The 57,671-nt window shown below is 63.7% G+C and carries 47 protein-coding genes and 1 pseudogene; 8 read left to right on the forward strand and 40 right to left on the reverse strand.

Going from position 1 to position 57,671, the window contains the following annotated elements; all coding sequences use genetic code 11:
- The 3 genes from M3I54_RS13710 to putA form a co-directional block, all read right to left on the reverse strand.
- Positions 1–195: transposase (locus tag M3I54_RS13710; protein ID WP_254336678.1), on the reverse strand; the 195-nt coding region annotated here is incomplete at its 3' end.
- A gap of 89 nt (positions 196–284) precedes the next feature.
- On the reverse strand, positions 285–1,433 hold the full coding sequence (locus M3I54_RS13715; RefSeq protein WP_254336680.1) for a branched-chain amino acid ABC transporter substrate-binding protein: 1,149 nt from the start codon (positions 1,431–1,433) through the stop codon (positions 285–287).
- 96 nt (positions 1,434–1,529) lie between these two features.
- Positions 1,530–5,477, reverse strand: coding sequence for a trifunctional transcriptional regulator/proline dehydrogenase/L-glutamate gamma-semialdehyde dehydrogenase (gene putA / locus M3I54_RS13720; protein WP_254336682.1), 3,948 nt, complete (start codon positions 5,475–5,477; stop codon positions 1,530–1,532).
- A 290-nt stretch (positions 5,478–5,767) separates the two neighbouring features.
- Here putA and M3I54_RS13725 point away from each other — a divergent pair, with 290 nt between their 5' ends.
- On the forward strand, positions 5,768–5,917 hold the full coding sequence (locus M3I54_RS13725; protein WP_254336684.1) for a hypothetical protein: 150 nt from the start codon (positions 5,768–5,770) through the stop codon (positions 5,915–5,917).
- A 74-nt stretch (positions 5,918–5,991) separates the two neighbouring features.
- Here the strand turns inward: M3I54_RS13725 and M3I54_RS13730 are convergent, their stop codons facing one another.
- Positions 5,992–8,247, reverse strand: coding sequence for a primosomal protein N' (locus M3I54_RS13730; RefSeq protein WP_254336686.1), 2,256 nt, complete (start codon positions 8,245–8,247; stop codon positions 5,992–5,994).
- A 417-nt stretch (positions 8,248–8,664) separates the two neighbouring features.
- Positions 8,665–9,756, reverse strand: coding sequence for a uroporphyrinogen decarboxylase (gene hemE, locus M3I54_RS13735; protein ID WP_254336689.1), 1,092 nt, complete (start codon positions 9,754–9,756; stop codon positions 8,665–8,667).
- A gap of 225 nt (positions 9,757–9,981) precedes the next feature.
- On the opposite strand from hemE, the gene M3I54_RS13740 reads away from it, so the two are divergent.
- The gene (locus tag M3I54_RS13740; protein WP_254336691.1) at positions 9,982–10,794 is read left to right on the forward strand and encodes a transporter substrate-binding domain-containing protein; all 813 of its coding nucleotides are present in this window, start codon (positions 9,982–9,984) and stop codon (positions 10,792–10,794) included.
- Between the two features lie 741 nt (positions 10,795–11,535).
- On the opposite strand, the gene M3I54_RS13745 is transcribed toward M3I54_RS13740, so the two are convergent.
- The 27 genes from M3I54_RS13745 to M3I54_RS13875 form a co-directional block, all read right to left on the reverse strand.
- Positions 11,536–13,296, reverse strand: a complete 1,761-nt coding sequence (locus M3I54_RS13745; RefSeq protein ID WP_254336693.1) for an AMP-binding protein — start codon at positions 13,294–13,296, stop codon at positions 11,536–11,538.
- A 364-nt stretch (positions 13,297–13,660) separates the two neighbouring features.
- Positions 13,661–14,086, reverse strand: a complete 426-nt coding sequence (locus M3I54_RS13750; RefSeq protein WP_028203314.1) for a F0F1 ATP synthase subunit epsilon — start codon at positions 14,084–14,086, stop codon at positions 13,661–13,663.
- 167 nt (positions 14,087–14,253) lie between these two features.
- Positions 14,254–15,648: a F0F1 ATP synthase subunit beta gene (gene atpD, locus M3I54_RS13755; RefSeq protein WP_254336695.1), complete on the reverse strand. Its 1,395-nt coding sequence runs from the start codon at positions 15,646–15,648 to the stop codon at positions 14,254–14,256.
- 80 nt (positions 15,649–15,728) lie between these two features.
- Positions 15,729–16,610 (reverse strand): F0F1 ATP synthase subunit gamma, encoded by an 882-nt coding sequence (gene atpG / locus M3I54_RS13760; protein WP_028203312.1) that lies wholly within the window; start codon positions 16,608–16,610, stop codon positions 15,729–15,731.
- Positions 16,611–16,694: 84 nt separating this feature from the next.
- Entirely contained in the window at positions 16,695–18,236 is a 1,542-nt protein-coding gene (atpA, locus tag M3I54_RS13765) for a F0F1 ATP synthase subunit alpha (RefSeq protein ID WP_254336697.1), read from the reverse strand.
- 67 nt (positions 18,237–18,303) lie between these two features.
- Positions 18,304–18,843 carry a F0F1 ATP synthase subunit delta gene (locus M3I54_RS13770; protein WP_254336699.1) on the reverse strand — a complete coding sequence of 180 codons (540 nt, stop codon included), beginning with the start codon at positions 18,841–18,843 and terminating at the stop codon, positions 18,304–18,306.
- 2 nt (positions 18,844–18,845) lie between these two features.
- Positions 18,846–19,316, reverse strand: coding sequence for a F0F1 ATP synthase subunit B (locus tag M3I54_RS13775; RefSeq protein ID WP_254336701.1), 471 nt, complete (start codon positions 19,314–19,316; stop codon positions 18,846–18,848).
- A gap of 140 nt (positions 19,317–19,456) precedes the next feature.
- The gene (gene atpE / locus M3I54_RS13780) at positions 19,457–19,726 is read right to left on the reverse strand and encodes a F0F1 ATP synthase subunit C (protein WP_028203308.1); all 270 of its coding nucleotides are present in this window, start codon (positions 19,724–19,726) and stop codon (positions 19,457–19,459) included.
- A gap of 66 nt (positions 19,727–19,792) precedes the next feature.
- The gene (gene atpB / locus M3I54_RS13785) at positions 19,793–20,644 is read right to left on the reverse strand and encodes a F0F1 ATP synthase subunit A (RefSeq protein WP_254336703.1); all 852 of its coding nucleotides are present in this window, start codon (positions 20,642–20,644) and stop codon (positions 19,793–19,795) included.
- A gap of 171 nt (positions 20,645–20,815) precedes the next feature.
- Positions 20,816–21,397, reverse strand: coding sequence for an ATP synthase subunit I (locus M3I54_RS13790; RefSeq protein ID WP_254336704.1), 582 nt, complete (start codon positions 21,395–21,397; stop codon positions 20,816–20,818).
- Positions 21,398–21,695: 298 nt separating this feature from the next.
- Positions 21,696–22,844 carry an SLC13 family permease gene (locus tag M3I54_RS13795; protein WP_375542141.1) on the reverse strand — a complete coding sequence of 383 codons (1,149 nt, stop codon included), beginning with the start codon at positions 22,842–22,844 and terminating at the stop codon, positions 21,696–21,698.
- A 52-nt stretch (positions 22,845–22,896) separates the two neighbouring features.
- On the reverse strand, positions 22,897–23,784 hold the full coding sequence (locus M3I54_RS13800) for a ParB/RepB/Spo0J family partition protein (RefSeq protein WP_254336706.1): 888 nt from the start codon (positions 23,782–23,784) through the stop codon (positions 22,897–22,899).
- A 20-nt stretch (positions 23,785–23,804) separates the two neighbouring features.
- Complete coding sequence (locus tag M3I54_RS13805) at positions 23,805–24,575, reverse strand: ParA family protein (RefSeq protein ID WP_028203303.1); 771 nt, start codon at positions 24,573–24,575, stop codon at positions 23,805–23,807.
- 98 nt (positions 24,576–24,673) lie between these two features.
- Complete coding sequence (gene rsmG / locus M3I54_RS13810; RefSeq protein ID WP_254336708.1) at positions 24,674–25,372, reverse strand: 16S rRNA (guanine(527)-N(7))-methyltransferase RsmG; 699 nt, start codon at positions 25,370–25,372, stop codon at positions 24,674–24,676.
- The gene (mnmG, locus tag M3I54_RS13815) at positions 25,369–27,336 is read right to left on the reverse strand and encodes a tRNA uridine-5-carboxymethylaminomethyl(34) synthesis enzyme MnmG (protein WP_254336710.1); all 1,968 of its coding nucleotides are present in this window, start codon (positions 27,334–27,336) and stop codon (positions 25,369–25,371) included. Before mnmG ends, rsmG begins: the two co-directional genes overlap by 4 nt.
- A 193-nt stretch (positions 27,337–27,529) precedes the next feature.
- Entirely contained in the window at positions 27,530–28,279 is a 750-nt protein-coding gene (locus tag M3I54_RS13820; protein ID WP_254336712.1) for an ABC transporter ATP-binding protein, read from the reverse strand.
- On the reverse strand, positions 28,276–30,063 hold the full coding sequence (locus M3I54_RS13825; RefSeq protein WP_254336715.1) for an ATP-binding cassette domain-containing protein: 1,788 nt from the start codon (positions 30,061–30,063) through the stop codon (positions 28,276–28,278). Before M3I54_RS13825 ends, M3I54_RS13820 begins: the two co-directional genes overlap by 4 nt.
- A 4-nt stretch (positions 30,064–30,067) precedes the next feature.
- Positions 30,068–31,123 (reverse strand): branched-chain amino acid ABC transporter permease, encoded by a 1,056-nt coding sequence (locus tag M3I54_RS13830; RefSeq protein ID WP_254336717.1) that lies wholly within the window; start codon positions 31,121–31,123, stop codon positions 30,068–30,070.
- 247 nt (positions 31,124–31,370) lie between these two features.
- The gene (locus tag M3I54_RS13835) at positions 31,371–32,540 is read right to left on the reverse strand and encodes an ABC transporter substrate-binding protein (protein ID WP_254336719.1); all 1,170 of its coding nucleotides are present in this window, start codon (positions 32,538–32,540) and stop codon (positions 31,371–31,373) included.
- A 308-nt stretch (positions 32,541–32,848) separates the two neighbouring features.
- Positions 32,849–34,015 carry an ABC transporter substrate-binding protein gene (locus M3I54_RS13840; protein ID WP_254336720.1) on the reverse strand — a complete coding sequence of 389 codons (1,167 nt, stop codon included), beginning with the start codon at positions 34,013–34,015 and terminating at the stop codon, positions 32,849–32,851.
- A 701-nt stretch (positions 34,016–34,716) separates the two neighbouring features.
- Positions 34,717–35,688 carry a branched-chain amino acid ABC transporter permease gene (locus M3I54_RS13845; protein WP_254336872.1) on the reverse strand — a complete coding sequence of 324 codons (972 nt, stop codon included), beginning with the start codon at positions 35,686–35,688 and terminating at the stop codon, positions 34,717–34,719.
- Positions 35,688–36,572, reverse strand: coding sequence for a branched-chain amino acid ABC transporter permease (locus M3I54_RS13850; RefSeq protein WP_254336722.1), 885 nt, complete (start codon positions 36,570–36,572; stop codon positions 35,688–35,690). Before M3I54_RS13850 ends, M3I54_RS13845 begins: the two co-directional genes overlap by 1 nt.
- Before the next feature lie 109 nt (positions 36,573–36,681).
- Positions 36,682–37,899: an ABC transporter substrate-binding protein gene (locus M3I54_RS13855; RefSeq protein ID WP_254336724.1), complete on the reverse strand. Its 1,218-nt coding sequence runs from the start codon at positions 37,897–37,899 to the stop codon at positions 36,682–36,684.
- Between the two features lie 117 nt (positions 37,900–38,016).
- Positions 38,017–38,796, reverse strand: coding sequence for an ABC transporter ATP-binding protein (locus M3I54_RS13860; protein WP_254336726.1), 780 nt, complete (start codon positions 38,794–38,796; stop codon positions 38,017–38,019).
- Positions 38,793–39,572, reverse strand: a complete 780-nt coding sequence (locus M3I54_RS13865; protein ID WP_028203291.1) for an ABC transporter ATP-binding protein — start codon at positions 39,570–39,572, stop codon at positions 38,793–38,795. The genes M3I54_RS13860 and M3I54_RS13865 overlap by 4 nt, the downstream gene beginning before the upstream one ends.
- 370 nt (positions 39,573–39,942) lie before the next feature.
- Positions 39,943–41,661: a GMC family oxidoreductase gene (locus M3I54_RS13870; RefSeq protein WP_254336729.1), complete on the reverse strand. Its 1,719-nt coding sequence runs from the start codon at positions 41,659–41,661 to the stop codon at positions 39,943–39,945.
- Between the two features lie 116 nt (positions 41,662–41,777).
- Positions 41,778–43,301 carry a CoA-acylating methylmalonate-semialdehyde dehydrogenase gene (locus M3I54_RS13875; RefSeq protein ID WP_254336730.1) on the reverse strand — a complete coding sequence of 508 codons (1,524 nt, stop codon included), beginning with the start codon at positions 43,299–43,301 and terminating at the stop codon, positions 41,778–41,780.
- Positions 43,302–43,413: 112 nt separating this feature from the next.
- Between M3I54_RS13875 and M3I54_RS13880 the strand changes: the two genes are divergently transcribed.
- Together M3I54_RS13880 and M3I54_RS13885 are read left to right on the forward strand one after the other, a co-directional pair.
- A complete protein-coding gene (locus tag M3I54_RS13880; RefSeq protein WP_254336732.1) occupies positions 43,414–44,301 on the forward strand; it encodes a LysR family transcriptional regulator in 888 nt (295 codons plus the stop codon).
- A 205-nt stretch (positions 44,302–44,506) separates the two neighbouring features.
- Positions 44,507–45,031 carry a class IV adenylate cyclase gene (locus M3I54_RS13885; protein ID WP_133183332.1) on the forward strand — a complete coding sequence of 175 codons (525 nt, stop codon included), beginning with the start codon at positions 44,507–44,509 and terminating at the stop codon, positions 45,029–45,031.
- Between the two features lie 49 nt (positions 45,032–45,080).
- Here M3I54_RS13885 and M3I54_RS13890 read toward each other — a convergent pair whose 3' ends face one another.
- A complete protein-coding gene (locus tag M3I54_RS13890) occupies positions 45,081–45,572 on the reverse strand; it encodes an Lrp/AsnC family transcriptional regulator (protein ID WP_028203286.1) in 492 nt (163 codons plus the stop codon).
- A gap of 141 nt (positions 45,573–45,713) precedes the next feature.
- Here M3I54_RS13890 and phhA point away from each other — a divergent pair, with 141 nt between their 5' ends.
- Together phhA and M3I54_RS13900 are read left to right on the forward strand one after the other, a co-directional pair.
- On the forward strand, positions 45,714–46,607 hold the full coding sequence (gene phhA / locus M3I54_RS13895) for a phenylalanine 4-monooxygenase (RefSeq protein WP_254336734.1): 894 nt from the start codon (positions 45,714–45,716) through the stop codon (positions 46,605–46,607).
- A gap of 155 nt (positions 46,608–46,762) precedes the next feature.
- Positions 46,763–47,077, forward strand: a pseudogene (locus tag M3I54_RS13900) (4a-hydroxytetrahydrobiopterin dehydratase); the annotation flags it as partial.
- A 103-nt stretch (positions 47,078–47,180) separates the two neighbouring features.
- Here M3I54_RS13900 and M3I54_RS13905 read toward each other — a convergent pair.
- Positions 47,181–47,411: a DUF3717 domain-containing protein gene (locus M3I54_RS13905; RefSeq protein WP_028203283.1), complete on the reverse strand. Its 231-nt coding sequence runs from the start codon at positions 47,409–47,411 to the stop codon at positions 47,181–47,183.
- A gap of 106 nt (positions 47,412–47,517) precedes the next feature.
- On the opposite strand from M3I54_RS13905, the gene M3I54_RS13910 reads away from it, so the two are divergent.
- Together M3I54_RS13910 and M3I54_RS13915 are read left to right on the forward strand one after the other, a co-directional pair.
- Complete coding sequence (locus M3I54_RS13910; protein ID WP_027815974.1) at positions 47,518–48,204, forward strand: response regulator transcription factor; 687 nt, start codon at positions 47,518–47,520, stop codon at positions 48,202–48,204.
- Positions 48,205–48,403: 199 nt separating this feature from the next.
- On the forward strand, positions 48,404–49,972 hold the full coding sequence (locus M3I54_RS13915) for a sensor histidine kinase (RefSeq protein WP_254336736.1): 1,569 nt from the start codon (positions 48,404–48,406) through the stop codon (positions 49,970–49,972).
- Between the two features lie 79 nt (positions 49,973–50,051).
- Here M3I54_RS13915 and M3I54_RS13920 read toward each other — a convergent pair whose 3' ends face one another.
- The 6 genes from M3I54_RS13920 to M3I54_RS13945 form a co-directional block, all read right to left on the reverse strand.
- Positions 50,052–50,558: an SET domain-containing protein gene (locus M3I54_RS13920; protein WP_254336738.1), complete on the reverse strand. Its 507-nt coding sequence runs from the start codon at positions 50,556–50,558 to the stop codon at positions 50,052–50,054.
- A gap of 301 nt (positions 50,559–50,859) precedes the next feature.
- Positions 50,860–51,972, reverse strand: coding sequence for an NADH:flavin oxidoreductase/NADH oxidase (locus M3I54_RS13925; protein WP_254336740.1), 1,113 nt, complete (start codon positions 51,970–51,972; stop codon positions 50,860–50,862).
- A gap of 141 nt (positions 51,973–52,113) precedes the next feature.
- Positions 52,114–52,842: a glutamine amidotransferase gene (locus M3I54_RS13930; protein WP_254336742.1), complete on the reverse strand. Its 729-nt coding sequence runs from the start codon at positions 52,840–52,842 to the stop codon at positions 52,114–52,116.
- A 248-nt stretch (positions 52,843–53,090) separates the two neighbouring features.
- A complete protein-coding gene (locus M3I54_RS13935; protein ID WP_028203278.1) occupies positions 53,091–53,729 on the reverse strand; it encodes a MarR family winged helix-turn-helix transcriptional regulator in 639 nt (212 codons plus the stop codon).
- A gap of 765 nt (positions 53,730–54,494) precedes the next feature.
- Complete coding sequence (locus M3I54_RS13940; RefSeq protein ID WP_254336744.1) at positions 54,495–55,610, reverse strand: YbdK family carboxylate-amine ligase; 1,116 nt, start codon at positions 55,608–55,610, stop codon at positions 54,495–54,497.
- 55 nt (positions 55,611–55,665) lie between these two features.
- Entirely contained in the window at positions 55,666–56,871 is a 1,206-nt protein-coding gene (locus tag M3I54_RS13945; protein ID WP_254336746.1) for a cation:proton antiporter, read from the reverse strand.
- Positions 56,872–57,671: the final 800 nt, after the last annotated feature.

Consider the following 57,671-nt stretch of genomic DNA (forward strand, 5'->3'; position numbering starts at 1 on the left):
CTTGAACCGGGCGTCGTAATGACTGTACTTCTTGCTGAACGCCGCTTTGCCATGCGCCTGCCAGGCGGCTACCCATTTGCGCACCGTGCCGTGGTCCACACCATGCCGGCGTGCCACTTCCCTACTGCTGCAGCCTTTGCCTGACAGCAAGTCTTTGACAACAGACCGCTTGAACTGCTCCGTGTACTTCGCCATGAAAAACACCCCAAAGGTTGGATCGGTGTCCAACTTTTGGGGTGCAGTTCATTCTGCGGGGCTTTTTACTTCAGCCGAACGTCGGGCGCTTACTTGCCGCCCACGCTTTGCAGCGTCGTCCACTTGCCGTCGACAACCTTGTAGAGCGTGATACCGCCGTTCTTCAGGTCGCCGCGCGTGTCGTACGCGAGGTCCGACGTCGTGACAGCGGGCATGCTGGTCTTCGCGAGGAACGGCAGGTACTTCGCCGGATCCGTCGAGTTGGCCTTCTTCATGGCGTCGAACATCGCCATTGCGCCGTCATAGGCGTACGGCGAGTACGTCTGCACGTCTTCGCCGAAGCGCTTCTTGTACTTCGCGACGTAGTCCTTGCCACCCGGCATCTGGTCGAGCGGCAGGCCGGCAAGCGATGCCACCGTGCCGTTCGCCGCGTCGCCCGCGATCTGCAGGAAGGTCGGCGTGTGAACCATTTCGCCGCCCATCAGCGGGGCCTTGATGCCCAGCGACTTCATCTGCTTGACCATCGGTGCCGCTTGCGAATCCGCGCCGCCGAAGTAGACGAGGTCGGGGTTCATCGCCTTCGCCTTCGTCAGGACCGACTTGAAGTCGACGGCCTTGTCGTTGGTGTACTCGCGATCGATGATGGTGCCGCCCGCAGCCTTCGCAGCCTTCGAGAATTCGTCGGCGAGACCCTGGCCGTAAGCCGTGCGGTCGTCGATCACGACGATCTTCTTCATGCCCAGGTTCTTCACCGCGAACGCGCCTGCCACCGAACCCTGCTGCGTGTCCGAGGTCATCATGCGGAACGTCGTCTTGAAGCCTTGCTGCGTGTACTCAGGCGCCGTCGCCATGGCGATCTGCGGGATACCTGCGTTCGCGTAGATGCGCGAAGCCGGGATCGTCGTGCCCGAATTGAAGTGGCCGAGCATGCCCTTGACGCCGTCGTCGACGAGCTTCTGCGCGACCGTCGTGCCCGTGCGCGGGTCAGCCTGATCGTCGGCCGAGTCGAGCACGAAGTGAACCGGCTTGCCGCCGATCACGGGCTTCGTCGCATTCATGTCTTCGACTGCGAGCGTGATGCCGTTCTGGAAGTCCTTGCCATAGTGCGCCTGCGCACCCGTCATCGGACCGGCGAAACCGATCTTCACGTCTTCGGCTTGTTGTGCGTGCGCAGTCCCCGCCAGCGACAGGGCGGCAACAAGCGTTGCGCCTGCCAGCTGCTTCATCGTGTGTTGCATTGCTTCTCCTTGGTACCAGGTATCAAACGAGCGGCTTCGGATTCGATAGACCTTGCCGCTTCCTTGTCTTGAGACGACCGACAGTATCGCTTGTGCTTAACCGATCGTCATCAAATTTGCATTACCGCCTGCTGCTGCCGTATTCACGCTGACCGAACGTTCCGCAAGCAGTCGTTCGAGAGCGTAATCTTCATCGCCATTGGCAAGCGCATGCGCCGCCACGCCTTGCACCGAGACGATCGGCCCAGGACGCTTGGCCACTTCCTTCACGAGTGCGAGCAGCTCGTCGCTGTCGCCTTCGAAGAGGACCGCATCGAAGTCGGCGTCGGCCGTCTTCTTGATCGCCACGTGCGCCTTCAGTGCCGCCGGCAATGCGCTCACCAGCGCTTCGCCCGCCGCGCCCTGGAACAGCGCGCGGTTGCCCGTTGCGAGCGCAACGGCCAGTTGTGCGCGTGCGCCCGTTGCGGTGGACGACACGCACAGCACCGTGCCGCGCGCCGAAAGCGTGTAGGTGTTGCGCTCGCCCGTCGGGCCCGGCAAAACCGCCGTGGCGCCGGCGAGCATGTATTCGAGGTAGCCGTCGCAGCGTGCCGCGAGCGCGGGCTCGCGCTCGGCGATGAGCCAGTCGCGCAGCGTCGTAAGCGCAGACTGTGCCGATTGCGGCGCGCCGTTGTTGCCTTCAGCAGCTTGCGGCGCGTCGACGACGAGCACATCGGCGAGCGACTTCGGCAAACCAGCCGGACGCTTCGCGAGCAAGCGCGAAAGATACAGCGCGCCACCCGCCTTCGGACCCGTGCCCGACAGGCCTTCGCCGCCGAACGGCTGCACGCCCACCACCGCGCCGATCACGTTGCGGTTCACGTAGATGTTGCCCACGTGCGCGCGGCCGATCACGTGCGCGATCGTTTCGTCGATACGCGTGTGAATGCCGAGCGTGAGGCCGTAGCCCGTTGCGCGGATCTGCTCGAGCAGCTTGTCGAGCTGGCTGCGGCGATAACGCACCACGTGCAGCACCGGGCCGAACACTTCGCGCTTGAGTTCGTCGAGGCTGTCCAGCTCGATGAGCGTGGGCGGAACAAACGTGCCTTGTGTGCAAGTGTCGGGCGTCGGCATCTGCTGGACCTTGCGGCCCTTTTCGCGCATGCCGGCGACGTGCGTGTCGATACCGCGCTTCGCTTCGATGTCGATCACGGGGCCGACGTCGGTCGAGAGGCGGTCGGGGTTGCCCACCGCGAGTTCCTTCATCGCGCCCGTGAGCATTTCGAGCGTGCGGTCCGCCACGTCGTCCTGCAGGCACAGCACGCGCAGCGCGGAACAACGCTGGCCAGCCGAGTCGAACGCGCTTTGCAGCACGTCTGCCACCACTTGCTCCGCGAGCGCCGACGAATCGACGATCATCGCGTTCTGGCCGCCGGTTTCGGCGATCAGCGGAATCGGGCGGCCTTCGGAGTCGAGGCGCTCGGACAGCGTCTTGTTGATGAGGCGCGCGACTTCGGTCGAGCCCGTGAACATCACGGCGCGCGTGCGGTGATCGGCGACGAGCGCCGCGCCCACAGTTTCGCCGTTGCCCGGCAGCAGTTGCACCGCGCCCGCCGGCACGCCGGCTTCGCGCAGGATGCGCACGGCTTGCGCGGCGATCAGCGGCGTTTGTTCAGCGGGCTTCGCGAGCACCGTGTTGCCGGCTGCGAGCGCGGCGGCCACCTGGCCCATGAAGATCGCGAGCGGGAAGTTCCACGGGCTGATACACACCACGGGGCCGAGCGGGCGATGCGTGTCGTTCGAGAACTCTTCGCGGATCTGCGTGGAGTAGTAGCGCAGGAAGTCGATCGCTTCGCGGATTTCGGCCACGGCGTTCGGCAGCGACTTGCCCGCTTCACGCACGATCAGGCCCATCAGCGTATGCATTTGCGCTTCGAGCAAATCGGCGGCGCGTGCGAGGCAATCTGCACGCGCTTCGACGGGCGTGGCCTGCCAGATCGGCGCGGCGGCCACGGCGTGCGAGAGGGCGGCGCTCACCTGCTCGCTCGATGCTTCCACAACGGTCCCGACGAGATCGCGATGATCGGCGGGATTGCGCACGTCGCGTGCAGCGCCATCTGCGATATCGCTATCGGCGAGCATCGGCGCGGCGCGCCACGGATGATGCGCGCTCGCCAGCAGCGCCGACGAAAGCGACGCGAGACGATGCTCGTTCGAGAGATCGAAACCCATCGAATTGAAGCGCTCGTTGCCGTACAGCTCGCGCGGCAGCGGAATCTTCGCGTGTGGCGCGCCGAGCGGCACGACCTTCGCTGCGTCGTCGATGGGGTTCGTGACCAGTTCGGCGACCGGCACGGATGCATCGGCGATGCGGTTCACGAACGACGTGTTCGCGCCGTTTTCGAGCAGGCGGCGCACGAGATACGCGAGCAGCGTTTCATGCGTGCCGACCGGCGCGTAGACGCGGCACGGACGGTTGAGCTTGCCCTGCGAGAGCGGGCCCGTGACTTCTTCGTACAGCGGCTCGCCCATGCCGTGCAGGCACTGGAATTCGTACTGGCCGGGATAGTAGTTCTGGCCAGCGAGGTGATAGATCGCCGAAAGCGTGTACGCGTTGTGCGTGGCGAACTGCGGATACACGGCATCCGGCGCGCCGAGCAGCTTCTTCGCGCAGGCGAGGTACGAGACATCCGTGTAGATCTTGCGCGTGTACACGGGGTAGCCTTCGAGACCATCCACCTGGGCGCGCTTGATTTCCGTATCCCAGTACGCGCCTTTCACGAGGCGCACCATGATGCGGTGACGACTGCGGCGCGCGAGATCGACGATGTAGTCGATCACGAACGGGCAGCGCTTCTGGTAAGCCTGCACCACGAAGCCAATGCCGTTCCAGCCCGCGAGTTCCGGATCGAAGCACAGCGCTTCGAGCAGGTCGAGCGAAAGTTCGAGGCGGTCGGCTTCTTCGGCGTCGATATTCAGGCCGATGTCATAGCGGCGAGCGAGCACGGCGAGTGCGCGCACGCGCGGCAGCAACTCGCCCATCGTGCGTTCCTGCTGCGCGCGCGAGTAGCGCGGGTGCAGTGCGGAAAGCTTGATCGAGATGCCCGGGCCTTCGTAGATGCCGCGGCCGCCGGCGGCCTTGCCGATGGCGTGGATCGCCTGCTCGTACGATGCGTAGTAGCGCTGAGCGTCCGCTTCCGTCGTCGCGGCTTCGCCGAGCATGTCGTAGGAGTAGCGGAAACCGCGTGCTTCGAACTTGCGGCTGTTGGCCAGCGCTTCGGAGATGTTCTCGCCCGTGACGAACTGCTCGCCCATCAGGCGCATGGCCATGTCCACGCCCTTGCGGATCAGCGGCTCGCCGCCCTTGCCGATCATGCGCGTGAGCGCCGACGACAGACCGGTTTCGCTGTTCGTCGTGACGAGCTTGCCGGTGATCATGAGGCCCCAGGTCGCGGCGTTCACGAACAGCGACGGCGCGTGGCCCACGTGCGACTTCCAGTCGCCCTTGCTGATCTTGTCGCGGATGAGCGCGTCGCGCGTGGCGCGGTCCGGAATGCGCAGCAGCGCTTCGGCGAGGCACATCAGCGCCACGCCTTCCTGGCTGGACAGCGAAAACTCGTGGATCAAGCCTTCCACACCGCCGCCGGTGCCCTTCGCGCGCAGCGTTTCCACGAGCTTCGTGGCGAGCTTCGTCACATCGCCCATGAGGTTGGCCGGCAGGCGCGCTTCGCCGATCAGGAACGGCACGCACTCCGGCTCCGGACGGCGGTACGCGGCCGTGATGGCCGCGCGCAGCACCGACTGCGGTTGCACGTTTTGCGCGAATTCGAGGAACGGGTGCGATGCCGCTTCGTCGTCGTCGGCGGTAGCACCTTCGGCGAGATCGGTCGCACCAACATGGCCCTTGAGTTCGGGTGGCAGCTGGCCGTGCTCGATTTTCTCGAGATAGGCAAAGATGGCTTGCTTGATGAGCCAGTGCGGCGTGCGCTCGAGCCGCGTGGCGGCGTCCTTGAGGCGGGAGCGGAGGAGGTCGTCGACTTTGACGCCAAGTGTGGTGCTAGCCATGTTTCCTTCGTATGCCGGCAGACCCGCACCGGCGGTGACCAAAAAGTTGGCGAATCGTAACCCTACCAATAAAAAGGTGCAACCACTCCCTCAATATGGTTGCACCGTGGTTGAGGCCTTGTGCAGCCTGGGTTTGCGGCCGATGTCCGCCCACCGGGCCGCGCGGGTTGCGCTCGGTATTTTCCCTGGCCCAACAACACGCTGGACAACCCTAATCGATTCCGCGGCCGTGCCGTTATACAAACAGAGCGGGGGTTGTTGATCACAAGAAAGAGCGTAGGGACCGGAAAATGGAAAAGCTGCTGGTAATCGCAGGGATCTGGACGATGTGCGCCATGTGCGCCGTGCTTTTCATGCGCGGCGCGACGGCGCCGGATGAACGCCGCATGAGCTTGAAGCGCGCGGCGCGTAGGGACGTGACCGATACCGTCGGCCAGTGAGGAAGGAAGCGGGAAGTTGATGCCGGGTGGCCCCGCTGTTGCGATAACGGGGCCACGTCCGCTGCTGTGCGCTACTAGATATCGAGCGGATCGACTTCGAGATTCCAGCGCAGCACGCCGCGCAACGCGCGCAGCGCGGGCTGCCACGCGCGCAGGGTTGCCTGCAGCGCGGCACGCGACTGGCTTTCCACGAGCAGTTGCGCGCGATGCACGTTCATCACCTTCACGATGGTGAGCGGCACCGCGTCGTAGACCATGACACGCTCGGCGCCCGGAATCGCTGTGAGCGCCTCTGCGGCCTGGGCGAGAAACGCCAGCGCCGCCTCCAGCGTGCGCCCTTCGGCGCGCAATAACGCCTGATAAACGAACGGCGGCAGGTGCGCATCGCGCCGCTCCGCGACCTGCGTATTCGCAAACCCCACATAGTCCTGGCGCGCCAGCGCGTGATAGAGCGCATGGCGCGGGTAACGCGTCTGCACGAGCACCTCGCCGGGCAGTCCGGCGCGCCCCGCCCGCCCGCTCACCTGCATCAGCTGCGCGAACAGGCGCTCGCTCGCCCGGAAATCGTGCGAAAAGAGCGCATTGTCGGCGTTCAGCACGCCGACGAGCGACACGCGCTGGAAGTCGTGCCCCTTCGCGATCATCTGCGTGCCCACCAGGATGTCGACTTCGCCCGCGTGCACGTCGGAGAACAGCGCCTGCGCGCTGCCCTTGCGGCGCGTGCTGTCAGCGTCGATGCGCAGCACCCGCGCGCCCGGCACCGCGCTCGCGAGCGCCTCCTCGATGCGCTGCGTGCCGCGCCCCATCGGCGCGATGTCGACGTTGCCGCACTCGGGGCATGAATGCGGAATGCGCGATTCCCAGCCGCAGTGATGGCAGCGCAGCGCGCGCTCGGGCTTGTGCAGCACGACGTACGCGCTGCAGCGCGGGCAACCGGCCACCCAGCCGCAGGCGTCGCACGCGAGCGTGGGCGCGTAACCGCGACGGTTCAGGAACACGAGGCTCTGCTCGCCGCGCTCGAGACGCGCCTTCATCGCCGCGACCAACGGCCCGGAAAGCCCTTCGAACGAAGCGCGGCCCCGCCGCCGCTCCTCTTCGAGATCGATCAGCTTGACGGTAGGCAGCACCGCGTCGGCAATCGCGCGGCGCGATAGCGTGAGGCGCGTGTAGCGGCCCTGCTCGGCCTGCCACCAGCTTTCGAGCGACGGCGTGGCCGAGCCCAGCACGACCGGCACGCCCAATTGCTTCGCGCGCCATACCGCGAGGTCGCGCGCCGAGTAGCGCAGCCCTTCCTGCTGCTTGTAGGCGGGGTCATGCTCCTCGTCGACCACGAGCATCGCGAGACGCGGCAGCGAGGCGAGCACCGCGAGCCGCGTGCCGAGCACGATGCGCGCGCGGACCGTGTGCGCCGCGAGCCAGTTGCGGGCGCGCTCGCCTTCGGCGAGGCCGCTGTGAAGCGTGACGATGGCGTCGTCGGCGAGCGTGGCCGCGAAGCGCGTGCGAAAGGCCGCCTCGAACTGCGGCGTGAGATTGATTTCCGGGACTAGCACGAGCGCCTGGGCGCCCGGGTCGCGCTCGAGCAGCGCCGCGAGCGCTCGCAGATAGACTTCGGTCTTGCCGCTGCCCGTCACGCCGTGCAACAGAAACGGCGCGAAGCCGCTCGCCGCGCCGATGGCTTCCACGGCGTCGGCTTGCTCGTCGCTCAGGCGCGGGACTGCCACCACGGCGGTCGTCTCCGCGGCGCTGTTGGCCACGCTTGCGGCCGCGCCGAACTCGATGCTTTCATGCTCGACCCAGCCGGCGTCGCACCAGGCTTCGAGCGTAGCAATCGCCTTGGGATGCAGCGCGCGGGCCGCGGCTGCGTCGAGCTCGCCGGCATCGGCCAGCGCCTGCGCGAGACGGCGCAGCGCTTGGGCGCGCGCCGGCAAGGCGTCGGGCAGCGCGGCGCGCCCTTGCGGCGACAGACGGTAGCGCTCCTCGGGGGCGAGGAGCCGCGCCCAGCGCAACGGATCGCGCAACGCCTGCGGCAGCGCCGGCAAGGCAACTTCGCCCAGGCCCCGCTGATAGTAGTCGGCGGCAAAGCCAGCCAGCGCGAGCCATTGCGCCGAAAGCGGAGGGCAGGCGGCGCACACCGCGCTCACGTCACGGAGCTTGTTCGCGGGCACGTCGCTGTGAGCGTTCACTTCGCAGATCAGGCCGACCACGTCGCGACGCCCGAACGGCACGCGCACGAGCATGCCGGGCTCGGGCGCACAGTCGAGGCCATAGCGATAGTCGTAGAGCGCATCCAGTGGATGGTCCAGCGCCACTCGCACGTACTGCCCTGTCATGCCTCGCTCCCAGGGAAGTTCCGTACGCCAGCGCACAGACACGCAAACCTAAAGTAATACTTTAGATTTCGCGCTAAGTTTTGGATTCCGCAGAACAATCGCGCCCCCGAATCTGCGCCTGTGGATAACTTTGTTGAGAACTTCTCGAGCGCCGCCCGCGTGCGCCCGCGCGTGGTCGTTATGTGGGATACCGCACAGAGCGCCGTGGAGCGCCGAAAGCCTTGTCTGTCAAGGGTCTGATTGATTCTGCTCAGACCTAAGCGGGCGCCTGCGACAACCTTTCCCTCTTGCGCGCCGCAACGAGGCAAGTGTGCATAAGTCAAGTCTTGACAGGACCACGATGGCGTCTGGATGGCCTCTTGGGCCCGGTCATACCCTGACGCCCGGAGCCCAGCTTGCTGCGACGCACCAAAAATGTCACGCACCGGTCGCGCGAATCGCGCGGCTGTGGCGATGCACTTCGTCCACGAGTTCGGCCACGCTTTCGGGCGGCGTGAACTGCGAAATGCCGTGGCCGAGGTTGAACACGTGGCCCGGGTGCGCGCCAAAGCTGTCCAGCACCGCGCGCGCCTGTTCGCGAATCGCAGCCGGCGAAGCGAACAGCACCGTGGGATCGAGGTTGCCCTGGAGCGCCACGCGATCACCCACGCGCTCACGCGCGCGGCCGAGGTTGACGGTCCAGTCGAGACCGACCGCGTCCACGCCCGCATTGGCGATTTCGTCGAGCCAGAGGCCGCCGCCCTTCGTGAACGTGATCACCGGCACGCGCTCGCCATCGTGCTCGCGCTTGAGCTGCGCCACCACCTGCGCGATCCAGGCGAGCGAGAAGCGCTGGTACGCGCCGTCCGCGAGCGCGCCGCCCCAGGTGTCGAAGATCATCACGGCCTGCGCGCCGGCTTCGATCTGCGCGTTCAGATAGGCCGCCACCGCCAGCGCGTTGACTTCGAGAATGCGCTGCATGAGGTCCGGACGCGCGTACAGCATCGACTTCACCGTGCGGAAGTCGTCCGAGCCGCCGCCCTCGACCATGTAGCAGGCGAGCGTCCACGGGCTGCCCGAAAAGCCGATGAGCGGCACGCGCTGGCGCCCTTCTGCATTGGTGAGCGCGCGGCGAATTTCGCGCACGGCGTCAGTCACGTAGCCGAGCGTCGCACCGATATCCGGCACGGCGAGTCGCGCCACGTCTTCTTCGGTGCGCACGGGGTGCGCGAACTTCGGCCCTTCGCCCGCCTGGAACGAAAGGCCGAGGCCCATCGCATCCGGAATCGTGAGGATGTCGGAGAACAGGATCGCGGCGTCGAGCGGATAGCGCTCGAGCGGTTGCAGCGTGACCTCGGTCGCGTAATCGGGATTCTTCGCCAGGCCAAGGAAGCTGCCCGCGCGGCTGCGCGTAGCGTTGTACTCCGGCAGATAGCGGCCTGCCTGGCGCATCAACCAGATCGGCGTGTACTCGGTCGGCTGGCGCAGCAGCGCGCGCAGGAAGGTGTCGTTCAGGAGAGTGTGGGCCACGTGCTAGATGCGCGAAATCGCGCCAGGGTTCGGAAGCAAGCGGCCATTTTACCGGAGCGGCCGCCGCGCCATGCCGCTGATGGGCGGGATCAGACAGCGCAATGACACTGAAGTATAGGTCCTGCCTACCCAGGTAAGTCCGCGCTTATCCGCCGCGTACGCGAGGTCTATCATCAGACGGCTTTCCAAAACATTACATCAATCAAAACCAGATCTGGAGACACGATGAAAAGAGCCGCCCTCGGCCTGACGATCGTTAGCGCCGCATTGCTGAGCGCGTGCGCCACGGGCCAGTCCGCCGGTACACCCGCCAACGGTGCGCAGACCGCCACCGCCCCTTCGCGCCTCGACGAGATCATCGCCCGCGGCACGCTGCGCGCCTGTACGACCGGCGACTACAGGCCCTACTCGTTCTACAGGCAGGACGGCACGTTCGAAGGCATCGACATCGACATGACGGAGTCGCTTGCGAAGTCGCTGGGCGTGAAGGCCGAGTTCGTGAAGACGTCGTGGTCGAACCTCATGAACGACTTCCTCGCGAAGTGCGACGTTGCAGTGGGTGGTGTCTCCACGACGCTCGACCGCCAGAAGCGCGCGTTCTTTACCGACGCCTATCAAGTCGACGGCAAGACGCCGATCGTGCGATGCGACGACGTCAAGAAGTACCAGACCGTTGCGCAGATCAACCAGCCTTCAGTGCGCGTGATCATGAATCCGGGCGGCACGAACGAGCGCTTCGCCAAGCAGTTCTTGCCGCATGCGAATCTCATCATGTATCCGGACAACGTGACGATCTTCAAACAGATCCTCGCAGGCAAGGCCGACGTGATGGTGACCGATGCCTCCGAGACCATGCTGCAGCAGAAGCTCAACCCGGGCCTGTGCTCGGTGCATCCCGACAAGCCCTTTCAATACGGCGAGAAAGCGTGGATGGTGCCGCGCGGCGACGTGGTGTTCCAGCAGTATGTCGATCAGTGGTTGCATCTTGCGCGCGCGAGCGGCGAATATCAGGCAATCTCCGACAAGTGGCTGAAGTGAAGTGCTGAATCGCGCCGCATTGTTATGGCCCTTCGAATTGCTACGATGAGTTGCAGAAGATGTCGCGACACGAGCCGCGCAAAGTTTGCATTTCGCGCACAGGTGCAATGTCGACGCATTGCGCATGTGCGCAGCCGGTAATTCCGTACGGTGCGTGTCGTGCGCAAAAGGCCCATGCCGTGGGCCTTCCTTCATGCGATACGAATCCTCGCGCGCGGGCTGCCGCTAAAGCTGTCGGACAGGCTCGAAAAATAGCGGTAAAAATGACTTCCGCAAAACGCTCAGGATGGCAAAAGGCGCGCGGAGCCTTATCTGGCGGGCGTTACAACCTGAAACACTTTGTTACCGCGAACCCGTCTTAATTCGCCCACAATGCCTTCAACGGTTTCAACACGGATGTGGCAGGGTGCCAGTGTGAGCGGACACAAAACACCAGCCGGTCGGCCCTACGCCGAAGCCCTCTCGAGGGGCATCCTTGTTGGAGCCGTGACCGGCGTCGAAGACGTTTCATGACCCGGCTCCTCCTTTGGTCTCCTCGCGCTAACCCCGTAGCGTGTGGTTTTTAGCGGGCTCCAGGCCCGCTTTTTTTTCGCCTGTACGTTTTGTTATTCGCCAGGCATCGTTGCGCACCACCCCCTGCGCCGCCAGACAATCGTCCGGTTTCCCGACTATTTTTGCGCGCCCTGGAATGCCGCCGCGGCGCCATGAATCGCCCGCCGCGGCATTGCATCAAACCACCTATCAAGCCGTCTTCTGCTCGCTGATCTTGAGTTCGTCGATCATGCGCGCGCGCATCACGAACTTCTGCACCTTGCCTGTCACGGTCATCGGCAGTTCGTCGACAAAGCGGATGTACTTCGGGATCTTGTAGTGCGCAATTTGCCCCTGGCAAAACGCCTGAATCTCCTCCGCCGTTGCCACTTCGCCCGGACGCAGTACGATCCACGCGCACACTTCCTCGCCGTACTTCGCATCGGGCACGCCGAACACCTGCGCGGACTGCACCTTCGGGTGGCGGAACAGAAACTCTTCGATCTCGCGCGGGTAGATGTTCTCGCCGCCGCGGATGAGCATGTCCTTGAGGCGGCCGACGATGTTGCAGTAGCCTTCGGCGTCGATCGTCGCGAGATCGCCCGTATGCATCCAGCCATCGACAATCGACTCGGCCGTCTTTTCCTCGTCGCCCCAGTAGCCCTGCATCACCGAATAGCCCTTCGTACACAGCTCGCCCGTTTCGCCCACGGCCACGGTATTGCCGAGCGCGTCGACGATCTTCACTTCGAGATGCGGTTGAATGCGGCCCACCGTGGTCGTGCGCTTGTCGAGCGGGTCGGTTGTCGCGCTCTGGAACGACACCGGGCTCGTTTCCGTCATGCCGTAGGCGATCGTGATTTCAGCGAGATGCATCTTTGAGACCACGCGCTTCATCGTCTCGATCGGGCACGGTGAGCCGGCCATGATGCCCGTGCGCAGCTTCGAAAGATCGAAGCGCGCGAACTCCGGATGATCTAGCTCCGCGATGAACATCGTGGGCACGCCGTGCAAAGCCGTGCAGCCCTCTTCCGAAACCGCTTCGAGCGTCGCGCGCGGATCAAAAGCCTCGCCGGGGAACACCATGTTCGCGCCCACAGAAACGCACGCGAGCACCGCGAGCACCATGCCGAAGCAGTGATAAAGCGGCACCGGAATGCAGAGCGAGTCTTCTTCCGTGAGGCGCATCGCCTGGGCGATGAAACGCCCGTTGTTGAGCACGTTGCGGTGCGTGAGCGTCGCGCCCTTCGGATTGCCGGTCGTGCCGCTCGTGAACTGGATGTTGATGGCCTCGTCGGGCGATAGCGTCGCGTTGATCGCGTCGAGCCACGCCGTGCCGTCGCGGGCAATACGCTCGCGGCCCATCTCCACGAGCTCGCTGAAGCAGAACATGCCGGGCGTGGCCGTGTCGCACATGCGCACGACCGCGCGCAGTTCGGGCAGGCGCGCAGCCTGCAACTGGCCGGGCGTGGCGCTCGCAAGCTCGGGCGCGAGCGTCTGCAGCATCTCCAGATACTTCGAGGTCTTGAAGCTCTCCGCCGAGACGATCGTCTTGCAACCGACCTTGTTCAGCGCGTATTCGAGTTCGGAGAGGCGATAGGCGGGATTGATGTTGACGAGCACCGCGCCAATACGCGCGGTCGCAAACTGGGTGAGCAGCCATTCGACGCGATTGGGCGACCAGATGCCAACGCGATCTCCCTTGACGATGCCTAGCTCGGCGAAACCGGCTGCGAGCACGTCTACTTCGGCGGCGAACTCGCGCCAGTTCCAGCGGATACCCTGCTCGCGGAACACCACGGCGGGCCGCTCGGGAAACCGGTTCGCCGTCTCCTGCAGGAAGGTGCCGAGGGTCGCGTCGCTGAGCGGCACGTCGGTCGTGCCTCGCACGTAGGAAAACCCGTCTTTCGGCGCGATGAGCGGCTCATGTACACCGGGCGCGGCGCGCGCGCCTGCTGCGTCGATTGCCATGATGGCTGTCTCCTGGGGAGCGTCACTCCCGCGTTTGAGATGAATTTGAAAACCATTGTGCCACCGGCTTTCCCGGAGGCGGCATCAAGTCTTACCCGCAGCGCACTTGTCTGGGCCGAGTCCGGCGCCGCTTGACGTGCCGGCCGCGAATGCATGATTTGGCATTACCTTTCCGTAAACGTCAAGTATGTCAGAGCGTTTTGGTCGACCACCGGGCTCACGGCATTTGTGCCGCGTTTTTCATCGCGATGCCATTGGGCCGTGCCCGTTTACCGGAGCGCAAATGCAAAAAAAAGGGCCCCCGGTTCGGGAGCCCCTTTTCGCTTCGGACGCCGCGCCACGAGGGCGCGCGTACGAGAACCAATTAGTGCTGGTTCATCTTGCGCAGGCGCTGGATCGCCGCGAGCTGCGCGACCGCGTAAGCCAGTTCGGCTTGGGCGGTGGCGTACTCGAGGTTCGAGCCCGCGTTCTGCAGCGTCTCTTCAGCGCGCTTGCGCGCTTCCGTGGCCTTCGCCTCGTCGAGATCCTTGCCGCGGATCGCGGTGTCGGCGAGCACCGTGACGGCGCCCGGCTGCACTTCGAGAATGCCGCCTGCGACGAACACGAACTCCTCACCGCCGTCTTCCGCCACGATGCGCACTGCACCCGGACGAATACGCGTGATGAGCGGCGTGTGGCCCGGCAGAATGCCCAGTTCGCCCGCCTCGCCCGGAAGCGCGACGAACTTCGCCTGGCCGTCGAAGATGCTCTCTTCGGCGCTGACGACGTCTACCTTGATGGTTGCTGCCATATATGTCGACTCCTGTCGATCGGAGTTAGCGTGTCGACCAGAGCTAGCGCTTCAGCGCTTACTCTGGTCCCATAGCGCTTACTCCGATCCCATGCATAGCTGGGGTCAATGGGTTGCAGCGGCGGACAAGCAACGTGTTACCGGCCCGCCCGTTGGCAACTCGACCCTTACTGGATCTTCTTGGCCTTTTCGAAGGCTTCGTCGATCGTGCCGACCATGTAGAACGCCTGCTCCGGCAGGTGATCGCACTCGCCGCCAACGATCATCTTGAAGCCGCGGATCGTTTCCTTGAGCGGCACGTACTTGCCCGGCGAGCCCGTGAAGACTTCCGCGACGTGGAACGGCTGCGACAGGAAACGCTGGATCTTGCGCGCGCGGGCGACGGTCAGCTTGTCTTCCGGCGACAGTTCGTCCATGCCCAGAATCGCGATGATGTCGCGCAGTTCCTTGTAGCGCTGCAGCGTCTGCTGCACGCCACGCGTGATCGAGTAGTGCTCTTCGCCGATCACGTTCGGGTCGATCTGGCGCGAGGTCGAGTCGAGCGGATCGACAGCCGGGTAGATACCCAGCGAGGCGATGTCACGCGACAGCACGACGGTTGCGTCAAGGTGGCCGAAGGTCGTAGCCGGCGACGGGTCGGTCAAGTCGTCCGCAGGGACGTACACGGCTTGAACCGACGTAATCGAGCCCTTCTTGGTCGACGTGATGCGCTCTTGCAGCTTGCCCATTTCTTCAGCCAGCGTCGGCTGATAGCCCACTGCCGACGGCATACGGCCGAGCAGTGCCGACACTTCCGTGCCAGCCAGCGTGAAACGGTAGATGTTGTCGACGAAGAACAGCACGTCGAGACCTTCGTCACGGAAGTGCTCGGCCATCGTGAGACCGGTCAGCGCAACGCGCAGACGGTTGCCCGGCGGCTCGTTCATCTGGCCGTACACCAGCGCGACCTTGTCGAGAACGTTGGAGTCCTTCATTTCGTGGTAGAAGTCGTTGCCCTCACGGGTACGCTCGCCCACGCCCGCGAACACGGAGTAACCGCCGTGCTCCTTCGCGATGTTGTTGATGAGCTCCATCATGTTGACGGTCTTGCCCACGCCAGCACCACCGAACAGACCCACCTTGCCGCCCTTTGCGAACGGGCAGATCAGGTCGATCACCTTGATGCCGGTTTCGAGCAGTTCCGCCGACGGCGACAGGTCTTCGAACGCCGGTGCCTTCTGGTGAATCGCACGCGTCGTTTCGCTGACGATCGGGCCCGCTTCGTCGATCGGGCGGCCCAGCACGTCCATGATGCGGCCCAGAGTGGGCTTGCCAACCGGCACGCGGATGGGGTTACCCGTGTTCTTCACCACGGTGCCGCGGCGCAGACCGTCCGACGCACCCAAACAGATGGTGCGGACAACGCCGTCGCCCAGCTGCTGCTGCACTTCCAGGGTCAGTTCCGACCCTTCGAGAATCAGCGCGTCGTAGATCTTCGGCATGGTCTCGCGCGGGAATTCCACGTCGATCACCGCGCCGATGCACTGTACGATCTTGCCTTCTACCAAAGCAGTTGTACTCATCGATTTTCCTTTAGATACCTGAATTCTTCACTCGCTCACCGGCTCAACACCGGCGCGGTTTCGCAATCGGTTCGCGCTTGTCAGACGGCTGCTGCGCCGCCGACGATTTCCGAAAGTTCCTTCGTAATCGCGGCCTGGCGGCTCTTGTTGTACGAGAGCTGCAGTTCGTTGATCACCGTCTTCGCGTTGTCCGACGCCGCCTTCATCGCCACCATACGGGCCGACTGCTCCGAAGCCATGTTTTCCGCCACGGCCTGATAGACCAGGGCTTCGACATAGCGCACCAGCAGTTCGTCCACGACGGTTTGCGCGTCCGGCTCGTAGATGTAGTCCCACGCCGACTTCGGCGTCGTGCCGTCGTCATTCGCTTCGAGACGCTCGGCCGACAGCGGCAGCAGTTGCTCGATCACAGGCTCCTGCTTCATCGTGTTGACGAAGCGCGTGTACGCGAGGTACACGGCGGAAAGCTTGCCTTCCGAGTACTGGTCGAGCTGCACCTTGATCGCGCCGATCAGCTTTTCGAGGTGCGGCGTGTCGCCGAGTTGCACAACGTTCGAGACGACCTTCGCGCGCAGACGGTTCAGGAAACCGAGGCCCTTGCTGCCGATCGCCGTTGCTTCGATCGACGTGCCGGATGCTTCCAGATCCTTGAACTTCTGCAGCGTCGCGCGCAGCACGTTGGTGTTCATCCCGCCGCACAGACCCTTGTCGGTCGTGACGAGAATCACGCCTGCGACCTTCGCACCGGTGTTTTCCACCATGAACGGGTGGCGGTACTCGGGGTTCGCACGGCTCATGTGCGCAGCGATGTCGCGGACCTTGTCGGCATACGGGCGGGCGGCGCGCATGCGCTCCTGGGCGCGGCGCATTTTCGACGCCGCGACCATTTCCATCGCCTTGGTGATCTTGCGCGTGTTTTGCACGCTCTTGATCTTGCCGCGAATTTCCTTCATTCCAGCCATTGCTTGCTCCTTTGTCGACCCGAGTTGGCGCTTTGGCGCTTACTCGGGTCCCAGTCCGTTTATCGTGATTGATTCCCGGACGGATCAGTATGCGCCGGACTTCTTGAAGTCCTTGAGAGCCGCGTGGAGCGCGTTCTCGTCGTCCTTCGACAGGTCCTTCTTGTCCTCGATGCGCGCGACGAGGTCAGCGTGCTTCGACTTCAGGTATTCGCGCAGGCCCTTTTCGAACGGCAGGACGTCCTTGACGTCGATGTCGTCGAGGTAGCCGTTGTTCGCCGAGAACAGCGCAACAGCCAGTTCCCACACTTGCAGCGGCTGGTACTGCGGCTGCTTGAGCAGTTCCGTCACGCGGCGGCCGCGCTCGAGTTGCTTGCGGGTCGCTTCGTCGAGGTCCGATGCGAACTGGGCGAATGCAGCCAGTTCACGGTACTGCGCGAGGTCGGTACGGATACCGCCCGACAGCTTCTTCACGACCTTCGTCTGTGCCGCGCCACCCACACGCGACACCGAAACGCCGGCGTTGATTGCCGGGCGGATGCCTGCGTTGAAGAGGTCGGTTTCCAGGAAGATCTGGCCGTCGGTAATCGAGATCACGTTCGTCGGAACGAATGCGGTCACGTCGCCGGCTTGCGTTTCGATGATCGGCAGAGCCGTCAGCGAACCCGTCTTGCCCTTCACTTCGCCGTTCGTGAACTTCTCGACGTAGTCGACCGACACGCGCGCGGCACGCTCGAGCAGACGCGAGTGCAGATAGAACACGTCGCCGGGGTAAGCTTCACGGCCCGGCGGGCGACGCAGCAGCAGCGAGATCTGACGGTATGCCCAGGCTTGCTTGGTCAAGTCGTCATAGATGATCAGGGCGTCTTGACCGCGGTCGCGGAAGTATTCGCCCATCGTGCAGCCGGCGTACGGCGCGAGGTACTGCAGCGCGGCCGATTCCGAAGCCGAAGCGGCGACGACGATCGTGTATTCGATCGCGCCCGTTTCTTCGAGCTTGCGCAGCACGTTCTGGATCGACGAAGCCTTCTGACCGATGGCGACGTAGATACAGATGAGATCCTTGCCCTTCTGGTTGATGATCGTGTCGACGGCCACTGCGGTCTTGCCGCACTGACGGTCGCCGATGATCAGCTCACGCTGACCACGGCCGATCGGCACCATCGAGTCGATCGACTTCAGACCCGTTTGCACCGGCTGCGACACGCCTTCACGCCAGATCACGCCCGGAGCGATCTTTTCGATCGCGTCGGTCATCTTGGCGTTGACCGGGCCCTTGCCGTCGATCGGGTTGCCGAGCGGATCGACCACGCGGCCGATCAGTTCGGGGCCAACCGGCACTTCGAGAATGCGACCCGTCGTCTTGACGATGTCGCCTTCCGAAATGTGCTCGTACTCGCCCAGAATCACCGCGCCGACGGAGTCGCGCTCGAGGTTCAGCGCGAGGCCGAAGGTGTTGCCCGGGAATTCGAGCATTTCGCCCTGCATCACGTCCGACAGGCCGTGGATACGCACGATACCGTCGGTCACGGAGATCACGGTGCCCTGGTTGCGAACGTCTGCGCTCGCTTCAAGGCCCTGGATCCGGCTCTTGATCAGCTCGCTGATCTCAGAGGGATTGAGTTGCATTATTCGCTCCTGATGTTCAATTCTGTTGCGTGCCAGCCGCCGCGCCCGATTTTTGTAATCGAGGCGCTCAGGCGGTCAACGCCGCCTGCATGCTGGCGAGCCGCGCGCGGACCGAGGTATCGAGCACTTCGTCGCCGACCGTGACGCGCACGCCGCCGATGAGCGAGTTGTCGATCTCGACGGTCGGCTTCAGCTTGCATTTGAACTTGCGTTCGAGGCTGGCGACGAGGTCGTTCAACTGGGCGCCTTCGAGCGGGAACGCGCTGACGATCACTGCGTCAGCAGCACCTGCCTTGGCGTTCTTGAGCGCTTCGAACTGCGTCTGGATTTCCGGCAGCAGTGCCAGGCGATGGTTCTCGATCAGCATCTGCACGAGGTTCTTCACCTCGGCGGATTCCTTGACCGGCGACTTCACCGCCGCGAGCAGCAGCTCGACGACCTGGGCATGGCTCACCTTCGGGCTCGTCGCGACCGACTGCACCTCGGGCAAGGCCGCAACCTGTGCCAGCTCCGAAACGAGCGTGGACCAGGCGGCGGGGTCACCAGCTTCGGCCACGCCAAACAATGCTTCTGCGTACGGGCGGGCGATGGTTGCAAGTTCGGCCATGATCAGAGCTCGGCTTTCAGTTGATTCAGCAGTTCGGCGTGGGCCGACTGATCGACTTCGCGCTTCAGGATCTGCTCGGCGCCTTGCACAGCGAGAGCTGCGACTTCGGAACGCAGTGCTTCGCGTGCCTTGACGACCTGCTGGTCGGCGTCGGCTTTCGCTTGAGCGATGATGCGTGTCGCTTCGGCGTGTGCCTGGGCCTTGATTTCTTCTGCGACGGCAAGCGCGCGCTTTTCAGCGTCCGCGATACGGCTTTGACCCTCGTTGCGGGCCGTGGCGAGCTCTTCGCCGACGCGCTTGTGCGCCGCTTCGAGTTCCGCCTTGCCCTTTTCCGCAGCGGCGAGGCCGTCTGCGATCTTCTTCGAGCGCTCGTCGAGGGCGTTGATCAACGGCGGCCACACGAACTTCATCGTGAACCACGCGAGGATCAGGAACACGACCATTTGCGCAAACAGGGTTGCGTTGAGATTCACGGTGTTTCCTTCATCGTTGCTATTCCGGGGAATTGAAACGGCAAGGCGCTCATCGGTTGTGAAACTCGATCAGCGCCTCGTCTCCCGTTCCGCCATGCGCCCATTACCCGTTATAGGTCAGGCGCAACCTTCCAGGGAACTTAGCCCGCGAGCTTCGAGAGCAGCGGGTTAGCGAACGCGAACAGCATTGCAACACCAACGCCAATCAGGAACGCCGCATCGATCAGACCAGCCAGCAGGAACATCTTCGTCTGCAGCGGGTTCATCAGTTCAGGCTGACGTGCGCAGGCTTCGATGTACTTGCCGCCCATCAGGCCGATACCGATACAGGCGCCGATTGCACCCAGGCCGATGATGATGCCGATACCGATGGCCGTGAAACCCTGGATGTTGGCGATGAAAGCTTGCATGATCACTCCTTTGTGAGATTTTCTGGAACTGGGGATTTAAAACTGCAATTCTGGTTTGACGAGCACTTAGTGCTTGTCGTGTGCCTGGCCGATGTACACCAGCGTCAGCATCATGAAAATGAACGCCTGCAGCAGAACGATCAGGATGTGGAAGACCGCCCAGACGCTGCCCGCAATCACATGGCCGATGAAGCCAAGCACCGTCGTGTCCGCGCCGAAGCTCCACAGACCGCCCAGCAGCGCGATCAGCAGGAACAGCAGCTCGCCTGCATACATGTTGCCGAACAACCGCAGGGCGAGCGAAACCGTCTTGGCGACAAACTCGATGATGTTCAGTGCAAGGTTCGGGATCCACAGGAGCGGATGCGCGCCGAACGGGGCCGAGAGCAGCTCGTGTGCGAAGCCGCCAGGACCCTTGATCTTGAGGTTGTAGTAAATCATCAGCACGAACACGCCGAGCGCGATGCCGAACGTGCCGTTGAGGTCGGCGGTCGGGACGATGCGCTGGTGCGGCAGTGCTTCGGACAGGCCCAGCCAGCCGATCACGCGGCCCGGCAGGTCAACCGGAATGAAGTCGAGGGAGTTCATGAGCGCGACCCAGATGAACACGGTCAGCGCAAGCGGTGCGATGAATGCACGGTTGCCATGGACGATGGACTTGGACTGGTCCTCGACCATCTCGACCAGCATTTCGATGGCGCACTGGAAGCGGCCCGGTACGCCCGGGGTCGCTTTGCGCGCAGCGAGGCGCAAGATGAGGATAGTCACGACACCGCACAGGATCGACCAGAACAACGTGTCGATGTTCCAGACGCTGAAGTCGACGATCGACGTCTGGTGCGAGGTCGCAAAGTTCTGCAAGTGGTGAGCAATGTACTCGGACGGACCCGGTGCGCTCGTTCCTTCGCTAGCTGCCATATCGTTAAAGCCACCCAAATTGTCGAAAATCGTTTTCGGCCGCTCCCGCCGCAAAACTGTATTGCGGGAACGCACCGCCGTGGATCGTGTCTTATCTGCTTCGCATTGGCTAGCTAACTTCCACCGTCATCGCTTCGACGCCCTGACTTGAGGCGGCGCGATGTTGGTGGGTCAGCGCCACGCGAGCGCGATCCAGTATGTCTTTAGTGCGATCAGGTACGTGACGAGCAAGGGAATCCATTGCACGTCGTGATACCAGAACGCGATGGCGACGAACATCGCAATCGTCGCCCCCATCTTGAAGGCTTCACCGAGCATCCAGTTGAACACGGTGCCGGCCCTGCTCAACTGCTTCAGGCGCGCCGCGAACAGCGCACCGGGAAACCAGCAGATCGCTCCGCCCAGGAACGCCGACAACGCAGCACTGCCCGGCGGCTTATAAAACAGCCACCACGCCAACGTTGCAACCAGGGACAAAACCACTTGCGCCGCGACGACACGAAACGGCGTGACGCGCGATGGGCGACTCACCTGCGCGCCGAAGATTTGCTGGGCTTCGGCCCGGGTAAGCGGAACGATGTCGTTGTTATCTTGCTGGCTGGCGTCCAGCTCATCCCAGCGCGCATTATGATCAACGCGTCCGGAATTTTCCGCCGCTGCATCCTGCCCCCGGCTGGATGCTCCGACTTCGCCCGGCGGTACATCGGGCCCTTCATGCGCCTGCGGCGCTTCGTCTGGCCTCTGACCCACCATCGCTTTATTCCGGAAATTCGCCTTGCACGCGCTTTTTTTACAACGTGCTTACAGCATCGCCAACCAAATAAATCCGGGCGATTGTAAGCGATAGTTGCAGGCAATTCAAGACTTTAGGCCCTTCAATAACACCTGTGAAATGCGACTTCATGATGCGGGAAACGCAGCGCCGCGAAGGTGTGACCGGTAACTGTAAGGGACGAAGCAGGGAAGAAACAATCTTCAGGATGACAAATTAATTACGCGGCCATCTGGCGCGCAATCCAGGATATGCGCCAGGATGCGGGATGGGGTCGCGTCAGAGCAGATGCAGCAGCAGCGCGCCGCCCACAAAGGCCGCGATCCAGAACGGCACGGCGACCAGGTGAAACGACAGCCACACGCCGCGCTCGCCGGAAAGACGCACGGCGATGAGATTCGCCAGCGAGCCGATGGCGACCCCAAAGCCCCCCACGCTCACGCCGAACGCGAGCGCACGCCAGTCGTGCGTGAAGCCCGCGAGCACAATGGCGGCCGGGACATTGCTGATAACTTGCGACAGCACTGCTCCTGCGGCAAAAGCGCGCAGCGGCGTTTGCAGCGACAACGACGTCAGTGCGTGATGAATTGCTGGCAGCGCGGCCACACTGCGCAGAACGATGAACATCAGCACGAAGATCAGCAGCAACAGCCAGTCGATCTTGAGCACGATGCGTATGCGCCAGATCACAAAGCCCGCGGCGACGGCGGCCAGCGCGACGCCTGCGTGGTGCGCATCTGCGAGCAGCACGAACGCGACGAAGAGCACGGCCGCGACGCTCGCCAGCGCGCGATCGACACGCTGCGGCGCGGCGTCTTTCGAGAGATCGAGCGGCGTGGCCTTGAAAAGAAACGCGGCGAGCAGGACGAGCATCGCCATGAGAAACGCACAAAGGGGTGCGAGCCCCACGACGAAGCGTCCGAACGACACCCCGCTCACCTGCCAGAGAAATAGATTCTGCGGATTGCCGAGCGGCGTGAGCACCGAGCCCGCGTTCACGGCAAGCGCGATGACGATCACGAGGCGCTTGAGCGGAAGCGGTGTGAGCTTCTGGAGCGACAGCACGAGCGGCACCACGACGAAAAGCGCCACATCGTTGGTCACGATCATCGATAGCACCGCGGCCAGGGCGACGAGCAACAACGCGAGCCCGCGTTCCGAGTGAATGTAGTGGACGAGCTTGTGCGCGAGCCAGGTCAGCAGTCCTGAATAATCGATACCCTTCGTCAGAATGAGCAGACCCGCGAGGGTCATCACCGTTTGCCAGTCGACCAGTGCGGGCAGCGAGGCGATCGGTCGAGGCGCGTAAATCTGCAACGCCACGAACGCCACGACGAGGATCGCAAGCACGGGCTCCGAAACGGCGAATGCGCCGATACGGCGCAACAGGCTCAAGGGCTGACGCGCGCCCTGCTCCGATTCGCGCACCGGCTTTATGCGCCGGCGTGCGCGCTTGCCCCGGCGACGCGCATCACACCCATCACGCCGCCGTTTCGCCGCGCAGACGCAGCAGGATGCCGTCGAGCGCGTCGAGGTCGCCGAAGTCGACCGTGAGCTGCCCTCGCCCGCGCCGGCCGAGCTTGATCTTCACGGATGCGGCGAGCAGGTCCGACAACTCCTCTTCGAGGCGGCGCGTGTCGCGGCCGCCGTCGTGCGCGGCCTTCGCCTTCACTGTCGGTGCCGCCTTCGTCGTGGCCGAAACGAGCTTCTCCGTTTCACGCACCGACATCCTCTTGTTGACCACCTGGTTCGCCAGCGTGATTTGCGTGGCGGCGTCCACGGCAAGCAGTGCACGGGCGTGGCCCATGTCGAGGTCGCCGGCCAGCAGCATGGTCTGCACGGGCGCCGCGAGGTTGAGCAGACGCAGCAGGTTCGACACCGCGCTGCGCGAGCGCCCCACCGATTCGGCTGCCTGTTCGTGCGTGAAACTGAACTCGTCGAGCAGGCGCTGAATACCCTGCGCCTCTTCCAGCGGATTCAGGTCCTCGCGCTGGATGTTTTCGATCAGCGCCATCGCGGCGGCGGCCTGGTCGGGCACGTCCTTTACGAGCACCGGCACTTCGGTCAGGCCGGCGATGTGCGCCGCACGGAAGCGCCGCTCGCCCGCGATGATTTCGTAGCGGCCCGTCGCAATCGGGCGCACGAGGATCGGCTGCATCAAACCCTGCGCGCGGATGCTCGCGGCCAGCTCCTGGAGCGCGCCCTCGTCCATGCGCGTACGCGGCTGGTACTTGCCGGCCTGCATCTGCGTGAGCGGCAGCGTGTTAGGCGCGCCGTCGATCTTCACCGCCTCGGTGATGTCCGCGCTGCCGCCGAGCAATGCTTCCAGCCCCCGGCCCAGCCCCTTCTTCCGTGCTACTGCATTCATCGTGCTTCCCCAGTCTCTCGTCAGAGTGCGCGCACGCGCTCGATCATTTCCGCGCCGAACTGTACGTAGGCCTGCGCGCCGCGCGAGGCGCGATCGAACACCACCCCTGGCAAGCCGTAGCTGGGTGCTTCAGCAAGGCGGACGTTGCGCGGGATCACGGCGTCGAAGACCTTGTCGCCGAAGTGCTCTTTCAACTGCTCGGAAACCTGCTGCTGCAGCGTGATGCGCGGGTCGAACATCACGCGCAGAAGGCCGATCACCTTCAGGTCGCGATTCATGTTCGCGTGGACCTGCTTGATCGTATTGATGAGATCCGAGAGGCCTTCGAGCGCGAAGTATTCGCACTGCATCGGAATCACCACGCCATGGGCGGCGCACAGGCCGTTGAGCGTGAGCAGCGAAAGCGCCGGCGGGCAGTCGATGAGTACGAAGTCGTACTCGGCGTCGACTTCGGCGAGCGCGGCCTTCAGGCGCCGTTCGCGCTGCTCGACCGTCACCAGTTCGACCTCGGCGCCAGCCAGTTCACGGTTGGCCGGCACCACGTCGTAGCCGACCTGTTCAGGCCGGGTGCGCGCGGCGTTCACCGTGACACCATCGACCAGCACTTCGTACACCGTGTTCTCGCACGCGGCCTTGTCGATGCCGCTGCCCATCGTGGCGTTGCCCTGAGGATCGAGGTCGATGAGAAGGACACGCTGTCCCTGCGATGCGAGGCTCGCGGCGAGATTGACCGTTGTCGTCGTCTTGCCGACGCCGCCCTTCTGGTTCGCAACGCAGAAGATTTTTGCCATCGTTCGTGTGCCCCTTTTACTGCCTTAAGAAGTTTGCTTACGTTGCGATGCCACCGCATCACGCACCATTCGTGCCGATTGGCCATCGCCGGGCCAGTTCAGGCCGCGGCGACCGGGTCAACCGACACTTCGATCAGGTGACGCTCCGCGTCGAGCATCGGCACGCTCAGACGGATCGTATTCAGCGCCTTGGTGCCCGCCGGCAAGCGTTCGAGCTCGCCTTCGGGGTGCACGCCCTTCATCGCCCAGATCGCGCCGCCCTCGGCAACGAGATGACGGGCCAGTGTAACGAAATCGGCGAGATCCGCGAATGCCCGAGACACAATCAAATCAAATTTTTTCGGTACTTCCACACCGGGACGCAACGATTCGACCCGACCGGTCACTACCGCCAGGTTCGCGAGTCCAAGTTCAGCCTTCGCCTGCGACTGGAACGCCGACTTCTTTTGCACGATATCGTTGAGCGTGACCTGCCAATCGGGGCGCACGATCGCGAGCACAATGCCCGGCAGGCCGCCACCGGAGCCGACATCGAGCACCGTCGCGTCGGCGCGCGCCGGCAGGTGCGGAACGATCGAAAGCGAGTCGAGAATGTGCTGGACCAGCATCTGACGCGGATCGCGGATCGCCGTGAGGTTATACACGGCGTTCCACTTCGCGAGTAGTGCAACGTAATCGAGCAACTGCTCGTGCTGCCGTTCGGTGAGTTCGACGCCAAGCGCCTCTGCGCCCTCTTTCAGCAGACGAGCCAGCGCGTCGCGGTCCGCAATGCCGGGTTGCCTCGAGCGGCCCGTCATTGCGCCACCGGCGTAGAGTCGGTGCCGCTATCGTCCGCAGCGCCCGGATTCTGTCGACGGCGGCCAAGGCCACGTTTGAGATGCACCATCAGCAACGAAATCGCGGCGGGCGTAATGCCCGAAATTCGCGACGCCTGGCCGATAGTCTCAGGGCGGAACTGGTTCAGCTTCTGGCGCGCTTCAAACGAAAGGCCCCGCACTTCCGCATAGTCGATGCCTTCCGGCAGACGGGTATTTTCTTGCGCGCCATTGCGCTCGATCTCGTCGGCTTGGCGATCGATATAACCCTGATATTTGATGCCGATTTCGATCTGCTCCTTGATCTGGGCGAGCAGAACCTCGTCGTCGGCGAGTGGCGTTTCCGGCGCACAAGCGCCTTCGCGCAGACCACAAACGCCGTCATAACTCACGCCCGGGCGACGCAGCAAGTCCGCGAGGTTGTATTCGCGGTCGATCGACTTGCCGAGGAGTGCCGTCGCTTCTTCAGCCGAAAGTGTCTTGGGGTTCACCCAAGTCGACTTCAGACGCTCTGTTTCACGTGAAACAGCATCGCGCTTGCGGCAGAACGCGTCCCAACGAACGTCATCTATCACGCCCAGCTCACGACCGCTCTCCGTCAGGCGCATGTCCGCGTTGTCTTCACGCAGGCTCAAGCGGTATTCGGCTCGGCTCGTAAACATGCGATACGGCTCGGAAACGCCCTGCGTCACCAGATCGTCGACCAGCACGCCGAGGTACGCCTGATCGCGGCGTGGGCACCATGCGTCCTTGCCTTGCACCTGCAGGCCTGCGTTCATGCCGGCGAGCAAGCCTTGCGCTGCCGCCTCTTCATAGCCCGTCGTACCGTTGATCTGGCCCGCAAAAAACAGGCCGTTGATAACCTTGGTTTCGAGCGAAGCCTTGAGTCCGCGCGGGTCGAAGTAGTCATATTCGATCGCGTAGCCCGGACGCAAGATGTGCGCGTGCTCAAGGCCGCGCATCGAGTGCACGAGCTCGAGCTGCACATCGAACGGCAGGCTCGTGGAGATTCCATTCGGGTAGAACTCGTTCGTCGTCAGGCCTTCCGGTTCGAGGAAGATCTGATGCGATTCCTTCGAGGCGAAGCGATGAATCTTGTCCTCGATGGACGGGCAATAGCGCGGCCCCACCCCTTCAATCACGCCCGTGTACATCGGCGAGCGGTCGAGACCACCGCGGATAATGTCGTGGGTGCGCTCATTCGTATGTGTGACCCAGCATGGAATCTGACGCGGATGCTGTTCCGCGCGGCCGAGGAACGAGAACACAGGGACCGGATCGAGGTCGCCCGGCTGCTCTTCGAGCACCGAGAAGTCGATCGTGCGGCCGTCGATACGCGGCGGCGTGCCCGTCTTGAGGCGGCCCTGCGGCAGCTTCAGCTCCTTCAGGCGCGACGAGAGCGTCACGGCAGCAGGGTCGCCAGCGCGGCCGCCCGTGTAGTTGTTCAGGCCCACGTGGATCTTGCCGTCGAGGAAGGTCCCCGCCGTCAGCACGACTGCACGGCTGCGGAAGCGGATCCCCACTTGCGTGACAGCGCCCACTACGCGGTCGCCTTCGACCATCAGGTCTTCCACGGCCTGCTGGAACAGCCACAGATTCGGCTGATTCTCGAGGCGTCGGCGGATCGCCGCCTTATAAAGAATACGGTCTGCCTGCGCACGCGTCGCCCGAACCGCCGGGCCTTTGGACGAATTAAGGATGCGGAACTGGATCCCACCCTCGTCCGTCGCAGCGGCCATGGCGCCGCCGAGCGCATCGACTTCCTTGACGAGATGGCCTTTGCCAATGCCGCCAATCGACGGATTGCAGCTCATCTGGCCGAGCGTTTCAATGTTGTGCGTGAGCAGGAGCGTCTTGACGCCCATGCGGGCGGCGGCAAGCGCAGCCTCGGTTCCGGCGTGACCGCCGCCGACGACGATTACGTCAAACTCTGTGGGATAAAGCATGGCGGGATGTCACGCATGGACGGAAACGACCGCGTGAGCCTTCTCAGAAAAAGTGGTATGCGCGAATTATAACGGTTTCGCGTTTTCGGCCGTTCACACCCGAATTTTGTTCCCAGAGTCGGCCTGTGTTGAGCAAAAAAAGCGGCGTGTTTCACGTGAAACACGCCGCTCATTTCTACAGCGATAGACGAAGTCAGACCGGTTTCTTCGCCAACCCGAGATACGTTTCAATCACGCGTGGGTTCTGCGCCAGCTCCGCCGCTGGCCCTTCGAGCGCCAGATCGCCGGTTTCCAGCACGTAGCCGTAATCGGAAATCTGTAGTGCGGCGCGCGCATTCTGCTCGATGAGCAGCGTCGCGACGCCGGTTTGCCTCAGCGCACTAATGATGTGGAAGATTTCCTTCACGATCAGCGGCGCCAAACCAAGACTAGGCTCGTCGAGCATCAGCAGATCGGGCTTGCCCATCAATGCGCGGCCGACCGCGAGCATCTGGCGCTCGCCGCCCGAGAGCGTGCCGGCCGCCTGCGCCCGGCGTTCCTTTAAGCGCGGAAACAGCGTGAAAACCGGTTCAAGCTGATCGAGGAAATTACGCTCACCGGCGCGCTTGCGGCGGTACGCGCCGAGCACGAGGTTGTCCTCCACCGTCATCGAGGCAAACAGTTCGCGCTTTTCCGGCACGAGACACATGCCGCGCGCCACACGCCGCTCGATCGGCAGCGCGCCGATCGCCTCGCCCATATAAGCGATACGGCCGCTCGCATGGCCCGTCACAGGCAGCGCGCCCATGATGGCGTTGAGCAGCGTGGACTTGCCCGCGCCGTTCGGGCCGATCACGGAGACGATCTGCCCCGCGCCTACCTTGATCGCCGCTTTGTGCAGCGCCTCGATCTTGCCGTAGCGAACCGCGAGTCCGGAAACTTCCAGTACGGGAGTCGTCATCATTCCACCCCGCCCAGATACGCTTCCAGCACGGCCGGATCCTTCTGCACCTCTTCCGGCAAACCTTCTGCGATGCGTGTGCCGAACTCCATCACCACGAGGCGGTCGGTGAGATTCATCACGAAATCCATGTCGTGTTCGACCAGCAGCACACTCATCCCCTCTTCTCTCAACTTGCGCAGCAATGCCGCCAACTGTTGCTTTTCCTGGTAGCGCAGGCCGGCCGCAGGCTCGTCGAGCAGCAGCAAGGTCGGATCGCAGCACAGCGCACGTGCAATCTCCAGGATGCGTTGCTGACCTAGCGCGAGGCTGCCCGCTTCGTCGTACATATGCTGCTCGAGCCCCACGCGGTGGATCTGCTTCGCCGCCTCGCTCATGAGCCGCCCCTCTTCCGTCGCATTGAGCTTGGCGACGCTGCGCAGCACGCCCGCATGACCACGCAGGTGCGCGCCGATGGCGACGTTCTCGAGCACCGTCATCGTCGGCAGCAACTTGACGTGCTGGAACGTGCGGCCAATGCCGCGCGCGACGATTTCACGTGAAGTCAGCCGGTCGATGCGCTCGCCGCGAAACGTGATCTCGCCGCTGGTCGGCTGAAGCACACCGGTCACGAGATTGAAGGTCGTCGACTTGCCCGCACCGTTGGGACCGATCAGGCCAATGATCTGCCCCGCCTTCACTTCGAAACTCACGTCGTTTACGGCCACGAGACCGCCGAATTGCTTGCGCGCCTTATTCACCGACAGCAGCATTTCGCCCGTGGCCGGCTTGCTGCGCTGCGGCAACGCTTCGGCATTCTCGGGCACATGCGCCTGCGGACCACGCGGGAAGAAGCGCGCCACGAACGGCCAGACGCCGCGCCGCGCGTATTGCAGCAGCAGCACCATCAGAATGCCGAACACGATGATCTCGAAGTTGCCGTTCTCGCCAAGCAGCTTCGGCAGCAGCGTCTGCAGCCAGTCCTGCAGCACAGTGAGAATCGCCGCGCCCAGCACTGCGCCCCAGACGTGCGCCACGCCGCCCACCACGGCCATGAAGAGATACTCGATGCCGTGATTCAGACCGAACGGCGTCGGGTTCACCGCACGCTGCAAATGCGCGTACAGGAAGCCCGAAACGGCTGCGAGCACCGCCGCATAGACGAAGATCACCACACGCATCCAGCCGGTGTTCACGCCCATTGCCTCGGCCATCATGCCGCCGCCGCGCAGTGCGCGAATCGCCCGGCCCATGCGGCTATTAAGCAGATTTTGAACAGACACCACGGATGCAAGCACTACGACCCAGATCAGGTAGTAGATATGGCGGCCCGATTCGAGGTCGATGCCCAGCACATTCAGCACGGGAATGCCGTTGATGCCGTCGTACTTGCCAAGCATGTCGAGATTGCCGAACAGGAAGAACAGCGCGAGGCCCCAGGCGATCGTACCGAGCGGCAGGAAGTGGCCCGACAGGCGCATCGTCACGAGCCCCAGAACGAGCGCCACGAGCCCCGTGATTACCACGCCGACAATCAGCGCGAGCCAGGGCGAAACGCCGTACTGCGTCGTCAGATACGCGGTCGCGTAAGCACCGAGCCCGACGAACGCGGCCTGGCCGAAGCTCGTCATCCCGCCGATGCCGGTGAGCAGCACGAGCCCGATCGCGACGATCGAATACAGGCCGATATAGTTGAGCAGCGTGATCCAGTACTCGGGCACGTGCACCGGATGCGGCAGCACCGGCAACGCGAACATCACCACGAGGAACAGCCAGAAGAAGCGGTTGTGCATGACGAATCGTTTCATCGCGTCACTCCTCTTCCTCTTCGGCGTGCGGCGTCGAGAGCGAGCGCCACAGCAGCACGGGGATGATCAGTGTGAACACGATCACTTCCTTGTAAGAGCTCGCCCAGAACGACGAGTACGACTCCAGCAGGCCCACGAGCACGGAACCTGCCGCAGCCAGCGGATAGCTCACCAGGCCGCCGATAATGGCGCCGACGAAGCCCTTGAGGCCGATCAGAAAGCCCGAGTCGTAGTAGATGGTGGTGAGCGGCGAGACGAGAATGCCGCACAGCGCACCGAGGCCCGCGGCGAGCGTGAACGCGAGCCGCCCGGCCTGCGTGGTGCCGATGCCGACGAGCCGCGCGCCGAGCCGGTTCACCGAGGTCGCGCGCAGCGCCTTGCCCGAAATCGTGCGATCGAAATAGAGATACAGCGCGACTATCAGCACGGCGGCCGTGCCGATCACCCAGAGGCTTTGGCCCGAGATCGACAGGCTGCCGATGTTGAACGTCGCGTCGGAGAACGCGTTCGTACGCGAGCCTTCCGCGCCGAACATCACGAGCCCGAGGCCCACCATTGCGAAGTGCACGGCCACCGCTACGATCAGGAGCAGCAGCGTGGTCGCCTCGGCGATGGGCTCATACGCGAGGCGATAGATGAACGGCCCCATCGGCACCACGATCGCGAGCGTGAGCGCAATCTGTACGAGCATGGGCAGCTGCTGGCTCGCCACGCCGCGCGTGACCGCATAGAGCGCGATGGGAAACAGCAGATACTTGCCCGCGAGCGAGACGAGCGTGCGCGCCGCGTGGCGCCGCCGTTCGGCGTGACGCACGAGCCCGGCGGTTTCGACCACGAAGCACGCCGCGCCGAGCGCCACGAGCAGCCAGCAGGTGGCCGGAAACTTCTGCGATTGCAGCGCGGCGAGCGTGAGCGCGCCATACGAAACGAATTCGCCCTGCGGAATGAAGATCACCCGCGTAACGGAGAACACCAGCACCAGGGCGAGCGCGAGCAGCGCATAGATCGCACCGGTGGTGATGCCGTCCTGCGCGAGGATCGCGGCGATCGATAAATCCATACTCCCCTCTTCCTGAAACCTTCTGGAACCTGAAAAAACAGCGACGTCGAAAAAAACGGAAATGCTGGCGTGAACCGTCCCAGGCGCGGTTCGGACTTCACGTGTGAGAAGCCGGCGCGCAGCAATGACGCCGCACACCGGTCATGCTTGTTCTCGCGTGTTCTCGATTGTCAGTGGCCAGAATGACGCCGTGACACGCGCGTGGTTTTCACGGGAAAACGCGCTGCGCTTTCCCGTGTGCCGCACGTTATTCGCCCTGCAGCTTCCACTTGTTGTTGACGATCTCGACGATCACGCGCGCGCGCTGGTCGAGTCCCGCATGATCCGTCGCGCTCATGTTGAAGATGCCGTGCGCGCCCGCCACGTCCTGCGAGCTTTCGAGCGCGGCGCGCAGCGCCACACGGAATGCCTCGGTGCCAGGCTGCCCCGCCTTCAGCGCGACAGGAATCGCGCGCTGGAGCAACTGGCCGGCGTCCCACGCATGACCGCCGAAGGTCGCCACCGTGCCAACGCCATAGGCCTTCTCATAGGCCGACTTGTAGGCCAGCGCCGACTTCTTCACAGGGTTCGAATCGGGCAACTGATCGGCCACGAGAATCGGGCCTGCGGGCAGCAGCTCGCCTTCGCAATCCTTGCCGCAGACGCGCAGGAAGTCGTTATTCGCCACGCCGTGCGTCTGATAGACCTTGCCCTTGAAGCCGCGATCCTTGAGCGTGGTCGCAGGCAGCGCCGCAGGCGTACCCGAACCGGCGATCAGAATCGCATCGGGGTTCGCCGACATCAGCTTGAGCGCCTGGCCCGTCACCGACGAGTCGGTGCGGTTATAGCGCTCGCTCGCCACGATCTTGAGGTTGTGCTTCGCGGCTGCGCTGGTGAATTCCTTGAGCCAGCTGTCGCCGTAGGCGTCGGTGAAGCCGATGAAGCCCACCGTCTTCACGCCTTGCTTCTCCATGTAGCTCGCGAGCGCGTCGGCCATCAGGCTGTCGTTCTGCGGCGTCTTGAAGGCCCACTGACGCTTCGCGTCGATCGGCTCGACGATCGCGGCGGATGCGGCGAGCGAGATCATCGGCGTCTTGCCCTGCGCAACGACGTCGAGCATGGCGAGCGAGTTCGGCGTGACCGACGAGCCGATGATGGCGTCCACGTGGTCTTCGTCGATCAGCTTGTGCGTGTTCTGCACGGCCTTGCTCGTGTCCGAAGCGTCGTCGAGCACGATGTACTGCACGCTTTTGCCCGCGATCTCCTTGGGCAGCAGCGCGATGGTGTTCTTCTCGGGAATACCGAGCGACGCGGCCGGCCCCGTTGCCGAGAGCGTCACGCCAATCTTCACCTGCGCGGCGGCTACGCCCGCCGTGCCCATCAGCGCCGCTGCGACTCCGGCACTAATCGAGCTCAAAACCCACTTCTTCGTTTTCATTGCGCGTCTCCAAACGCTTGGTCTGCGTGTTTTCGATTGATCCTGCGCCGATTACTAGGATGTTCGTAATTCGACGCTGGCCTTTGAGTGTAGTAATCGGGATCGCGCGTGTAATGCATGGTTTTCCCTGCCTGCGGCGCCGCACAAGCCGCCGCGCGTCAGGGTGCGCTCTCCGCTTTATCGACTGCTGTACTGACCTGCTGTACTGCCCTGCTCCCCTGCTGCTGCAAAACCGTTGCAACGGCAACAAAAAAGGCACCTCAAACGAGCGTGCCTTTTTCGTGTTTCGTGCGTCATTCAACCGGCACTCAATCGCCGGCGAGTTTCCACTTGCCGCCGACGATCTCCACCATCACGCGGGCACGCTGGTCGAGACCCGCGTGGTCCGTCGAACTCATGTTGAAGATGCCGTGCGCGCCAGCCACGTCATGCGAGTTTTCAAGCGCGGCGCGCAGCGCTTTGCGGAAGGCCTTCGAGCCCGGCTGACCGGCTTTCAGCGCGGCCGGAATCGCCTGCTGGAGCAAGAGCCCCGCGTCCCACGCGTGACCGCCGAAAGTCGAGATCGAGCCTGCGCCATCGGCCTTTTCATAAGCGGCTTTATACGCAAGCGCCGATTGCTTCACGGGATTCGAATCAGGCAATTGATCGGCGACGAGCAGTGGCCCAGCGGGCAGATACGTGCCGTCGCAGTCCTTGCCGCACACGCGCAGGAAGTCGTTGTTGGCCACGCCGTGCGTCTGGTAGTACTTGCCCGCGTAGCCTCGCTCCTTGAGCGTTTTCTGCGGCAGCGCGGCCGGCGTGCCCGCACCCGCGATGAGCACCGCGTCGGGGTGCTGCGAGATCATCTTGAGCACCTGGCCCGTGACCGAGGCATCGTTACGCGCGAAGCGTTCGTTCGCGACGACCTTGATGTTCTGCTTTGCAGCGGCCGCGCTGAATTCCTTGTACCAGCTCTCGCCATAAGCGTCTGCGAAGCCGATGAAGGCCACCGTCTTCACACCGTGCGCGGCCATATGTTGCGCGATGGCGCCGGCCATCAGCGCGTCGTTCTGCGGCGTCTTGAAAACCCACGAGCGCCTGGCATCCATCGGTTCGACGATGGAGGCCGCTGCGGCCATGGAGATCATCGGCGTGGACGTTTCCGCAGCCACGTCGATGATGGCGAGCGAGTTGGGCACGACAGTCGAGCCGATCAAGGCGTCGACGTGATCTTCGCTCGTGAGCTTGCGCGCGTTCTTCACCGCCTGCGTGGAATCTGTGGCGTCGTCGAGCACGACGTAATCGACTTTTTGGCCCGCGATTTCCTTCGGCAGCAGCGCAACCGTGTTCTTTTCCGGAATCCCGAGCGAGGCAGCCGGCCCTGTAGCCGACAGCGTCACACCGATCTTCACATCTGCATACGCCCCGCCGGCAGTCGCCGCGAGCACCCCGGTCGCGACGCAAGCCGCCCCCATCCAACGCAAAACCAACTGCATCTCCACTCCTTCGATATTCGTTTTCTTTATTGCTACGGAATTGTGGCGCACCGCGGCCGATTACCTCATAGGCAAATCGATAATCAGCTGCGGGAAATCAACGCAAAAATGCTGACCGCATGGTCGGTGATTGGCGAGTGTAGCGGTCTGCGTATTCAGATGGCAAGCGCTTTCCATCTGCTTACAGTGAGGAGGATTGCGCGCTTACTTTGCGTAATATGCAAACGCTTGTGCAGCCGGGGAAAGCCGGCCGTACGGCCTGATTTGCGTAATTTGGGAAGGGATAATCGGAGCGTGCGGAAGTGCCGAAAGTGCGTGAGTCGAACGCCCCCGCAGCGCACAAAAGATAATCGGCTCGCCGTTGAAAGCAGGCGCGCAGAAATATAAAAAGCGCTGTTGGATTCTCATCCAACAGCGCTTCCTTGTCCGGGCACTTGGTGCCTCAGTTGTCTCCTCGTTCTCCACCTGCAAATTCGGTGCATCAGAACTAGGTGCAACTTTAAACTTCACCCCCCTGTGCAGCAACTAGCATTTACCCTAGTGGTGCAGTGCGGCACCGAAATGGGGCGCGGCGCCACAGATTTGTCGCACGGCGGGCCGCTGCGGCATGCCGCAGCGCGACATCTTTGCCTGGTTTTGCCAGCCGGGCCGGTGGGCGACTATTCTATCGTAGTCCAGAGCAGTCCTGGCACGCCAGGTCGTCAAGCGCGCAAGGGCCGCACGCGCGCCACGATTTCGCCGACAATGCCGCGCCGGAACGCCAGCACACAGGCGATGAAGATGATGCCCGTGACGATCGTTGTGGACTCACCGAGTGAGCGGAACCACTCCACGCCCGTCCCTCTTGCGAGCGCCGTGCCGATGTCGCCCAGCCGGTCCTCCAGCGCGACGATCAGCGTCGCGCCGAGCAGCGGCCCGAACAGCGTGCCCATGCCGCCCACGAGCGTCATGAGGATCACGAGGCCGGACATGGTCCAGTACGCGTCGCCGAGCGTTTCGAAGCCGAGTACGAGTACCTTGAGCGCGCCGGCCAGACCCGCGAGCCCCGCCGACAACACGAATGCGAGCAGCTTGAAGCGGTCGGTGTCGTAGCCGAGCGAAACCGCGCGCGGCTCGTTCTCCTTGATTGCGCCGAGCACCTGCCCGAACGGCGAATGCACGATGCGCACGATCAGACCGAACGCCAGCACCATCACGACGAGCACGACGTAGTACAGCGTGAGATCGGAATCGAGCGCAAGCACGCCGAACAGCTTGCCGCGCGGAACGCCTTGCAGACCGTCTTCGCCATGCGTGAACGGCGCCTGCAGGAACACGAAGTAGACCATCTGCGCGAGCGCGAGCGTGACCATCGAGAAGTAGATGCCCTGCCGGCGAATCGCGAAGATGCCTACCACGAGCCCGAGGACCGTGGCCACTGCCGTGCCCGCGAGCACGCCCAGCTCGGGCGTGAAACTGAGCGACTGGATCGCATAGCCGGCCGTATAGCCCGCGCTCGCGAGAAACATCGCGTGGCCGAACGAGAGCAGGCCCGTGTAGCCGATCAGCAGGTTGAACGCCGCGGCGAACAGTGCGAAGCACAGCACCTTCATCACGAAGAGCGGATAGGCGCCAGCGAACGGCGCGACGATCAGCCCGATCAGCAACAAACCATAGAGCGCTTTTCTTTGCATCATCGTTCCTTGCCGAAGAGACCAGCGGGGCGAATCAGCAGCACGATCGCCATGATTACGAACACCACGGTCGCGGAGGCCTCAGGCCAGAACACCCGCGTGAAGCCTTCGATCACGCCGAGCATGAGGCCAGTGAGGATCGAACCCATGATCGAGCCCATGCCGCCGATCACGACCACGGCGAACACGGTGATGATCATCGGCTGGCCCATGAGCGGCGACACCTGGATCACGGGCGCGGCGAGCACGCCCGCGAACGCCGCGAGTGCGACGCCGAAGCCGTAGGTGAGCGTGATCATGAGCGGCACGTTGATGCCGAACGCCTCGACGAGCTTGGGGTTCTCCGTGCCCGCGCGCAGATACGCGCCGAGGCGTGTCTTTTCGATCACGAACCAGGTCGCGAAACACACGGCAAGCGAAGCCACCACCACCCATGCGCGATAGTTGGGCAAATACATGAAGCCGAGATTCGTCGCGCCGGCGAGCAGGTCGGGCACCTCATAGGGCTGCCCCGACGAGCCGTAGATCGACCGGAACACGCCCTCCACCACGAGCGTGAGACCGAAAGTGAGCAGGAGTCCGTACAGATGATCGAGCCGATAGAGCCAGCGCAGCATGGAGCGCTCGATTACGACGCCGAACAGGCCGACCACGAGTGGAGCGACAACGAGCATCACCCAGTAAGGCAGATTGAAGTACGCGAGCCCCATCCACGTGAGCATCGCGCCCAGCATGAACAACGCGCCGTGGGCGAAGTTGATCACGTTGAGCATGCCGAAGATCACCGCAAGGCCAAGGCTCAGGATCGCGTAGAACGAGCCGTTCACGAGCCCGAGGAGCAACTGGCTCAGCATTGCCGGAAGCGGAATGCCAAAAATCGTCATGAAAGCCGCCCATTGACGCATTAACGGATTACGCAATCATGCCGCGCCCGGCGCACCAACCTCGGGGCGCCGGGCGCGGCATACGACTGCGGCATTTACGCGCTCGCGCTTACTTCCACAGCGCGCACTTGCTCTCCTGCTTCGTCGTATAAGCCTGCTCGCCCGGGATCGTCTGCAGCACCTTGTAGTAGTCCCACGGCTTCTTCGACTCGGACGGCTTCTTCACCTCGACGAGATACATGTCGTGGATCAGCACGCCGTCCTGGCGGATGTAGCCGCCCTTGGTATAGAAGTCGTTGACCTTCGTCTTCTTGAGTTGCTCCATGACCTTGTCGGAATCCGTCGTACCGGCCGCCTGCACCGCCTTCAGATACGTCGTCACCGCCGAATAGTCAGCCGCCTGCAGTTCGGACGGCATCTTCTTCATCTGGTCGAAGTAGCGCTGCGCCCACTTGCGCGTGTCGTCATTCTGGTCCCAGTACCAGCCGGTCGTGAGCACGAGGCCCTGCGTGGTGTCGAGTCCGAGGCTGTGCACGTCGGGCAGGAACATCAGCAGCGCCGCGGTCTTCATCGTCTTGTTGATGCCGAATTCCTTCGCGGCCTTGATCGCGTTGACCGTGTCGCCGCCCGCGTTCGCGAGGCCGAGGATCTGCGCCTTCGAGGCTTGCGCCTGCAGCAGGAACGACGAGAAGTCCGACGCCGAGAGCGGATGGCGTACTTCGCCGAGCACCTGTCCGCCGTTCGCCTTCACGACGTCCGCGGTGTTCTTCTCGAGCGACTTGCCGAACGCGTAGTCGGCCGTCAGGAAGAACCAGCTCTTGCCGCCCTGCTTGAGCACCGCGAGGCCCGTGCCCTTCGCGAGCGCGACCGTGTCATAGCCGTAGTGGACCGTGTACGGCGTGCACTGCTCGTTCGTCAGCGCGTCCGTGCCCGCGCCCGTGTTGAAGTACACCTTCTTCTTCTCTTGCGCGACCTGGTTCATCGCCAGCGCCGTGGCCGAGTTCGTGCCGCCGAGCAGCATGGTGAGCCCGTCACGGTCGAACCATTCGCGCGCCTTCGAAGCGGCGATGTCGGCCTTGTTCTGGTGATCGGCGTACTCGATCTGGATCGGCTTGCCGAGCACCTTGCCGCCGAAGTCCGCGACCGCCATCTTGATCGCCGTGAGGCCGCCCTGGCCGTCGTCGTCGGCGTAAAGGCCGGACATGTCGGTGATGAAGCCGATCTTTACCGCGTCGTCGGCGGCCTGCGCGCTCCCCGCGCTGAACGCCATCGCAGCTGCCGAGGCGGCAAAGAGGCCCGCGAGCCGCGCGAACGTGGTTTTCTTCATTGCAGTCTCCTTCCTTGGTTGCGTAATTATTCAGGAACACTCCATGAACACTGGAGGCAAAGCGATTCGCGCGGCGCTCATCTCACGCTCACGTCGCGCGCAAAACCAGACAAAATATTAAACGCCCAGCAGGTCGTGCAGCACCGGCATCTTTCCCTCAAGCTCGGCCGTGCCGAAGTGCTCGACGATGCGCCCGTGCTCCATCACGTAAAAGCGGTCCGCAAGCGGCGCCGCAAAACGGAAGTTCTGCTCGACCATCACGATCGTGTAGCCGCGCGACTTCAGGGTGAGGATCATGCGCGCGAGCGTTTGAACGACCACTGGCGCGAGACCTTCGGATATCTCGTCGAGCAGCAGCAGGTTCGCGCCCGTGCGCAAGATGCGCGCGACGGCCAGCATCTGCTGCTCGCCGCCGGAAAGTCGCGTGCCCTGGCTGTTGCGCCGTTCGGCGAGATTGGGAAACATCGCGTAGATCTCGTCGAGCGACATGCCTTCGGCCAACTCCGCCCGCTTCTCACCCTTGGCGCCGATATACGGCGGCAGGAGCAGATTTTCTTCGCACGAGAGGCTCGCGAAAATGCCGCGCTCCTCGGGGCAATACCCCACGCCGCAGTGCGCGATGCGATAGGTGGGCATCTGGATGGTCTCGCGCCCGCCAATACGGATCGAGCCCGTGCGCCGCCCGGTGAGCCCCATGATGGCGCGCAGCGTCGTCGTGCGCCCCGCACCGTTGCGCCCGAGCAGCGTCACGACCTCGCCGCGCCCGACGGAGAGATCCACACCGTGCAGAATGTGCGACTCGCCATACCACGCCTGCAGCCCCGCAATCTCCAGTGCCTTCGCGCTCCCGGCTGCGCCGGCGGCGGCAGCCGTTTCGCGTTCGGTGACCGTATTCATGCGTGCGCCCCCGTCAGCGCCGCGTCCGCACTGCCCATATAGGCCTCGGCGACGAGCGGATTCTTCGAGACTTCGGCGTAGCTGCCTTCGGCGAGCACCTCGCCGCGCTGAAGCACGGTGATGGTGTCGGAGATGCCGGCAATCACGTTCATGTTGTGCTCGACCATGAGAATCGTGCGCCCGCTCGATACCTTCTTGATGAGCGCCGTCACGCGGTCCACGTCTTCGTGGCCCATGCCCTGGGTTGGTTCGTCGAGCAGCATCAGCTCGGGCTCCATCGCGAGCGTCGTGGCAATTTCCAGCGCGCGCTTGCGGCCATAGGCGAGCTCGACCGTGGGCACATCGGCGAAATCGGTGAGACCCACTTGCGTGAGCAGATCCATCGCGCGGTCGTTGAGCTCCGCGAGCGTGCGTTCGCTCTTCCAGAAGTGGTAGGCGGTGCCGAGCGAGCGCTGCAGCCCCACGCGCACGTTCTGGAGCGCCGTGAGGTGCGGAAACACGGCCGAAATCTGGAACGAGCGGATGATGCCGCGCCGCGCGATCTGCGCGGGCCGCTCATGCGTGATGTCGATGCCGTTGAAAACGATACGCCCCGCGCTGGGCACGAGGAATTTGGTGAGGAGGTTGAAGCAGGTGGTCTTGCCTGCGCCGTTCGGTCCGATCAGTGCGTGGATCGAGCCGCGGCACACGCGCAGGTTCACGCCGTTCACGGCCGTGAAGCCCTTGAACTGTTTCGTGAGGTCGCGCGTCTCCAGAATCGTGTCGCCGAGAATCATGTCCCCTTCCGAGCGTGGTAAGGCGTAACACTGCAGACCGTCCGTGACTCGTGGTGCACGGTGAGGTCCGGCGCGGACGTGACGGCGCGCCTCCCGATGCGCGCAACGCGCGCCTGCCGACTATCGCGTCATTGTCTCGCCAATGATGCAGCGCAATCATTGGGATTTGCACTTAAGGGAGCGCCACAAGGACAGCAAACATTACAACCGATAGTTGACGACAGTTCGACAAAAGATATCAGCACGTTAGAGACACGATCACCGCAAACCCGCATCTGACAGGTGTAAAAAAACACGCGCGCGGAAGCGCTTCCGCGCGCGTCCCATATTGTTGTCGAATCGACGCTGCCTTGCGCGTCGCTCCATGCCCTCAGGCGGTCGTCAGCGTTGCACCGGCGGCGGCCTCCGTTTGCGCACGCACCCCCTCGCGACGGTCGGCGCGCAGCATCGCGGCGGCGCGCTCCGCGATCATCAGCGTCGGCGAATTCGTGTTTCCCGAGGTAATGGTCGGCATGACCGAGGCGTCCACCACACGCAGGCCCTCCACGCCGCGCACCCGCAGGCGCGCGTCGACCACGGCGTCGGGGTCGTCCGCGCGGCCCATGCGGCACGTGCCGACCGGATGAAAGATCGTCGTGCCAACGTTGCCCGCCGCCTCGCGCAACTGCTCCTCAGTCTGAAACGCGAGCCCCGGCAGGATCTCGTGCGGCTGGTAACGCGCAAGCGCGCCAGAAGCCGCGATGCGCCGCGTGAGCCTTATCGAGTTGGCCGCGACGCGCAGGTCGTGATCGGTCGAAAGATAATTGGGTGCGATCGCGGGCGCCTGCGACGGGTCAGCCGAAACGGCGTGGATACTGCCGCGCGACGTGGGCCGCAGGTTGCACACCGACGCGGTGAACGCGTTGAAGCGATGCAGCGGCTCGCCGAAGCGGTCGAGCGAAAGCGGCTGCACGTGATACTGGAGATCGGGCCGCGTGAGCGCGGGATCGCTCGGGTCCGATTTCGCGAACGCGCCGAGTTGCGAGGGCGCCATCGACATGGGCCCGCTCTGGAAGAACGCGTACTGCATGCCGATCATCAGCTTGCCCCACCAGTGCGCGGAGGCCGTATTGAGCGTACGCACGCCGTTCACGCGAAACGCCATGCGCAATTGCAGATGGTCCTGGAGGTTCTCGCCCACGCCGCGCAGATCCTGCACGACGCCAATGCCGAGTTGCGCGAGCCGCTCTGCATCGCCGATGCCGGAAAGCTCGAGCAATTGCGGCGAATTCACGGCCCCGGCGCTCAGGATGACTTCACAACGTGCCCGCGCGACGTAATCGACGTCGCCGCGATACTCCACGCCCACGCAACGCTTGCCTTCGAATATCACGCGCTGTGTGAGCGCCCCGGTGACGACGGCGAGGTTGGGCCGCTTCATCGCCGCGCGCAAGAACGCCTTCGACGCACTCCAGCGCACGCCGCGCTTCTGGTTCACCTCGAAATAGCCCACGCCGCTGTTGTCGCCGCGATTGAAGTCGTCGGTGGCGGCAATGCCCTGCTCTTGCGCGGCGTGCGCGAACGATTCGAGAATTTGCCACCGCAGGCGCTGCTTCTCCACGCGCCATTGGCCACCCGCGCCGTGAAACTCGTTCGCGCCGCCGTGATGGTCTTCGCTGCGGCGGAACACGGGCAGCACGCTGTCCCACGACCATGCGGAATCGCCGGTCTCGCGCGCCCAGTTGTCGTAGTCTTCCCGCTGGCCGCGCATGTAGATCATGCCGTTGATCGACGACGAGCCGCCCAGCACGCGCCCACGCGGGTAGGAGAGCGAGCGGCCGTTGAGGCCTTTTTCGGCGGCGGTCTTGTAGAGCCAGTCCGTGCGCGGATTGCCGATGCAATACAGGTAGCCCACGGGAATGTGGATCCAGTGATAGTCGTCCGTGCCACCCGCCTCGATGAGCAGCACGGAGACGTCCGCGTCTTCGGTCAGGCGATTGGCGAGCACGCAGCCCGCGGTGCCCGCGCCAACGATCACATAGTCGAATTCGCCTTCGAGGCGGCGCGTGGACGCGCCGCGTGCTCCCTGAACTCCACTCGGTGCAGGCATGATGTGTCTCCAGCTACTACCGTTCTCGTTATGTCGTCTTTCTGGAACTGCGATTGCTGCGCCGGGCAGCCTCAAATACTTCGTCATGCTTGAAAAACTGTCCGGCTCCGGCTCGCCTACTTTGCCACCGGCATGGTGAACTCCGCGCCCTTGGCGATGCTGTCGGGCCAGCGCTGCATGATGCTCTTGTAACGCGTGTAAAAGCGCACGCCTTCATCGCCGTATGCATGGTGATCGCCGAACAGCGAGCGCTTCCAGCCGCCGAACGAGTGCCACGCCATCGGCACCGGAATCGGCACGTTGATGCCCACCATCCCCACCTTGATCTGGCGCGAGAAGGCGCGCGCGACGCCGCCGTCCGAGGTGTAGCACGACACGCCGTTGGCGAATTCGTGCGCGTTGATCAACTCGACGGCGCTCGCAAAATCGGGCACACGCACGACCGAAAGCACCGGACCGAAGATCTCTTCCTTGTAGATCGTCATGTCGGTCTTCACGTCGTCGAATAGCGTGCCGCCGAGGAAGAAGCCGTCCTCATGACCGTCCACCTTGTGGCCGCGCCCGTCCACGACGAGCCTGGCGCCCGCAGCCACGCCCGCCTCGATATAGCCCTGCACTTTCGCGCGATGCACGCCCGTGACTAGCGGCCCCATTTCCGAAGCGCCGTCCATGCCGCTGCCGATCTGCAACGCCTTCACGCGCGGCGTGAGACGCTCGACGAGTTCGTCGGCGATATGCCCCACGGCCACCGCCACCGAAATCGCCATGCAGCGCTCGCCGGCCGAACCGTAGGCCGCGCCGATTAGTGCATCCACGGCCTGGTCGAGATCGGCGTCGGGCATCACGACGAGGTGATTCTTCGCGCCGCCCAGCGCCTGCACGCGCTTGCCGTGCCTAGTGCCTTCCGTGTAGATGTATTCGGCGATCGGCGTCGAGCCGACGAACGACAGCGCGGTAACGTCGGGGTGCGCAAGCAGCGCGTCCACGGCCACCTTGTCGCCGTGCACGACGTTGAACACGCCGTCAGGCAGCCCCGCTTCCCTGAGCAGTTCGGCAAGCCGCACCGAAGCGGAAGGATCACGCTCTGAAGGCTTCAGCACGAACGTGTTGCCGCACGCGAGCGCGATCGGGAACATCCAGCACGGCACCATCATCGGGAAGTTGAATGGCGTGATGCCCGCGACGACGCCCAGCGGCTGGCGCAGATTCCAGTTGTCGATGCCGCCGCCGATCTGGTCGGTGAAATCGGTCTTCAGCAGATTGGGAATCCCGCACGCGAACTCGACGACCTCGATGCCGCGCATCACCTCGCCCTTCGCGTCGGAGAACACCTTGCCGTGTTCGCGCGTAATGAGTTCGGCGAGTTCGTCGTGATGCTGGTCGAGTAGATCCTTGAACTTGAAGAGAATGCGCGCGCGCTTGATGGGCGCCATCTCGGCCCAAGCGGGAAACGCCGCCTGCGCAGCGGCAACAGCGGCGTCGACCTCCGCCACGGTTGCGAGCGGCACACGCGCGCTCACTTTGCCGAACGCCGGATCGAAGACGTCTCCATAACGCTCGCTCGTTCCAGCCAGCGGCTTGCCGTTGACGAAGTGGGTCAGCATGCGTACGCCGGCTTCCGTCTGATGTGTCTCGCCCATGGGTGTGCCTCTTTTGTCGTGAAGCCTCGATCTAATTAGCGTAATCGCGAGGCCTGGGCGCGATCCAATGATTAATGCTCAACAGCGATATAAGGCGGTTTAATATCAGGAGATGGACCTGACCTTGCTCCGAGCGTTTGTCACGGTCGCGCGCGAGGGCAACCTCACGCGCGCGGCCACGCATCTGCATCTCACGCAGCCGGCCGTGAGCCTGCAGATCAAGCATTTGCAGGAGGCGCTTGGCGTCTCCCTTTTCACGCGCACCTCGCACGGCCTCGCGCTCACGCGCGACGGCCAGGCGCTGCTGCCGCACGCCGAACGCGCGCTCGCCGCGGCCGGCGACGTGCTGCGCGCCGCTGCTGCACTGCGGCACGAGGTGCGTGGGCGCTTGCGCATCGGCACCATTCTCGATCCGGCGTTCCTGCGCCTCGGCGGCTTTCTGCGCCAGCTCGTCGAAACCTGGCCGCAGATCGAAACGGCGCTGCGCCACGGCATGTCGGGCTGGGTGCTCGACCAGGTGCGCTCGCGCGAGCTCGACGTGGGCTACTACATCGGCCAGCCCGAGCCCGACCCCGATACCTTCCACGCCATCACGCTCACGCGCTTCCAGTATCGTGTGCTCGCGCCCGCGGGCTGGAAGGACCGCGTAAAGGACGCGCGCGACTGGCGCGCACTCGCCGCGCTGCCGTGGATCTGGACACCGCCCGCCTCCGCGCACAATCGCCTGCTCACCACGCTGTTCGAGGCCGCGCATGCCAGGCCCATCAAGGTGGCCGAGGTGGACCAGGAGCCGTCGATGCTCGATCTCGTGAAGTCGGGCGTGGGCCTCACGCTCGCACGCGATTCCACGGCTCTCGCCGAAGCGCACGCGCATGGGCTCACCATCGTCGAAGGCGTGACGGTGCCCACGGAACTCACCTTCATCACGCTCGCCGCGCGGCGCGAGGAGCCCACCATCGCGGCGGCGCTCAAGTCGATCGAAACGCAATGGGCGATATGAGCCGCGCTCATGAAGACGCGCATGCGTCATTCATGTCTGACGTTAGCGCTGGCCGGGTCGCGTAACAGCGCTGTCACACAAGTTTTGATAGATTGGGAATTCGCTCCGCGTTTTCTGCACGCCCAACGGTGTGCTCACTCTGCGCGGCGCGTTTCCAGCCTCTCCCATCGTTCCCCTTGTTCCCTTAGTTCGACAGGAGCCTTGCATGGCCCGCAACATTGAAATCAAAGCCCGCGCCCGTCAATTCGACGCCCTGCGCGATCGCGCTTCCCAGCTCGCCACCGACGCTCCGCTGATCTTTCGCCAGCAGGACTTCTTCTACGATGTACCGCGCGGCCGCCTGAAGCTGCGCCAGTTCGACGACGGCACGCCGCCCGAGCTGATCTTCTATCAGCGCGACGACCGCGACGGCCCGAAGGCCTCGTACTACACGCGCAGCCCCGTCACCAACGCCGAGGCCATGCACTCGCTGCTCGCCACGGCGCTCACCACGCGCGGCATCGTCTCGAAGGAGCGCCACGTGTATCTGGCGGGCCGCACGCGCATCCACCTGGACCGCGTGGATGGCCTGGGCGACTTTGTCGAGCTGGAAGTGGTGCTCGGCCCCGAGGACGACGAGCAAGGCGGTGAAGCCGAAGCGCACGCGGTGTTCGCGAAGCTGGGCGTGGACGAAAGCGATCTCGTCGCGGTGGCATACGTGGATCTGCTCAATACGGCCAACGCGGCCTGACATCTGTGGTCGGCCAAGCGGGCCCTTGCGGCCCGCTACGCCATTGCGCTCACGCCGCCGGCGCGCCCGGCTCCAGATGCCCGAGCGGCAGCGGCCCGTTGCGCTTGAAGGTGGTGAGCACGATGTTCGAGCGCACGCTGTCCACGCCGGGCACGCGCATGAGCTTCTTCATGACGAACGTCGAGAGCGCGTTCAGATCGGGCGCGACGATGCGCAGCAAATAATCGGCGTCTCCCACCACAGCATGGCATTCGAGCACTTCGGGCAGCACGTCGATCTGCTGCTGGAACTGCTCGATGATCGAATCCCCATGATGCTTGAGCTTGAGGCTCGTGAACGCGGTCACGCCCAGCCCGAGTTTTTCGGGCCGCAGCACCACGCGATAGCCGTCGATCACGCCTGACGCCTCGAGGCGCTGCAACCGCCTGCCGATCTGCGAGGGCGAAAGCGGCACCTGCTCGCCAAGCTGCTGATGCGTGGCGCGGCCAAAGCGCTGCAGCACGTCGAGCAGCGCCAGATCGAAATGGTCGAGTTCAAGCATGAATGAAATCCGCATTAATTGACGATGTTGCGCTCGATTATTGCATAACATAGCCACGTCTCATTGAGTACGCGCACATGCCGCGCGCCAACCGCTCTAGACTTGCATGACAGCAAGCCTTTTTAGTGGAGCGTTACGAACATGGTCGCCGCCACCGCGAAACTGCAGGAGCAGTTCGACGCGGGTCTCACTACCCGTCCCGATTTCACGATCGACCAGCCGCTCGAACGCTACGGCTCGGCCGATCACGCCGTCTGGGACCTGCTGTACCGGCGCCAGCGCGCCCTGCTCGAAGGCCGCGCCTGCGATGCGTTCATGGAGGGTGCGCTGCGCATCGGCCTGAATGTTTCCCATGTTCCATCCTTCGCGCAAGTGAGCGAGCGTTTGATGGCGGCAACCGGATGGCGCATCGTGGCCGTGCCGGGCCTCGTGCCCGAGCGCATTTTCTTCGAGCACCTTGCGAACCGGCGCTTTCCGGTCACCTGGTGGATGCGCCGTCCCGATCAGCTCGACTATCTGCAGGAACCCGACTGTTTCCACGATCTGTTCGGCCATGTGCCGCTGCTCACCGACCCCACTTTCGCCGATGCGATTCACGCCTATGGCGGTGCCGCGCTCGCCGTCGAGGAACGCGCGTTGCCGTTGCTCGCGCGGCTCTACTGGTACACGGTGGAGTTCGGCTTGATACGCGACGCGAGCGCACCCAATCGCGTGAAGATCTACGGCGCCGGCATCGTCTCGAGCAAGGGCGAGACGCTATACAGCGTGGAGAGCGCGGCGCCGAACCGGCTCGCGTTCGACCTCGGCCGCGTGTTGCGCACGCGCTATTGCATCGACACGTTCCAGAAGACCTACTTCGTGATCGACTCGTTCGCACAGCTTTTCGAAGCGCTGGGCGTGGGCATCGCTTCGCGCCTGGCCGATCCGGCGGCGCTCATCGCGGCGCCGCCTCACGCGGCAGGCGACATGCTGCACAGCGACACGATCATCACGCGCGGCACGCGCGAGGGCTGGCTCGACGACGCAGACGTCTGAACGACACGCGGGCTAATCGACGCAACAGTGGACGCAACTGCGCTTTGCGCCGCAGCAAGCGCGCGTTCCATGATTCGAGCGCTCGCACGCGTGCCCCATACGTGAAAAAATGGCTGATCGGCTAACGGCGCACGCCAGGCCTCAAGCTCAATACAGGTGCAACGATGATCAACCGACTCACATCCGAAGAGCGCGCATCGCAACTCGCCGACCTGCGCGGCTGGCAAGCCGTCGCCGGCCGCGATGCGATCCAGCGCCATTTCCGCTTTGCCGACTTCAACGAAGCCTTCGGCTTCATGACGCGCGTCGCCATCAAGGCCCAGGAAATGAACCATCACCCCGAGTGGTTCAACGTGTACAACCGCGTGGAGATCACGCTTTCCACTCACGAAGCCGACGGCCTCACCTCGCGCGACATCGAACTCGCGCGCTTCATCGATTCGATCGCGCCGGGACCGCTCAGCGCATAAGCGGCGCTACCAGGCATGGGTACGCTGTGCGCACGGCGAAGACATACAACGAGCGCACAGCGCACCGTGAAAGCATAATGCAGGGTGCCGGGCCTTCAAACCTTCAGCTTTGAAGGCTATTCTTGATGGATACGTAAGACTCCCAGGCAGCGCGGGCAATCGGGTCTAAACGTTCCGGTGAGATGGCGTTCTGACGCTGTACAATCAGCAGCGCATAAGGCTTGGAGAGCGCACTCGCCTCCTGGCACAACGCGAGTTCATCGCCAATCGAAGGCGAGCGGTTGCGCCAGAAGTTGATCGCGGCTTCGAGTTCGGTGATCGAAATATCGGACATGTGGATCGTGATCGCGCAACCGTCGGGCTGTGCCTTGAGGCTAGCAAGCGACGCTTCGCGAACTGCGTGCCTGAACGCTAAAACCCATTGTACTTGAGCGAATTCCATGCGACTCCTTCTGATCGAAGACGACCGCCCTATCGCACGCGGTATCCAGTCCAGCCTCGAACAAGCCGGCTTCACCGTCGACATGGTCCACGACGGCATCTTCGCCGAACAGGCCCTCACGCAAAATCGCCATGAGCTCGTGATCCTCGATCTCGGGCTGCCGGGCATCGACGGCATGACGCTGCTTTCGCGCTTTCGCCAAAGCAACCGGCACACGCCCGTCATCGTGCTCACCGCGCGCGACGAATTGAACGACCGCGTCCAGGGTCTGAATTCCGGCGCCGACGACTACATGCTCAAGCCGTTCGAACCGGCCGAACTCGAAGCGCGCATTCGCGCCGTGATGCGCCGCAGCGGACCGCACGGCGACGTGCCGCGCCCCGAAGTGTCGCTCGGCGGCGTGCGTCTGTCGGGCGTCGATCGCCGCATCTTCAACGACGACAAGCCGCTCGAACTCTCGCCGCGCGAGTTCGCCGTGCTCGAAATGCTGCTGCTGCGTCACGGCCGCGTAGTGAGCAAGGCGCAACTGCAGGACCACCTCACGCACTTCGGCGGCGACCTCGGCGACACCGCGATCGAAGTCTATGTGCACCGCGTGCGCAAGAAGCTCGAGAACTGCCGTGTCGAGATCGTCACGGTGCGCGGCTTCGGCTATCTGCTGCAGGAAATCCGCCAGGCGGCCTGATTCGCCTCGTTTCCTGAGCCAGCCAGCGGCGGCGGGTCACTCCGCCGCCGTTTGCGCTTGATGGCGCCTGCTCCGTGATGCCGGCTTCCGGTGCCTCACCGGCACTTCAGCCGCCACGCCCGCGGCCCGCGTACAATGGATCGGTCCCGTGCAGCGCCCGCCGCCGCACCCACGATTCGTCATTCGCCCCGAAGCCATCATGTCCTCACCTGCCGCAACGAGTCTGCGGCGCACGCTGCTACGGCGCCTCGCCGCCCCGCTTTCGCTGCTCGCGCTGATGAGCGGCCTGATCGCCTATTGGCTCGCCTGGCAGTACACGCAGCACGTGGTCGACCGCTCGCTCGCCGACCTCGCCACGGCCATTTCCCGCCAGATCCAGATCGCCGGCGACGATGCCGCCAGTACCGTCCCGCCGCTCGCGCAGGCGATGTTTTCCGACCCCGTCGAGCACCTCATCTATCGCATCAGCAACGGCGAAACCGAAATCGCGGGCGACCACGACCTGCCGCTGCAGGGCACCAACGTGCGCCGCATGCACTACGCGTACGTGTTCGAAACGATTTATAAGGGCGTCACGGTGCGTGTCGCCCAGGTGCGCGTGCCGCAGGCACATGGCAATCCGATCGTCGTGGAAGTCGGTCAGCCGGTGCATCATCGCTTTCGCATCGCGGCCGAATTTCTCGTCGCGATCATGATGCCGTTGCTGCTCCTGCTGCTCGCCGGCTGGGTCATCGTGTGGCGCGTGGTCAACCAGCAGCTCAACCCGCTCACCGCGCTCGCCGACTCGCTCAACCGCCAGACGCACACGTCCCTCGAACCCGTGGACGAGACCTACGTGCCGGTCGAGATCCGTCCGCTCACGGGCGCGCTGAACGCACTGCTCGGCCGCCTGAAGACCGCGCTCGACGCGCAGCGCAAGTTCATCGCCGACGCCGCCCACCAGCTGCGTACGCCGCTCACCGCGGTGAAGCTACACGCCGAGCAGGCCGTGAACGCGCGCGAGCCGCAAAAGGTCAACGACGCGGTGCGCGAGCTACGTGCGGCCGCCGATCGCGCGGTGCGTCTGTCCAATCAGCTGCTCTCGCTCGCGCGCGCGGAGCCGGGTGAACAGGCCGCGCGCTTCGTCGATATCGACATGGCCGCGCTCGCCTTCGAGACAGGCGCCGAGTGGGTACCGCGCGCGCTGGCGAGCCACGTCGACCTCGGTTTCCAGCGCCTCGACGATCCCGAAAACGACACGCCGTTGATGGTGCGCGGCAACCCCGTGCTGCTGCACGAGGTCATCGCGAATCTGCTCGACAACGCACTCAAATATCTGCCGCCCGCGCGTCTCGAAGGCGCGCGCATCACCGTAACCGTTTCGCAGTCCTCCGCGGAAGGCCTGCCGACGGCCGAGATCATCGTGGAAGACAACGGCAGCGGCGTGCCCGCTTCGCAGCAAGCGGATCTCTTCAAGCGCTTTTTCCGCGGCGACGGTCAGAGCGAGAGCGGTGTGGATAGCGGCGCGGGCCTTGGTCTCGCGATCGTCCACGACATCATGACGCTGCATCGGGGCAGCGTGCATTACGAAGATGCGCCGGAAGGCGGCGCGCGTTTCATCGTGCGGCTGCCGCTCGCGCATCGCAGCGCGCCTGGCGGCAAGGACGCCAGCGAGCGGAAAGACAGCAAGGAGGCCACCTCCCTGGAGACCGCGCATCTGCGCGCGCTCGAGTCGGACGAGACGTCTCGCGAGAAGAAACCGACCCACCAGGCGAGCATCGATCTCTGATGCTGCAAGTGCCACGAAAACGACAAGGGCCGCTCATGCGGCCCTTGTGCTTGATGCGGTGCGACGCGCGTTGCGGCGCTTACTTCTTCTTTTTGCTCTTGCCCTTCACCGCTTTCGCGCCCTTCGCAGACTTGTCGTCGTCGGGCGGCGCGAGCATCGTGCCGCGGCACTTGCGGGCGCCGCAACGGCATTCGTATTCGCGTTTGAGCTTCTTCGTCTGCTTCGCGTCGATCACAAGGCCGTAATCGTAGAAGAGTTCCTCGCCTTCGGCGATATCGCGCAGCGCGTGAATATAGACGTGTCCTTCGATTTCCTCGGCTTCGCAGTTCGGCGCGCACGAATGATTGATCCAGCGCGCGCTGTTGCCCTTCACCTTGCCGTCGATCACGTCGCCGTCGTCGAGCGCGAAATAGAACGTGTGATTCGGTTCGTCAGGATTATGTGGATGACGCCGCAGCGCTTCCTTCCAGGAGATGCGCTCGCCCTTGTATTCGATCAGTCGTTCGCCGGTCGCAATGGAGACCGCCGCAAACACGCCCTTGCCGTGCACGCCCGACTGGCGCACGACGATCCTGCGTTCACTCATTGAATGAATCCTTGTGAAGTACTGGGGGAGACTGTCCCGGTCATGACAGGCGGCGTGAGCGAGTTGCCTTCGCATCCTCTCGCGCGCCGCCTGCGGCTCTCTCACGAAGCCGTGCCCAACGGTCTGCCTGGCCTTGCATCAAACCTCGCGTGCTGCCTCGTCGCGGTCCGTACGCAAACGCGGCGCCGATTGGGCGCCGCGCTCATGCGACGCCCGGCGCGCCACAGACGGCATCGTACACGCTCGCGCCTCTTTCGTTCAACCCATATGCGCCGTGAGAAACCACGACGCCCAGCGTGTTTCAGCGCTGGCCGAGCGTCGTCTCGCCGAACAGCTTCTTCAACTCGCGCGGTTGCGAGCGCCAGTATTGCGGCGGCGCGCTCACGCTAGCGCCGAGTTGCGCCGCGGCGTGCCACGGCCAGCGCGGATCGTAGAGCATCGCGCGCGCCATCGCGATCATGTCGGCTTCGCCGTCTTCGACGATCTGGTTGGCCTGCAAGGCGTCGGTGATGAGGCCCACCGCAATTGTCGTCATGCCGGTTTCGGCCTTCACCTTGCGCGCGAACGGCACTTGATAGCCGGGCTCGAGCGGAATCTTTTGCAGAGGCGACACGCCGCCCGACGACACGTCGATCCAGTCCGCGCCGCGCGCCTTGAGCGCCTGCGCGAAGACGACGGTGTCCTCAGGCGTCCAGCCGCCATCGACCCAATCCGATGCCGAAACGCGCACGCCAATCGGGCGATCGGCGGGAAATTCGGCGCGCACGGCGTCGAAGACTTCGAGCGGAAAGCGCATGCGGTTTTCGCGCGAGCCGCCGTACTCGTCGCTGCGCCGGTTCGCGATCGGCGAGAGAAATTGGTGCAGCAAATAGCCGTGGGCCGCGTGGATTTCGAGGGCATCGATGCCAAGACGCGCAGCGCGGCGCGCCGTGGCCACGAACGCATCGCGCACGCGATTCAGACCCGCGACGTCGAGTGCGAGCGGCGGCGCCTCGCCCTCCTTGTGCGCGAGCGCCGAAGGCGCGTGCGGCAGCCAGCCACCGTCGGCGACCGAAATCAGCTGGCCACCTTCCCAAGGTACATGACTCGACGCCTTGCGCCCCGCGTGCGAGATCTGCATGGCAACGCGGATAGGCGAATGGCGGCGGATGGCGGCAATCACGGGCTCGAGTGCGGCTTCGGTCACGTCGTCCCACAGGCCGAGATCGCCAGGCGTGATACGGCCGTCGGGCTCGACGGACGTCGCTTCGATGCAGAGCATCGCGGCGCCCGAAAGCGCCAGGTGGCCGAGATGGATCATGTGCCAGTCGTTGGCTTCGCCGCGCTCGGCGGAGTACTGGCACATCGGCGAAACGACGATGCGATTGGGGAGCGTCACGCCACGCAGTTCGAGCGGAGTGAAGAGCTTGCTCATGGGAGGTCCACGGACGGTTGGCAGAAGCGTCCGAGAATAGCACGCACTTTTTTCACGCGTTCGACAAGGAACACAACGCGTACGCGGCGTGCGCCCGCGCGAGGTGGATCAAGTTGGGTTCAGGCTGGGTTCAGGCGCGCTTCAGGGTTGGCGCGCGGCCATCTGTGCATCGACGGCATCGAGCCATTCGCCGAACATGCGGCTCGCCTGCGCTTCGAGCCGCGGCCCGTGGCGCGCCGTGTCGTCGCGCAGCGCGTTCACGTCCACGCCCGCGCTGGCGATTTCAGCGGCATGACCGATCAGCCAGGGCTCGAAGCGGTCGGCGCGCACTTCGGGATGGCACTGCAGGCCGAGCACGTGGTCGCCCCATGAAAATGCCTGGTTCTCGGATAGCGGCGTGGAAGCGAGACGCGTCGCGCCCTGCGGCAGATCGAAGGTATCGCCATGCCAGTGCAGCATGGAGGTCGCCGCGCCGTCGAGGTGCTGCAGCGGCGAGGCGCGGCCCGCGTCGGTGAGCGTGAGCGGCGTCCAACCGATCTCGGGCAGGGGTCCCGCATACACGCGAGCACCGAGCACCCGCGCAATGAGTTGCGCGCCGAGGCAGATGCCGACCGTAGGCAGACCCGCCGCGACGCGCTTTTCGATCATCGCGGTAAGGGGAACGAGTGTGGGGTAGCGCGCATCGTCGCACGCGTTGATCGGGCCGCCGAGCACGACCATGAGCGACGCCGACAAGGGATTGAGCGCGCCAACACGCGCGAAGCCGACGTCGACGTAACGCACGGGGCGTCCACGGTCGCCGAGCACGCGCTCGAAGCTGCCGAGGTCCTCGAAATAGACATGGCGCACAGCCAATACTTCGCGATTCATCGGCACATTCCCGGGTCGGCTGTGGGCGGCATGCACGTCACCGCTTTTTCACGGCGCGTGCGAACGTTCGCGCCAACGGTCGTGACAAGAAACTTGTGGCAAATACTTGCGAGAACTACACAAATTGCCACGCATGCGTCTGATGCACACAACGTCGGCACGCCATCGACAAAGCGATACTTTGCATTACCGTGCATTACATGCATGACGCGCGCCGCCCGCAGTGGGGCGGCGGCGCAGCTTCAGCCTTAAACCGCGAAGATCTTCCAGTTTTTCTTCTGGGTCGTCACGTCGGCCTGTTCGTAGACCGAGCAATCGAGACGCAGATCCGTGTCAGCCATGTTGATGTTCAGAAGCTGGCAGTGATGCGGCGTCTTCTTCGGGTTCTTGCTCGGCTCGAAATGCGAGCAGGTCAGGCACATGCGGTGTTGCGGGCTGGTTTCCTGCGATTCGAGCAGATAAACCGTCTTGAGCAGCGTGCGATAAAGCGTGGACTGCTCGTCCGCCTTCAGCGTGCCGACCGCCTTCGACAGGAAGTCGGGCCACTGCGAGGCCTTTTTCGCCGCCGTGCGGCCGCGCGAGGTGAGACGCACCGCGAGTGCGCGGCCGTCGTCGAGCGCACGGCGCTTTTCGACCAGCCCCTTGGTTTCGAGCGTGCTCACCGCATCGCTGGTGGTCGCGGCCGTGAGGGCCGTTTCACGCGCGATCTCGCCGAGGCGCATCGGCCCCTTACGCTGCATCAGCAGCACGAGAATTTCGCCCTGGGTAGGCGTGAGTCCTGCCCCTTCGGCCCAGTCCCACGCCTGGCTCCGCATTGCCGTGCTAAGTCGCAGCAGGCTATGGGTCACCCGCCCGGCTGCCTGCTCTCCGTATACGCCTTCGCTCATAGTCTTTCGCTGGTTATTGGCAGCTTGCGCTGCATCGTCAGCCGCCGCTCTGACCGACGGCCTGTGGGAACGCTGGCGCCCGGTTCCCCGAGCGCCGCACCATCTCAAAAAATTCCTGCTCCGCGTACGCCATCGTATGCGTTGCACTGTCATGCTGCTTGCCGCAGGCCCCGGAAACATCCTTCAAGTCCCGACGCCGGTGCAACAAACCGACATTCTATGCGAGAGCGGCAAATCGCACAGCTAACTTATCCAACGTGAATTGTGGATAACCCGTTGATAAGCACGCTATTGCCATGTGTACAAATTCTTGACCGCTCGCAATCGTCGCCCCGTGACTCATGCAGGTTATCGCGGATTTCTGTCTCAAACGCAACTGGAATCTGCCCGATTGTGGCTAACCAATCATTACGTAGTCCATTGAGTTTGCAGGGAAATCGAAGGTTACTCACAACGGTGGGGGGCCATTTGTTCATGAATATGGACCATGTCGAGATCCAGGTCAAAAAAATAAGAACCCCCAGGTACCTCGAAGCCAGCAAAAAAATTTTCGTCCGCCTCAAAAAAGTGGCGCACGGAACCAACGCGACCCGTTTTTGGCCCGTTTTTTACCCGCTTCTTACCCGTTTTCCGGTCCCTGAAAGCACGAAGGGCAGCCCGAAAGCTGCCCTTGCATCCTGTTTTGCCGGCGCGGGCCGGATCTGGCACACCGCGAAAATCGGTCAGTGGTCCTGTGTGTCCGCCGGCTCGCCCTTGCGATTCCCGTCAGGCACGCCAGCGCAGGCACTGCTGCCGCACGGCTTCGTGCAGCGATTTTTCCTCGGCTACCACGCTGCGCAGCCACGTGGCGTCGTTGTTCTGCGCGCGGGCGATCGTGCCGATTTCGGTGAGCGCGCGCGTCGAGCCGAGCACCTCGCCGTGCGGCGCGATCCGGTCCAGCGTTTCGAGAATGTCTTCGGAAATCGTGCGGCGCTCGCCTGTTTGCGGATTCACGCAGGTGCCGGCCAGGCCGAAGCGGCACGCCTGGAAACGGTTGAACGTGTACACGAGGTAGTCGTCCTCGAGCGGCGCAATCGGTCGATCGGTAAGCAGATGGCGTGCGAGCGTCTGGATGTAGCAGGCGATCGCGGCGGCGCGCTCCACCGAAAGCGGCGTGTCCATCACGCGCACCTCGATCGTGCCGAAGCCCGGTTTCGGGCGGATGTCCCAGTAGAAGTCTTTCATGCTGTTGACAACGCCCGTGTGCACCATCTTCGAGAAGTACTCCTTGAACTCCTCCCAGCCCAGCACGAACGGCGCGCGGCCCGACAGCGGAAATGCGAACACGGAATTCAGTCGTGCCGAATGAAATCCGGTGTCCACGCCCTGCACATAGGGCGACGACGCCGAGAGCGCGATGAAATGCGGGATGAAGCGCGAAAGAGAGTGCAGCAGGAACAGCGCGCTGTCCGCATCCGGGCAGCCGATATGCACGTGCTGGCCGAACACGGTGAATTGCTTCGCAAGGTAGCCGTACAGCTCGGAAAGATACTGAAAGCGCGGCGTATCGACGATGCGACGGTCGCTCCATTCCTGGAACGCATGCGTACCGCCGCCGCACAGACCGACGTTGAGACGATCGGCCGCGGCGACGAGCACGTCACGAATCTTGCGCAGGTCGGCCACGGCCTGCTCGTGATTCGTGCAAATGCCGGTGGAGAGTTCGATCATGCTTTCGGTGATTTCGGGCGTGATATTGCCCGGAATCTCCTGATCTTTGACGAGGCGCATGAGGTCGCTGCCCGCCTTGGTCAGATCGTAATCGTGCGTGTTGACGATCTGCATTTCGAGTTCGATGCCGAACGTGAACGGCTTCGAATCGACAAACGTTTCAAGTGACATGGCGTTTCCTGTCAGGGCGTCGCGCGCAAGCCACTGGCCGCGCGCGCCGCGAGATTCATTTTTCGCCGCGTTCGCCGACGAGCGCAAGCGCGCGATAGACCAGCCAGGGTCCGAAGAGCTGCAGCACGACGATCGAGCAAAGAATGATCGCGCGCAGGCGCGGATCGAACGTCGGATAAAGCTCGTAGGTGTCTTCGACGAGCAGCAGCGCGAGCGCCGACATTGGCGTCAAGGCGATTCCGAGGGCCACACCCTGCTTCCAGTGCAGCCCACTCGGTTTGGCAAATATCAGCACGCCGACGAGCTTGCCCACGAGACGTGCGACGATCAGCCCCGCTGCTGCCGCGCCGCCCACGAGAACGTCGTGCCACTCGAAGTTGGTGAGCGTGAGCACGAACAGAATTACCGTAAGCAGCCATCCGGCCGTGCCGAAGTGCTGCGGCCACAACTGCGGGCGCGGCTCCAGATTCTTCACGATGATGCCCGCGGCAAGCAGGCTCAGGATCGTCGAAAGCTTGAGCAGATGCGCAATGGCGATCGCCAGCAGCACGAGGCCGAAGAGCGCGACGAACGAGTGCTCGTCCTGCGGGCTCAGCCGACGGTAAAACAGCGTGCACGCGCGGGCGAGCACGAACGCGAGAATCAGCGAGCCGATCAGCAGATAAAGCGGCTGCAGGATCGTCGCGAACACGTTGCCGTACATTTCCTGATGCAGCCAGGTCGAGGCGAGCTTTTCCACGATCACCGCATACATGCTGTTGAGCGCCGTGAGCGTAAGCAGGCGCTGCGTGACCTGGCCTTCTGCGCGCAGTTCGGTCTTGAGCTGGATCACCATGGCAGGCGACGTCGCCATGGCGATCGCGGACACGACGAGCGCGATCATCGTCGGCACGGAAAGGAACAGCAGCACCGCGAGCACGAGCACGAAAGTGAGCGAAGACTCGGCAAGACTCGAAAGGATGAGCCAGGGATTGCGGCGGATCCAGCGCAGGTCGAGGCGGCTGCCCAGTTCGAACAGCAGCAGGCCGAGCGCGACGTCGAGCAGCGGCCGCGCGGACGTGCCGACATCGGCGTCGATCACGCCGAACCCGGCCGACCCGGCAATGAGCCCGATCACGCCATAGCCCGAAATCCGCGGCAAGCGCCACGCCCGATAACAAAGCTCGCCGCACAAACCGGCGGCGAGCAGCGCGAGCCCGGCCCAGAAAATACCGTCGAGCGGCAACGGCCAGGCGGGAAAAAACGAAAACGCCGATTTCATCGTGGTGGCTTCTCCTTGGCAACGACATCTTGCGTGGGATCGAATCCGGCTGTCCGACGGTAGATCGACATACGACTGGCTAACAGGCAAGCCGCATGCCGCACGAGGCGAACGACACCTCTACCCCCCGTCTTTTGCCTGCCTGCGCGTCAGCCGATGCAGCCGGCTAGCCCGGCGATGTGACGATAGGGCGAACTGGCGCGAATAGGCGCTTCCTGCGGCGAGTGCGGGCAAACAGTGCGGCAAAACGCTGCGGCAAAGCAGTGCGCCGGCACATGACGGTGCGGCGAACAGCCGGTACGGGCGCCTTGCGTGTGGTGTGGCTGCGCCCGCGTTGGATGAACGAACGCTGCCGTCTACCCTGAGCACTCAGATTCAGGATGAGGGGCAACCGTTCCTTGGATGCGTCGACCGTCTGATGCGGCATTTGACGCGGAAAGAACGGCGATTGTGCCATAGCTTTTTTGCAATTGTCCCCACCTCCTCGAAAGCATCGACAAAGACGGTAATAGCGTCCTCAGTGTGCGCTTTTGGTGACGTATGCGGAAAAAATGACCGCGTCGACAAGCCGCTTTCGTCTGGGGTTTTCGAACTCCGGTTGGGTCGTACTTGCCCGGTAGCGATGGCGTTAGCCTAGGGTTTACGGTTTACCGTATGTATACGTAGTAGAAGTTAACAAGGGCCTGGGTTTGCTGTGGATAACCGCGGTTTACGGAAAGGAATCCATGAGTTGGCGCTCGCACAACCGCGCGCAAAGCATGTGCGGTCCACGCGCACTTCGAAGAGTAACTTTTGGGCCT

Origin of the sequence: Paraburkholderia sp. CNPSo 3274 (assembly GCF_024206475.1) — a bacterium.
Taxonomy (GTDB): domain Bacteria; phylum Pseudomonadota; class Gammaproteobacteria; order Burkholderiales; family Burkholderiaceae; genus Paraburkholderia.

Excerpts from the sequence above, each read along its gene's own strand:
- phhA (WP_254336734.1), top strand. The coding sequence starts at position 45,714 with ATGGTCGCCGCCACCGCGAAACTGCAGGAGCAGTTCGACGCGGGTCTC.
- M3I54_RS13770 (WP_254336699.1), bottom strand. The coding sequence starts at position 18,843 with ATGGCCGAACTTGCAACCATCGCCCGCCCGTACGCAGAAGCATTGTTT.
- M3I54_RS13910 (WP_027815974.1), top strand. The coding sequence starts at position 47,518 with ATGCGACTCCTTCTGATCGAAGACGACCGCCCTATCGCACGCGGTATC.
- M3I54_RS13830 (WP_254336717.1), bottom strand. The coding sequence starts at position 31,123 with ATGGATTTATCGATCGCCGCGATCCTCGCGCAGGACGGCATCACCACC.
- M3I54_RS13940 (WP_254336744.1), bottom strand. The coding sequence starts at position 55,610 with ATGTCACTTGAAACGTTTGTCGATTCGAAGCCGTTCACGTTCGGCATC.
- M3I54_RS13915 (WP_254336736.1), top strand. The coding sequence starts at position 48,404 with ATGTCCTCACCTGCCGCAACGAGTCTGCGGCGCACGCTGCTACGGCGC.
- M3I54_RS13935 (WP_028203278.1), bottom strand. The coding sequence starts at position 53,729 with ATGAGCGAAGGCGTATACGGAGAGCAGGCAGCCGGGCGGGTGACCCAT.
- atpD (WP_254336695.1), bottom strand. The coding sequence starts at position 15,648 with ATGAGTACAACTGCTTTGGTAGAAGGCAAGATCGTACAGTGCATCGGC.
- M3I54_RS13865 (WP_028203291.1), bottom strand. The coding sequence starts at position 39,572 with ATGATTCTCGGCGACACGATTCTGGAGACGCGCGACCTCACGAAACAG.
- M3I54_RS13890 (WP_028203286.1), bottom strand. The coding sequence starts at position 45,572 with ATGCTTGAACTCGACCATTTCGATCTGGCGCTGCTCGACGTGCTGCAG.
- atpG (WP_028203312.1), bottom strand. The coding sequence starts at position 16,610 with ATGGCTGGAATGAAGGAAATTCGCGGCAAGATCAAGAGCGTGCAAAAC.
- M3I54_RS13820 (WP_254336712.1), bottom strand. The coding sequence starts at position 28,279 with ATGATGACGACTCCCGTACTGGAAGTTTCCGGACTCGCGGTTCGCTAC.
- M3I54_RS13870 (WP_254336729.1), bottom strand. The coding sequence starts at position 41,661 with ATGCCTGCACCGAGTGGAGTTCAGGGAGCACGCGGCGCGTCCACGCGC.
- rsmG (WP_254336708.1), bottom strand. The coding sequence starts at position 25,372 with ATGACGGGCCGCTCGAGGCAACCCGGCATTGCGGACCGCGACGCGCTG.
- M3I54_RS13730 (WP_254336686.1), bottom strand. The coding sequence starts at position 8,247 with ATGACAGGGCAGTACGTGCGAGTGGCGCTGGACCATCCACTGGATGCG.
- M3I54_RS13860 (WP_254336726.1), bottom strand. The coding sequence starts at position 38,796 with ATGAATACGGTCACCGAACGCGAAACGGCTGCCGCCGCCGGCGCAGCC.
- atpA (WP_254336697.1), bottom strand. The coding sequence starts at position 18,236 with ATGCAACTCAATCCCTCTGAGATCAGCGAGCTGATCAAGAGCCGGATC.
- M3I54_RS13805 (WP_028203303.1), bottom strand. The coding sequence starts at position 24,575 with ATGGCAAAAATCTTCTGCGTTGCGAACCAGAAGGGCGGCGTCGGCAAG.
- M3I54_RS13905 (WP_028203283.1), bottom strand. The coding sequence starts at position 47,411 with ATGTCCGATATTTCGATCACCGAACTCGAAGCCGCGATCAACTTCTGG.
- M3I54_RS13835 (WP_254336719.1), bottom strand. The coding sequence starts at position 32,540 with ATGAAAACGAAGAAGTGGGTTTTGAGCTCGATTAGTGCCGGAGTCGCA.
- M3I54_RS13885 (WP_133183332.1), top strand. The coding sequence starts at position 44,507 with ATGGCCCGCAACATTGAAATCAAAGCCCGCGCCCGTCAATTCGACGCC.
- M3I54_RS13745 (WP_254336693.1), bottom strand. The coding sequence starts at position 13,296 with ATGGCAATCGACGCAGCAGGCGCGCGCGCCGCGCCCGGTGTACATGAG.
- M3I54_RS13750 (WP_028203314.1), bottom strand. The coding sequence starts at position 14,086 with ATGGCAGCAACCATCAAGGTAGACGTCGTCAGCGCCGAAGAGAGCATC.
- M3I54_RS13740 (WP_254336691.1), top strand. The coding sequence starts at position 9,982 with ATGAAAAGAGCCGCCCTCGGCCTGACGATCGTTAGCGCCGCATTGCTG.
- M3I54_RS13920 (WP_254336738.1), bottom strand. The coding sequence starts at position 50,558 with ATGAGTGAACGCAGGATCGTCGTGCGCCAGTCGGGCGTGCACGGCAAG.
- M3I54_RS13930 (WP_254336742.1), bottom strand. The coding sequence starts at position 52,842 with ATGAATCGCGAAGTATTGGCTGTGCGCCATGTCTATTTCGAGGACCTC.
- mnmG (WP_254336710.1), bottom strand. The coding sequence starts at position 27,336 with ATGCTTTATCCCACAGAGTTTGACGTAATCGTCGTCGGCGGCGGTCAC.
- atpE (WP_028203308.1), bottom strand. The coding sequence starts at position 19,726 with ATGCAAGCTTTCATCGCCAACATCCAGGGTTTCACGGCCATCGGTATC.
- M3I54_RS13945 (WP_254336746.1), bottom strand. The coding sequence starts at position 56,871 with ATGAAATCGGCGTTTTCGTTTTTTCCCGCCTGGCCGTTGCCGCTCGAC.
- M3I54_RS13840 (WP_254336720.1), bottom strand. The coding sequence starts at position 34,015 with ATGCAGTTGGTTTTGCGTTGGATGGGGGCGGCTTGCGTCGCGACCGGG.
- M3I54_RS13845 (WP_254336872.1), bottom strand. The coding sequence starts at position 35,688 with ATGCAAAGAAAAGCGCTCTATGGTTTGTTGCTGATCGGGCTGATCGTC.
- atpB (WP_254336703.1), bottom strand. The coding sequence starts at position 20,644 with ATGGCAGCTAGCGAAGGAACGAGCGCACCGGGTCCGTCCGAGTACATT.
- M3I54_RS13855 (WP_254336724.1), bottom strand. The coding sequence starts at position 37,899 with ATGAAGAAAACCACGTTCGCGCGGCTCGCGGGCCTCTTTGCCGCCTCG.
- M3I54_RS13790 (WP_254336704.1), bottom strand. The coding sequence starts at position 21,397 with ATGGTGGGTCAGAGGCCAGACGAAGCGCCGCAGGCGCATGAAGGGCCC.
- M3I54_RS13850 (WP_254336722.1), bottom strand. The coding sequence starts at position 36,572 with ATGACGATTTTTGGCATTCCGCTTCCGGCAATGCTGAGCCAGTTGCTC.
- M3I54_RS13825 (WP_254336715.1), bottom strand. The coding sequence starts at position 30,063 with ATGAAACGATTCGTCATGCACAACCGCTTCTTCTGGCTGTTCCTCGTG.
- M3I54_RS13725 (WP_254336684.1), top strand. The coding sequence starts at position 5,768 with ATGGAAAAGCTGCTGGTAATCGCAGGGATCTGGACGATGTGCGCCATG.
- M3I54_RS13925 (WP_254336740.1), bottom strand. The coding sequence starts at position 51,972 with ATGAGCAAGCTCTTCACTCCGCTCGAACTGCGTGGCGTGACGCTCCCC.
- M3I54_RS13715 (WP_254336680.1), bottom strand. The coding sequence starts at position 1,433 with ATGCAACACACGATGAAGCAGCTGGCAGGCGCAACGCTTGTTGCCGCC.
- M3I54_RS13880 (WP_254336732.1), top strand. The coding sequence starts at position 43,414 with ATGGACCTGACCTTGCTCCGAGCGTTTGTCACGGTCGCGCGCGAGGGC.
- M3I54_RS13875 (WP_254336730.1), bottom strand. The coding sequence starts at position 43,301 with ATGGGCGAGACACATCAGACGGAAGCCGGCGTACGCATGCTGACCCAC.
- putA (WP_254336682.1), bottom strand. The coding sequence starts at position 5,477 with ATGGCTAGCACCACACTTGGCGTCAAAGTCGACGACCTCCTCCGCTCC.
- M3I54_RS13800 (WP_254336706.1), bottom strand. The coding sequence starts at position 23,784 with ATGAATGCAGTAGCACGGAAGAAGGGGCTGGGCCGGGGGCTGGAAGCA.